Source organism: Paenibacillus sp. PL2-23 (assembly GCF_040834005.1).
In the GTDB taxonomy this organism is placed as follows: Bacteria; Bacillota; Bacilli; order Paenibacillales; family Paenibacillaceae; genus Pristimantibacillus.
Map to the genome: position 1 here is coordinate 1,075,856 of NZ_CP162129.1, position 57,671 is coordinate 1,133,526.

51 protein-coding genes and 1 pseudogene (2 of these 52 running past the window's edge) are annotated in these 57,671 nt (G+C 53.0%); 36 read left to right on the top strand and 16 right to left on the bottom strand.

The window, feature by feature from the left end; genetic code table 11:
* Window positions 1-421 carry the 5' portion of an electron transfer flavoprotein subunit beta/FixA family protein gene (locus AB1S56_RS04630; protein WP_340870620.1) on the bottom strand. Its footprint begins 392 nt before the window's first position, so only the first 421 of its 813 coding nucleotides appear in the window; the start codon lies at window positions 419-421; its stop codon lies beyond the left edge, outside the window.
* Between the two features lie 265 nt (window positions 422-686).
* Here AB1S56_RS04630 and AB1S56_RS04635 point away from each other — a divergent pair, with 265 nt between their 5' ends.
* The 14 genes from AB1S56_RS04635 (at window position 687) to AB1S56_RS04700 (ending at window position 18,405) form a co-directional block, all read left to right on the top strand.
* On the top strand, window positions 687-2,951 hold the full coding sequence (locus AB1S56_RS04635) for a (Fe-S)-binding protein (RefSeq protein ID WP_340870531.1): 2,265 nt from the start codon (window positions 687-689) through the stop codon (window positions 2,949-2,951).
* Window positions 2,952-2,984: 33 nt separating this feature from the next.
* Window positions 2,985-5,396: a 3-hydroxyacyl-CoA dehydrogenase NAD-binding domain-containing protein gene (locus AB1S56_RS04640; protein WP_340870530.1), complete on the top strand. Its 2,412-nt coding sequence runs from the start codon at window positions 2,985-2,987 to the stop codon at window positions 5,394-5,396.
* A gap of 16 nt (window positions 5,397-5,412) precedes the next feature.
* Complete coding sequence (locus AB1S56_RS04645; RefSeq protein ID WP_340870529.1) at window positions 5,413-6,618, top strand: acetyl-CoA C-acyltransferase; 1,206 nt, start codon at window positions 5,413-5,415, stop codon at window positions 6,616-6,618.
* A 32-nt stretch (window positions 6,619-6,650) separates the two neighbouring features.
* Window positions 6,651-8,441 (top strand): acyl-CoA dehydrogenase family protein, encoded by a 1,791-nt coding sequence (locus AB1S56_RS04650; protein WP_340870528.1) that lies wholly within the window; start codon window positions 6,651-6,653, stop codon window positions 8,439-8,441.
* A gap of 15 nt (window positions 8,442-8,456) precedes the next feature.
* On the top strand, window positions 8,457-10,490 hold the full coding sequence (locus AB1S56_RS04655; protein ID WP_340870527.1) for an AMP-binding protein: 2,034 nt from the start codon (window positions 8,457-8,459) through the stop codon (window positions 10,488-10,490).
* On the top strand, window positions 10,487-10,924 hold the full coding sequence (locus AB1S56_RS04660) for a PaaI family thioesterase (RefSeq protein ID WP_340870526.1): 438 nt from the start codon (window positions 10,487-10,489) through the stop codon (window positions 10,922-10,924). Before AB1S56_RS04655 ends, AB1S56_RS04660 begins: the two co-directional genes overlap by 4 nt.
* Window positions 10,925-11,092: 168 nt before the next feature.
* A complete protein-coding gene (locus AB1S56_RS04665; RefSeq protein WP_340870525.1) occupies window positions 11,093-11,287 on the top strand; it encodes a hypothetical protein in 195 nt (64 codons plus the stop codon).
* A gap of 179 nt (window positions 11,288-11,466) precedes the next feature.
* The gene (locus AB1S56_RS04670) at window positions 11,467-11,655 is read left to right on the top strand and encodes a hypothetical protein (RefSeq protein ID WP_068687297.1); all 189 of its coding nucleotides are present in this window, start codon (window positions 11,467-11,469) and stop codon (window positions 11,653-11,655) included.
* 1,084 nt (window positions 11,656-12,739) lie between these two features.
* Entirely contained in the window at window positions 12,740-13,786 is a 1,047-nt protein-coding gene (locus AB1S56_RS04675) for an NAD(P)/FAD-dependent oxidoreductase (RefSeq protein WP_340870524.1), read from the top strand.
* A gap of 139 nt (window positions 13,787-13,925) precedes the next feature.
* Window positions 13,926-14,678, top strand: coding sequence for a type I methionyl aminopeptidase (map, locus tag AB1S56_RS04680; RefSeq protein WP_340870523.1), 753 nt, complete (start codon window positions 13,926-13,928; stop codon window positions 14,676-14,678).
* Between the two features lie 178 nt (window positions 14,679-14,856).
* Complete coding sequence (locus AB1S56_RS04685) at window positions 14,857-15,231, top strand: hypothetical protein (protein ID WP_340870522.1); 375 nt, start codon at window positions 14,857-14,859, stop codon at window positions 15,229-15,231.
* A gap of 100 nt (window positions 15,232-15,331) precedes the next feature.
* Complete coding sequence (locus AB1S56_RS04690) at window positions 15,332-16,096, top strand: response regulator transcription factor (protein ID WP_340870521.1); 765 nt, start codon at window positions 15,332-15,334, stop codon at window positions 16,094-16,096.
* Window positions 16,093-17,139, top strand: a complete 1,047-nt coding sequence (locus AB1S56_RS04695; protein ID WP_340870520.1) for an ATP-binding protein — start codon at window positions 16,093-16,095, stop codon at window positions 17,137-17,139. The genes AB1S56_RS04690 and AB1S56_RS04695 overlap by 4 nt, the downstream gene beginning before the upstream one ends.
* A 27-nt stretch (window positions 17,140-17,166) precedes the next feature.
* On the top strand, window positions 17,167-18,405 hold the full coding sequence (locus tag AB1S56_RS04700) for a molybdopterin-dependent oxidoreductase (protein ID WP_340870519.1): 1,239 nt from the start codon (window positions 17,167-17,169) through the stop codon (window positions 18,403-18,405).
* A 446-nt stretch (window positions 18,406-18,851) separates the two neighbouring features.
* On the opposite strand, the gene AB1S56_RS04705 is transcribed toward AB1S56_RS04700, so the two are convergent.
* Window positions 18,852-20,045 carry an IS256 family transposase gene (locus AB1S56_RS04705; RefSeq protein WP_367903431.1) on the bottom strand — a complete coding sequence of 398 codons (1,194 nt, stop codon included), beginning with the start codon at window positions 20,043-20,045 and terminating at the stop codon, window positions 18,852-18,854.
* A 394-nt stretch (window positions 20,046-20,439) separates the two neighbouring features.
* Here AB1S56_RS04705 and AB1S56_RS04710 point away from each other — a divergent pair, with 394 nt between their 5' ends.
* Complete coding sequence (locus tag AB1S56_RS04710; RefSeq protein ID WP_340873658.1) at window positions 20,440-23,970, top strand: choice-of-anchor I family protein; 3,531 nt, start codon at window positions 20,440-20,442, stop codon at window positions 23,968-23,970.
* A 64-nt stretch (window positions 23,971-24,034) separates the two neighbouring features.
* On the opposite strand, the gene AB1S56_RS04715 is transcribed toward AB1S56_RS04710, so the two are convergent.
* A complete protein-coding gene (locus AB1S56_RS04715; RefSeq protein ID WP_340873659.1) occupies window positions 24,035-24,583 on the bottom strand; it encodes a DUF1697 domain-containing protein in 549 nt (182 codons plus the stop codon).
* Window positions 24,584-24,602: 19 nt separating this feature from the next.
* Window positions 24,603-25,184, bottom strand: coding sequence for a Crp/Fnr family transcriptional regulator (locus AB1S56_RS04720; protein WP_340873660.1), 582 nt, complete (start codon window positions 25,182-25,184; stop codon window positions 24,603-24,605).
* 132 nt (window positions 25,185-25,316) lie between these two features.
* Between AB1S56_RS04720 and AB1S56_RS04725 the strand changes: the two genes are divergently transcribed.
* The 7 genes from AB1S56_RS04725 (at window position 25,317) to AB1S56_RS04755 (ending at window position 31,445) form a co-directional block, all read left to right on the top strand.
* A complete protein-coding gene (locus tag AB1S56_RS04725; RefSeq protein ID WP_340873661.1) occupies window positions 25,317-25,955 on the top strand; it encodes a DUF2306 domain-containing protein in 639 nt (212 codons plus the stop codon).
* 88 nt (window positions 25,956-26,043) lie between these two features.
* Entirely contained in the window at window positions 26,044-26,886 is an 843-nt protein-coding gene (locus AB1S56_RS04730; protein WP_340873671.1) for a sulfurtransferase, read from the top strand.
* Window positions 26,887-27,394: 508 nt separating this feature from the next.
* Window positions 27,395-28,237: a metallophosphoesterase gene (locus AB1S56_RS04735; RefSeq protein ID WP_340873662.1), complete on the top strand. Its 843-nt coding sequence runs from the start codon at window positions 27,395-27,397 to the stop codon at window positions 28,235-28,237.
* A 3-nt stretch (window positions 28,238-28,240) separates the two neighbouring features.
* Entirely contained in the window at window positions 28,241-28,870 is a 630-nt protein-coding gene (gene tmk, locus AB1S56_RS04740) for a dTMP kinase (RefSeq protein ID WP_340873664.1), read from the top strand.
* Entirely contained in the window at window positions 28,863-29,777 is a 915-nt protein-coding gene (locus tag AB1S56_RS04745; protein WP_340873666.1) for a hypothetical protein, read from the top strand. The genes tmk and AB1S56_RS04745 overlap by 8 nt, the downstream gene beginning before the upstream one ends.
* Complete coding sequence (locus tag AB1S56_RS04750; RefSeq protein ID WP_340873668.1) at window positions 29,762-30,118, top strand: MazG nucleotide pyrophosphohydrolase domain-containing protein; 357 nt, start codon at window positions 29,762-29,764, stop codon at window positions 30,116-30,118. The genes AB1S56_RS04745 and AB1S56_RS04750 overlap by 16 nt, the downstream gene beginning before the upstream one ends.
* On the top strand, window positions 30,105-31,445 hold the full coding sequence (locus AB1S56_RS04755; protein ID WP_340873669.1) for a thymidylate synthase: 1,341 nt from the start codon (window positions 30,105-30,107) through the stop codon (window positions 31,443-31,445). Before AB1S56_RS04750 ends, AB1S56_RS04755 begins: the two co-directional genes overlap by 14 nt.
* 770 nt (window positions 31,446-32,215) lie before the next feature.
* On the opposite strand, the gene AB1S56_RS04760 is transcribed toward AB1S56_RS04755, so the two are convergent.
* From AB1S56_RS04760 to AB1S56_RS04775, 4 genes are read right to left on the bottom strand one after another with little or no spacing between them, the layout of a single operon-like run.
* Window positions 32,216-32,443 (bottom strand): DUF5348 domain-containing protein, encoded by a 228-nt coding sequence (locus AB1S56_RS04760; protein ID WP_340871918.1) that lies wholly within the window; start codon window positions 32,441-32,443, stop codon window positions 32,216-32,218.
* Window positions 32,440-33,240: an ExeA family protein gene (locus tag AB1S56_RS04765; RefSeq protein WP_367903357.1), complete on the bottom strand. Its 801-nt coding sequence runs from the start codon at window positions 33,238-33,240 to the stop codon at window positions 32,440-32,442. The genes AB1S56_RS04760 and AB1S56_RS04765 overlap by 4 nt, the downstream gene beginning before the upstream one ends.
* Complete coding sequence (locus AB1S56_RS04770; protein ID WP_367903356.1) at window positions 33,233-34,588, bottom strand: DDE-type integrase/transposase/recombinase; 1,356 nt, start codon at window positions 34,586-34,588, stop codon at window positions 33,233-33,235. Before AB1S56_RS04770 ends, AB1S56_RS04765 begins: the two co-directional genes overlap by 8 nt.
* A gap of 46 nt (window positions 34,589-34,634) precedes the next feature.
* Window positions 34,635-35,057, bottom strand: coding sequence for a DUF6431 domain-containing protein (locus tag AB1S56_RS04775; RefSeq protein WP_340873551.1), 423 nt, complete (start codon window positions 35,055-35,057; stop codon window positions 34,635-34,637).
* A 465-nt stretch (window positions 35,058-35,522) separates the two neighbouring features.
* Here AB1S56_RS04775 and AB1S56_RS04780 point away from each other — a divergent pair, with 465 nt between their 5' ends.
* The 4 genes from AB1S56_RS04780 (at window position 35,523) to AB1S56_RS04795 (ending at window position 38,841) form a co-directional block, all read left to right on the top strand.
* Entirely contained in the window at window positions 35,523-35,630 is a 108-nt protein-coding gene (locus AB1S56_RS04780; protein WP_340873553.1) for a putative holin-like toxin, read from the top strand.
* A gap of 381 nt (window positions 35,631-36,011) precedes the next feature.
* Window positions 36,012-36,254: a phosphotransferase gene (locus tag AB1S56_RS04785; protein WP_340873555.1), complete on the top strand. Its 243-nt coding sequence runs from the start codon at window positions 36,012-36,014 to the stop codon at window positions 36,252-36,254.
* 1,154 nt (window positions 36,255-37,408) lie between these two features.
* Window positions 37,409-37,516 (top strand): putative holin-like toxin, encoded by a 108-nt coding sequence (locus tag AB1S56_RS04790; RefSeq protein ID WP_340873553.1) that lies wholly within the window; start codon window positions 37,409-37,411, stop codon window positions 37,514-37,516.
* A 200-nt stretch (window positions 37,517-37,716) separates the two neighbouring features.
* Window positions 37,717-38,841 (top strand): DUF4303 domain-containing protein, encoded by a 1,125-nt coding sequence (locus AB1S56_RS04795; protein ID WP_340873556.1) that lies wholly within the window; start codon window positions 37,717-37,719, stop codon window positions 38,839-38,841.
* Between the two features lie 346 nt (window positions 38,842-39,187).
* Here AB1S56_RS04795 and AB1S56_RS04800 read toward each other — a convergent pair whose 3' ends face one another.
* Window positions 39,188-40,621, bottom strand: coding sequence for an S-layer homology domain-containing protein (locus tag AB1S56_RS04800; RefSeq protein ID WP_340873559.1), 1,434 nt, complete (start codon window positions 40,619-40,621; stop codon window positions 39,188-39,190).
* Between the two features lie 206 nt (window positions 40,622-40,827).
* Here AB1S56_RS04800 and AB1S56_RS04805 point away from each other — a divergent pair, with 206 nt between their 5' ends.
* The 3 genes from AB1S56_RS04805 (at window position 40,828) to AB1S56_RS04815 (ending at window position 43,420) form a co-directional block, all read left to right on the top strand.
* Window positions 40,828-41,463: a DNA alkylation repair protein gene (locus tag AB1S56_RS04805; RefSeq protein WP_340873560.1), complete on the top strand. Its 636-nt coding sequence runs from the start codon at window positions 40,828-40,830 to the stop codon at window positions 41,461-41,463.
* Between the two features lie 245 nt (window positions 41,464-41,708).
* Window positions 41,709-42,455: a DUF975 family protein gene (locus AB1S56_RS04810; protein ID WP_340873561.1), complete on the top strand. Its 747-nt coding sequence runs from the start codon at window positions 41,709-41,711 to the stop codon at window positions 42,453-42,455.
* 179 nt (window positions 42,456-42,634) lie between these two features.
* On the top strand, window positions 42,635-43,420 hold the full coding sequence (locus tag AB1S56_RS04815) for a hypothetical protein (protein ID WP_340873563.1): 786 nt from the start codon (window positions 42,635-42,637) through the stop codon (window positions 43,418-43,420).
* A gap of 6 nt (window positions 43,421-43,426) precedes the next feature.
* Here AB1S56_RS04815 and AB1S56_RS04820 read toward each other — a convergent pair whose 3' ends face one another.
* Window positions 43,427-44,119 (bottom strand): queuosine precursor transporter, encoded by a 693-nt coding sequence (locus AB1S56_RS04820; protein WP_340873581.1) that lies wholly within the window; start codon window positions 44,117-44,119, stop codon window positions 43,427-43,429.
* A 204-nt stretch (window positions 44,120-44,323) separates the two neighbouring features.
* Here AB1S56_RS04820 and AB1S56_RS04825 point away from each other — a divergent pair, with 204 nt between their 5' ends.
* The 5 genes from AB1S56_RS04825 to AB1S56_RS04845 all read left to right on the top strand — a co-directional run bounded on the left by AB1S56_RS04825 (window position 44,324) and on the right by AB1S56_RS04845 (window position 50,526).
* Window positions 44,324-44,611 carry a hypothetical protein gene (locus AB1S56_RS04825; protein ID WP_340873565.1) on the top strand — a complete coding sequence of 96 codons (288 nt, stop codon included), beginning with the start codon at window positions 44,324-44,326 and terminating at the stop codon, window positions 44,609-44,611.
* A 198-nt stretch (window positions 44,612-44,809) separates the two neighbouring features.
* On the top strand, window positions 44,810-46,042 hold the full coding sequence (locus AB1S56_RS04830) for an MFS transporter (RefSeq protein ID WP_340873568.1): 1,233 nt from the start codon (window positions 44,810-44,812) through the stop codon (window positions 46,040-46,042).
* Between the two features lie 45 nt (window positions 46,043-46,087).
* Entirely contained in the window at window positions 46,088-47,482 is a 1,395-nt protein-coding gene (locus tag AB1S56_RS04835; protein WP_340873570.1) for a DUF2252 family protein, read from the top strand.
* A gap of 233 nt (window positions 47,483-47,715) precedes the next feature.
* Window positions 47,716-50,172, top strand: a complete 2,457-nt coding sequence (locus AB1S56_RS04840; RefSeq protein WP_340873572.1) for an alpha-amylase family glycosyl hydrolase — start codon at window positions 47,716-47,718, stop codon at window positions 50,170-50,172.
* Between the two features lie 57 nt (window positions 50,173-50,229).
* The gene (locus tag AB1S56_RS04845; protein ID WP_340873574.1) at window positions 50,230-50,526 is read left to right on the top strand and encodes an RNA polymerase alpha subunit C-terminal domain-containing protein; all 297 of its coding nucleotides are present in this window, start codon (window positions 50,230-50,232) and stop codon (window positions 50,524-50,526) included.
* Window positions 50,527-50,677: 151 nt separating this feature from the next.
* Here the strand turns inward: AB1S56_RS04845 and AB1S56_RS04850 are convergent, their stop codons facing one another.
* Together AB1S56_RS04850 and AB1S56_RS04855 are read right to left on the bottom strand one after the other, a co-directional pair.
* Window positions 50,678-51,166, bottom strand: a complete 489-nt coding sequence (locus AB1S56_RS04850) for a hypothetical protein (protein ID WP_340873575.1) — start codon at window positions 51,164-51,166, stop codon at window positions 50,678-50,680.
* A 12-nt stretch (window positions 51,167-51,178) separates the two neighbouring features.
* Window positions 51,179-52,792, bottom strand: a complete 1,614-nt coding sequence (locus AB1S56_RS04855; RefSeq protein WP_340873577.1) for a hypothetical protein — start codon at window positions 52,790-52,792, stop codon at window positions 51,179-51,181.
* A 195-nt stretch (window positions 52,793-52,987) separates the two neighbouring features.
* Here AB1S56_RS04855 and AB1S56_RS04860 point away from each other — a divergent pair, with 195 nt between their 5' ends.
* On the top strand, window positions 52,988-53,224 hold the full coding sequence (locus AB1S56_RS04860) for a small acid-soluble spore protein H (protein WP_340873579.1): 237 nt from the start codon (window positions 52,988-52,990) through the stop codon (window positions 53,222-53,224).
* 110 nt (window positions 53,225-53,334) lie between these two features.
* Here the strand turns inward: AB1S56_RS04860 and AB1S56_RS04865 are convergent.
* Window positions 53,335-53,613: pseudogene (locus tag AB1S56_RS04865) on the bottom strand (DUF3231 family protein); the annotation flags it as partial.
* Between the two features lie 230 nt (window positions 53,614-53,843).
* Here AB1S56_RS04865 and AB1S56_RS04870 point away from each other — a divergent pair.
* The gene (locus tag AB1S56_RS04870) at window positions 53,844-54,962 is read left to right on the top strand and encodes an RNA-guided endonuclease InsQ/TnpB family protein (protein WP_367903432.1); all 1,119 of its coding nucleotides are present in this window, start codon (window positions 53,844-53,846) and stop codon (window positions 54,960-54,962) included.
* Window positions 54,963-55,100: 138 nt separating this feature from the next.
* On the opposite strand, the gene AB1S56_RS04875 is transcribed toward AB1S56_RS04870, so the two are convergent.
* The 3 genes from AB1S56_RS04875 to AB1S56_RS04885 form a co-directional block, all read right to left on the bottom strand.
* Window positions 55,101-55,595 carry a spore coat protein gene (locus AB1S56_RS04875; RefSeq protein WP_340873335.1) on the bottom strand — a complete coding sequence of 165 codons (495 nt, stop codon included), beginning with the start codon at window positions 55,593-55,595 and terminating at the stop codon, window positions 55,101-55,103.
* Between the two features lie 441 nt (window positions 55,596-56,036).
* A complete protein-coding gene (locus tag AB1S56_RS04880) occupies window positions 56,037-56,726 on the bottom strand; it encodes a response regulator transcription factor (RefSeq protein ID WP_340873334.1) in 690 nt (229 codons plus the stop codon).
* 15 nt (window positions 56,727-56,741) lie between these two features.
* Window positions 56,742-57,671, bottom strand: partial view of a histidine kinase gene (locus AB1S56_RS04885; RefSeq protein ID WP_340873333.1) — the final stretch only. Its footprint extends 1,164 nt past the window's final position; 930 of the gene's 2,094 nt are visible here — the last part of the coding sequence; its start codon lies beyond the right edge, outside the window — the gene reads right to left on this strand; its stop codon occupies window positions 56,742-56,744.

The window sequence follows — 57,671 nt, forward strand, 5'->3', positions numbered from 1 at the left end:
CCGCCGAGGCATGAGGCAGCCCCAGCCGCTCGGCGACCTGCAGGGCGACGCTGCCCGCCCCGGTATCCACGGCGAACAGGCCGGCCAGCAGCACGTCCGGCGAGAGCGGCCGGATGGCCTCGGCCAGCGCGAGAGCGATGACGTAGCTGTCATCCGGCAGCTCGCCGGCATCCAGGCGGATCGCCTCGTCCGCGCCGACCGCTAGCGCCGCGCGGAGTGCTTCCTGCGCGCGCTCCGCGCCGCAGGTGACGGCAATGACCTCCCCGCCCATCCGCTCCTTCAGGCGAAGCGCCTCCTCCAGCGCATATTCGTCATAAGGGTTAATGACGAATTTCGCTTGCCTTTCATCGACGCCTTGCGGCGTGACGATTATTTTCTCCTCGGTGTCGAAGGTTTGCTTAAGCAGGACGACGATTCTCATCAGTGGAGCCTCCTTCAGAAGCTCTGTCCCGGACGGACCGGGCAGAAGGATTTGACTGTCCATCAGTGCTACCTTATGCCCCGGGGGCCATGAATAGACCGCTTACAGAGAGCTGGCGCCAAGCATGTTCACTGACCTTGAATCATATACTTGGAGCACCGCGGATATTTTTGTAAGCGCTTTACTAGCTTGTCCTATCCCGCCTCAGCAAGCGCTCATGCCGCAGAAGCGGGGCATCAAGGAGCAGGAAGGAGGGACGATGCGTATGGCTGTCATTTGGGGGGCTGTGGAGGCTTCCGGCGTATGGCTGGCCGCTTACCCTCGCAGCGTGGAGTGGATTCGGTGGGCGCTGTTCGGGGCTGTCGTGGTCTGCGCCGTCTGGTTGTTCGCGTCGGTGGTGAGCAGACGAATCGGGTATATGAGGCTCGGCGTTCCCGTCCCATTCGAGAGACATAAGCCTGCTCGGGGCAAAAGCTTTGCCAGGGAGGTGCTTGGCCATCGCCGGCTGCTGAACGACGTGCGGAGCGGCTTGATGCACTTGGTATATTTTTATGGCTTCATTATGCTGCAATTCGGTGCCGTTGATCTGATCTGGAAGGGGCTGGCGGGAGGAGAGGCGCTGCCTATCCCTTATTACCACGCCTTCTCCTGGTCGCAGGAGGTGACGGTTACGCTGGTGCTGGCGGCTGTCGCGTACAGTACGTACAGACGCTACATCGAGCGGCTGCCGAGGCTGGGCAGGGGCTGGAAGCCCTCGCTTGTCATGTGGTTTATCGGCTCTCTTATGCTGACGGTTCTGCTGACGCTGTCCTTCGAGCGGCTGGCGGCTGGCGCTTCGGAGGTCGTGCCGGACGTGTACGCGCCGGTCAGCGAGCCGCTGTCACGGCTGTTTCTGTTAGCGGGAGCAGCGGAAGCGGGCCCGCTGGCTCATGCCGGGTTCGAGCTGTTCTGGTGGCTGCATCTGCTGGTGCTGCTGGGATTTCTGGTCTATGTGCCGCAATCCAAGCACTTTCATCTTCTGACAGCGCCACTTAATCTGTGGTTTCGCCGCAATGAGCCGCACGGGCGGCTAACCCCGCTGAATTTGGAGGATGAGGAGGCGGAGTCGTTCGGCGCCGGCCAAATCGAGCATTTTAGCCAAAAGCAGCTTCTCGACCTGTACGCCTGCGTGGAATGCGGTCGATGCACGAATGTATGCCCCGCAGCAAGCACCGGCAAGCTGCTGTCGCCGATGCATATGATCGTGAAGCTTCGCGACCATCTGACGGAGAAGGGCGCCGCGCTTACGTCCAAGTCGCCGTGGCTTCCCGCAAGTCTATGGGCGGGCCGGGATTACGGCGTGAAGCACGCTCATGTGATGGGGGCGGTCATTCCGACAGGGGCAGCGGGTAGTGAGGGCGACGACATGTTTCGCACGGACATTATGCCGACGATGAAGGCGCAAGCGGCGGCTTGGGCCAAGCGCGAAGGCGCCAAGGCGGAGGAGCTTGAGCTGATCGGCGACGTTATGACGGAGGATGAGCTGTGGGCCTGCACGACATGCCGCAGCTGCGAGGAGCAATGCCCGGTCGGCAATGAGCACGTGGACAAAATCATCGACATGCGCCGTCATCTCGTGCTTATGGAAGGCCGCTTGCCCGCCGACGGGCAGCGGGCACTTCAGAATATCGAGCGGCAGAGCAACCCGTGGGGGCTTCCCAGAGGTGAGAGAGTCGCCTGGATTGAGGCCTGCGAGCAGCGCACCGGCATACGAGTGCAGACGATGGAGGAGCGCAAAGCGAAGGGCGCGCTTCCGGACATCCTGCTATGGGCGGGCTCCATGGGAGCCTACGACTCACGCAGCAGGCGCGCGCTGTTCGACCTGGTGCGGCTGCTGACCAAGGCGGGCGTAGATTTCGCGACGCTGGGCAACGAGGAGCGGAGCTCAGGCGACACAGCGCGCCGAATCGGCAACGAGCTGCTGTTCCAGGAGCTGTGCCGGGACAATATCGCTACGCTTGAGCGGTATGAGGTGCGGCATATCGTGACCGCTTGCCCGCATACGTTCAATACGTTCAAGAATGAATACCCCGACTTCGGGCTTGGCAGCGAAGTTGTAGTGGAGCATCACAGCGAGCTGCTGGCCCGCCTCGTTCGAGAGGGGCTGCTGATGCCAAGGTGCGCGCTGGAGGAGCGGGTGACGGTACACGATTCCTGTTATCTGGGGCGCTACAATGGGGCCTATGAGGCGCCGCGTTTCTTGCTGCGCGCTATCCCGGGCGTTGAGCTGGAGGAGATGGAACGCTCCGGGAGCGCAGGCATGTGCTGCGGTGCGGGCGGCGGTCTGATGTGGATGGAGGAGCATGCCGGAACGCGGGTGAACTACGCGAGGACGGCGCAGGCGCTGGAGGTGAAGCCGTCCATTATCAGCTCCGCCTGCCCGTATTGCCTGACGATGATGGAGGACGGGTTGAAGGCGCTGGACGACGGAGGCCGCGTCGCGGCTCGGGATATCGCCGAGCTGCTGGCGGAGAGCGTCTTCGGGGATTAAATACGAATGAGGAAAAGCGAGGTGACCCAGCAGATGAAAGCCAGTTCAATACGCAGCGCCGCAGTAATAGGGTCGGGCGTGATGGGCGCCGGCATTGCCGCCCACCTGGCCAACGCGGGCATGAGAGTGGCGCTTCTTGACGTCGCGCCGACCAGTCTGACGGCGGAGGAGGAGAGGAAGGGGCTGACGCTTGCGGACGCGGCCGTGCGCAATCGGTTGGCCGCCGCCGCCATCGCCAGAATGCCGAAGGCTCAGCCTCCGCAGCTGTATGATCCCGCTTGGGTGAAGCGGCTGACGCCGGGCAATCTGAGCGATCATCACTCCCTGCTGGGCGATGCCGATTGGATTGTAGAGGCGGTGGTAGAGCGCCTGGACGTCAAGCGGGAAGTGCTTGGGATGATCGAGTCCGCGAGAAGGCCGGGCACACTGGTCACTACGAATACGTCGGGGCTGTCCGTTGCGTCCATGGCGGAGGGGAGAAGCCATGAATTCCGCATGCATTTTGCCGCAACGCATTTCTTCAATCCGCCCAGATATATGAAGTTGGTCGAGGTCGTGCCGACGGAGGATACCAGTCCCGAGACAGTGGCGCTGCTGAAGGAGCTGTGCGAGACCCGGCTGGGCAAAGGCGTCGTCGTAGCCAAGGATACGCCGAATTTTATCGCCAACCGAATCGGCACGTACGGCATGCTGGTCACGCTGGCGGATACCCTGCGCTGCGGATTGACCGTGGAGGAAGCAGACGCGTTGACGGGACCCGCGATGGGCCGGCCCAAAACCGCGACCTTCCGCATGTTGGATCTGGTGGGGCTGGATACGCTCCTCCATGTCGTGGACAACGTTCGGGAGAGAAGCATTGACGAGGCCGAGCGCCTGATGTTCCAGCGGCCGAATATTCTTGTGTCACTTGTCGCGCAGGGCAGGCTCGGAGAGAAGTCCGGCTCGGGGTTCTATTGCAAGCTGCGCGGAGAAGGCGGCCGGAGTCGAATCGAATCGTTGAACCTTCAGACGCTTGTCTATGGCGAACCGATTCGGGTCAGCTCGCCCGTCATCGATGGGGCCAAGGCGGCGAAGGGGGCGGCAGCCAAGGCCAAGGCGCTTCTCTCGGCCGATCCGTCGCACAAGCATGCCGAATTCGCTTGGTCAACAATCAAGAAGACGCTGCTGTATGCGGCCTCCCAGGTTGGCGCGATCGCCGACTCCATCTCGGATATTGACCGCGCCATGCGCTGGGGCTTCAACTGGGAGCTGGGACCGTTCGAGCTGTGGGACGCCATCGGGCTGGAGAGCTCCGTCGCCCGCATGAAGCTCGAGGGCGAGGCCATACCGGAATGGGTGGAGGCATGGCTGGCGGAAGGGCATGACAGCCTCTACAAGGAAGGCGAACACAAGCGGTATTATGCGGGGAAGGGCGGCTATACCGCCGAGATGACGGAGGCGGATGCCATCTCCCTGGCCGCGCTTCAAGCCTCCGGCCGGACGGTGTTGTCCACGCCTGGCGCGAGCCTCATAGATATCGGGGATGATGTGGCCTGCCTGGCCTTTCATTCACCGAACAACGCCATCGGCGGAGAAATTCTGACTGCCATCCGCCAATCGGTGCAGGAGGTGAGCCGCAATTGGCGGGGGCTGGTGCTTGCGAACGAGGGACGGAACTTCTGCGTGGGCGCCAATCTGATGTTGCTGCTTATGGAGGCGCAGAATGGGGATTGGGAGGAGGTCGAGGACATTATCCGCTTCTTCCAGGACAGCATGCTCCGGCTCAAGAGACTGGATCGCCCTGTCGTCGCGGCTCCGCACCGGATGACGCTCGGCGGCGGCGTGGAGGCGTGTCTGCCGGCGGATCAGATTATATTGTCTCCGGAGACGTATTTCGGCCTGGTAGAGACAGGGGTAGGCCTTATTCCAGCTGGAGGGGGCTGCAAGGAGGCGGCTGCGCTCGCCGCTAGCCGAGCCAGAGCGGCTGGGGGCGGGGATTTGCAGGCGCCGCTGAACGCCCTCTTCGAGACAATCGCCATGGCCAAAGCGTCGACGAGCGGACATGAGGCGGCGAAGCTGGGGCTGCTCCGGCCGCAGGATCGCGTCATTATGCAGCAGGACGCACGCATTGCGGAGGCGAAGCGAGCGGTGCTGGAGCTGGACCGCGCGGGCTACGCGCCTCCTCCCGAGGAGCGGATCGCCGTGGCCGGCAGAGAGGGCAAGGCGGTGCTCAAGCTGGCCGTTCAGGCGCTGCGGCTGTCTGGCAGCATCAGCGAGCATGACGCCTTAATCGGCGCGAAGCTGGCGCACGTGATGGCGGGCGGCGATGTGAAGCCAGGTTGTGAGGTGAGCGAGCAATATTTGCTTGACTTGGAATGCGAGGCGTTCCTCAGCCTATGCGGGGAACGGAAGACGCAGGAGCGGATGAGCCATATGCTGACAACCGGCAAGCCGCTGCGCAATTAAGCGAAGGGGGATTACGATGAGCCAATTCACCGACCATGAGCGGGACGCCGTCATCGTCTCCGCGGTGCGGACGGCGGCAGGCAAAGCGAATAAAGGCAGTCTCGCGGAGACCAGAGCGGAGGATCTGGGGCGTGCGGTCGTGCAGGGGGCGCTGAGCCGCTTGCCGGAGCTGTCCCCTGAGGCGATAGAGGATGTCATCATCGGCTGCGCGATGCCAGAGGGGGAGCAGGGGCTTAACATGGCGCGTGTTATCTCGCTGTATGCGGGGCTGCCGGTCACAACGCCGGCGGTGACGATTAACCGCTTCTGCGCATCGGGCCTGCAATCCATCGCTTACGCGGCAGAGCGCATTCGGCTAGGAGAGGCTGACGCGATCATCGCGGGGGGCGTTGAGAGCATGAGCCATGTGCCCATGACGGGCTTTCGCCTCTCGCCGCATCCCGGCATTGTGGATGCTATGCCGGAGGTCTATATGGGCATGGGACATACGGCGGAGGAGGTTGCGAGACGCTACGGCGTGACGAGGGAGGAGCAGGACGCGTTCGCTGCGCTCAGCCATCAGAAGGCCGCGGCTGCCATTGCGGCAGGCCGGTTTCAGGAAGAGATTGTTCCCATCATGGCGCGGAGATCGGGCACGGATGACAATGGCAGGCCGTGGGAGAAGACATTCTCCTTCGCCGTGGATGAGGGAGTGCGACCGGAGACGACGGTGCAGTCGCTTGCTCCGCTGAAGCCCTCCTTCGCGCGGGAAGGTACTGTCACGGCGGGCAACGCTTCCCAGATGAGCGACGGAGCGGCTGCCGTCGTCGTTATGAGCAGGAAGCGGGCTGCCGAGCTGGGGCTCCAGCCGCTTGCGGTGTTCCGGGGCTTCAGCGTGGCCGGCGTCGCTCCCGAGGTGATGGGGATCGGGCCGATCGAAGCTGTGCCGAAGGCGCTGCGGCGAGCCGGCCTGGCGGTGCAGGACGTGGACCTCTTCGAGCTGAACGAGGCCTTCGCGGCGCAATGCGTGCCTATTATTCGCGAGCTGGGGCTTCATTCGGAGCGAGTCAACGTGAATGGCGGCGCTATCGCGCTGGGCCATCCCCTGGGCTGCACAGGGACGAAGCTGTCTGTCTCCCTCATTCACGAGCTGAGAAGAAGAGGGGGAGGCATTGGCGTCGTCACGATGTGCATCGGCGGCGGCATGGGCGCGGCAGGCGTGCTGGAGGTATGCGCGCCCTAGCGCAGCATGACAACGGAAGGGAGGACACTGGGATGACGGATAAGAAGCGATTCGGCGGACGGTTTATCGTGGAGGACAGCAGGCCGGAATCTGTCGTGACGCCTGAGGATTTCACGGAGGAGCAGCGCATGATGTCACTGGCGGCCCAGCAATTTCTGGAGGCGGAGATCGTGCCCAACGACGAGGCGATCGAGGGGCTGGATTATGAGCTGACGACCCGACTGCTGCGCAAGGCAGGGGAGCTGGGGCTGCTGGGGGCGGATGTCCCGGAGGCGTACGGAGGCATCGGGCTCGACAAGGTGAGCACGACGCTGCTGGCGGAGACGATGGCGAGAGCGTCCTCCTTCGCGCTGTCGGTGGGGGCGCATACCGGCATCGGCACGCTGCCCATCGTCTTCTTCGGAACGCCGGAGCAGAAGCGCAAATATTTGCCGGAGCTGGCGATGGGAACAAAGATTGCGGCGTATTGCCTGACCGAGCCCGCCTCCGGCTCCGACGCGCTTGGCGCGAGAACAACCGCGAAGCTCTCGGAGAGCGGCACTCACTATGTGCTGAACGGCTCCAAGCTGTACATTACGAACGCGGGCTTTGCCGACGTCTTTATTGTCTATGCCAAGGTCGACGGAGAGAGGTTCACCGCTTTTATTGTCGAACGGACGATGCCGGGGTTCAGCGTCGGACCGGAGGAGCATAAGATGGGCATTAAGGGCTCTTCGACGTGCCCGCTGTTCTTCGAGGATGTTCCTGTGCCGGTTGAGAATGTGCTTGGTGAGATCGGAAAAGGGCATCATATCGCGTTCAACATTCTGAACATCGGACGTTTCAAGCTCGGTGCCGCCTGCCTGGGCTCCTCCAAGGAGACAATCGAGCTGGCCGCCGCTTATGCCAACACGCGCAAGCAATTTGGGCGGACGATCTCCAGCTACCCCCTCATTGCCGCGAAGCTCGCGGATATGAATATTCGTACGTTTGCGCTGGAGAGCATGATCTATCGGACGGCCGGCTTCATTGACGAGACGCTGCGGGAATCCGGAGCGGAGGGAGACGAGGCGGATAGCGAAGGCGCGGGCATGCGGGCGGCTAAGGCGATCGCGGAATACGCGATTGAGTGCTCCATCGTCAAGGTGTTTGGCTCGGAGGCGCTGGATGGCGTCATTGACGAGGGGGTACAGATTCACGGCGGGTACGGCTATGTCCGCGAGTACAAGGTGGAGCGAATCTACCGCGATTCCCGCATTAACCGTATTTTTGAGGGGACCAATGAGATCAATCGCATGCTTATTCCGGGCACGCTGCTGAAGAAGGCGATGAAGGGCGAGCTGCCGCTGCTGGAGAAGGCGCAGGCTCTGCCGAGGGAGCTGCTTGGACCGATGCCGCTGCCGGATTTCTCGGAGCCTCTCAGCAAGGAAGCATACCGAGTGTCACAAGCCAAAAAAACGTTCCTGGCTGTAGGCGGCCTTGCCGTGCAAAAGCTCGGTACGCGTCTTGAACAAGAGCAGGAGGTGCTTTGCGTATTAGCCGACCTCATGATTCAGATCTTCGCGATGGAGAGCGTCCTGCTGCGCTCGCAGAAGCTGCTCCGGGGGAGAGGCGCCGGGGAGGCGGAGCTTGCCGCATTAATGACGGAGGTGTTCGTACAGGAGGCGATGGAGAAGATCGAAGGGCTTGCCAAGACTGCGCTGTCTGCCCTGGAGCGCGGAGACGGCTTGCAGATGCAGCTGTCCGTGCTGAAGAAGCTGATGCGGGCGCCGCTGGCGGATACGATATCGCTGAAGCGGAATATTGCGGCCCTGGTTATTCGAAGTGAGCAATATGTCGTGTAGAGGGGGAGAGCATGAATGGAACCGCTTAGACCGGAAGACCCGCTTGTACCCGAACAGTCGCGAGCCGAAGAACAGGATGCCGCAAATGAGAGCCCCGCTCAGGAGGCGCAGGAGCCCGCCGTGGTACCCGAGCCAGCTGCGGAGGCTGATGCAGAGCCGAATGAACCCGCCATATCATCCGAGCCAGCTGCGGAGGCTGATGCAGAGCTGAACGAACTCGCCATGTCAGCCCAGCCGACTGCGGAGGCTGATGCCGAGCCGAACGAACCTGACATGTCAGCCCAGCCGACTGCGGAGGTTGATGCTGAGCCCAACGAACCTGCCGAGGAGCCGCTTCTGCGGCCGTGGCTTCGGCATTATCCGAATGAGGTTCCTCAAGGCCTGACCTACCCGACCTGCAGCATAGCGCAGTTTCTGTGCGATGCGGCGGAGCGCTATCCCGGCAGCAACGCTTTGTATTTTCTGGGCAAAACAATGACATACGGGGAGCTGTACACTGCCTCCCGCAAGCTTGCGGGAGGCCTCGCCTCCCTTGGCATCGTGCGCGGTGACCGCGTGGCGATTATGCTGCCGAATTGTCCGCAGGCTGTTATCGCGTATTACGGCGTGTTATTAGCTGGCGCAATCGTCGTTCAGACTAACCCGCTGTATGTGGAGAGGGAGCTTCAGCATCAGTTGAAGGACAGCGGAGCGGTCGCCATGATCACGCTGGATTTGCTATATGCCCGCGTAGCCAGGACGAGAGGCGAGGAGCCGGAGCTGGGTCCTGTCCCGGAGCTGAAGCATGTAATCGTCACCTCGATCAAGGATGGGCTGCCTTTCCCCAAAAGCATGCTCTACCCCATCAAGCAGCGCAAGGAAGGCTTCCGAGACGACATTCCTTACGGTAAGCACGGCGTATTGGCTTATCGCAAGCTGATGAGAGGGAGCGGGCTGGAGGTGGACCCCGCGGCATTGCCGCAGGGCGAGGAGCTGGCTGCTCTGCAGTATACCGGCGGCACGACAGGTACGCCGAAGGGCGTTATGCTGACGCATCGCAATCTGGTTGCCAATACGTTCCAGACGTCAGCGTGGTGCTACAAGGCTGAGGATGGCAAGGAGCGGTTCCTGGCGGCGCTGCCGCTGTTTCATGTGTTCGGTTTGACGGTACTGATGAATATGTCCGTGCTGCGGGCGGGCTCGCTTATTCTCCTGCCTCGCTTCGAGACGGAGACCGTGCTGAAAACCATAACGGATCGGAAGCCGACGATTTTCCCAGGCGCTCCCACGATGTATGTGGCCCTTATTAATCATGCCAATCTGAAAAAGTCGGATCTCTCCTCCGTCAACGTGTGCATCAGCGGCTCGGCGGCCTTGCCTTTGGAGGTTCAGGAGCAATTCGAGGCGCTCAGCGGCGGTCGCTTGATCGAAGGCTTCGGTCTGACGGAGGCCTCGCCGGTCACACATGCCAATCCCATCTGGGGGCTGCGCAAGATCGGCACGATTGGCATTCCGTTCCCGGATACGGATGCCGCTGTAGTGGATATGACGACAGGCAGGCGGCTGCCTCCGGGCCAGCTCGGGGAGCTTGTGGTGCGGGGGCCGCAGGTGATGAAGGGGTACTGGAATCGTCCCGAGGACACGGCGAGGACGCTGGTTGACGGCTGGCTTCGAACGGGCGATCTCGCCACGATGGATGAAGATGGTTATTTTACCATTATGGATCGTATCAAGGATGTTATTATCGCAAGCGGGTTCAATGTGTACCCGAGAGAGGTCGAGGAGGTGCTGTTCGAGCATCCCGCTGTACGCGAAGCGGCCGTTATTGGTGTGAAGGACGATTATCGGGGCGAGACGGTCAAAGCGTTCATTGTGCTCAAGGAGGGATGGCAGGTATCCCGCAGCCAGTTGGATCGCTGGTGCAGAGATCGTCTGGCAGCGTACAAGGTGCCCCATTACTACGCCTTTAGGGAAACGCTTCCAAAGACGATGATCGGTAAGGTGCTGCGAAGGAAGCTGGCAGAGGAGGAGCTGGAGGGGGAAGAGGCGGGGGCCAAAGGGAAGGAATGAGCGGCATGGATGAGAAGGGGTTGGGGAGCAGCGCGCAGGAAGCAGGCGAGCTCGCCCGTCTGGCAGAACGCGCCGAGGGAACGTTCTGGGGCTTGCTGGGCTGTGAGGTCGTGCAAGCGGACGTAAGCAGGACGATCATCAGCATCGACATCACGCCATCGCATCTGAATTTGCTTGGTATTGTGCATGGCGGCGTAATGATGTCGCTGATGGATAATGCCATGGGGCTGCACGTTATGCTGGCAGAGACAAAGGGGAGTACGGTGACGGCAACGATGAATACCCACTTCCTGGCCAGCAGCAGAGGCGGTAAGCTGCTCTGCGAGTCTGAGCTGCTGCATCGGACTGGACGCACGATTACTTTGGAAGCGCGTGTGAGGGATGAAGACGGCAAGCTGCTGGCGCTGGGCAGCGGGAGCTATCGGGTGATATAGCCCATTGCAGCAGCGTCTTGCTGGATCGGCTTCCCTGCATCCTTTTGGCATGAGTTGCCAGTAGCTGTCGGTTTCGATATAATAATAGCAAATTTATGGAAAGGACCGGCAGTGTTCCCAGGTGAGCTCGGCCGGTATTCGCCATACAGGAGATTGGAGGTGGGGGATATGGAGCAGGGATGGGTAACCGTGCTGCTGCTGGCGTTCGGCATCGCTGTGGCCGTTGTTGGGGTCATTGCGTATTTGCGGATGCTTCGCAAGGATAAGTCGGGATACCTTTCTTCAAATCCGGTTTCCCCGCCTGATGAAGCGGTTGCCAGGACAGAGGAGCGCGATTCAGACGCCAGCTTAAGAAAGGACTAACAATTGTTTGCTTTCATAATGGCTGCCAAACTGTTATAATAGTAAGAAAAATGAAAACATTGTGACTCATTGGCCATGGAGTTGCCTGCACCGAAGGGGGTTCTTGCGGTGTAAGAGCCGCATACGTTCTCGGATACTGCTGTTTAGGACGTCCATCCATCGTATAAGGAGGAGATTTCATGGCGAAGCATAGCCAGAATGAAGTCAAGGAAAGTCTGAAGGAACTAACGAGAATTTTCCAGCCCAAGGACCCGCGGAAGTTTGTGAAGGATTACATTCGCAAATACCGAATTACAGGCGGATATGAGGATGAGCTCACATCTCTGGTTGAGGATGAGCTTGGCAGACTGAACTCTTCGGTAGGCTGAATAATTGGCATGTACGGCTTTGTCCCATTGTGGGACAAAGCCTTTTTTGTTTTTTGCTTTGATCCGCTAGGGCAGGCCAGGGGAGTGTGGCGGTGCGGGGCGTATGGCGCAGCAGAGCGTATGGCGCAGCAACGACATCTCGTGTGGTTATTGCACAAACTAGCTACTCTTTAGGTGCAACAACGACACCCCGTGTCGTTATCGCATGCTGAGCCCTCTCGATTGCTGCAACAGCGACACCACGTGTGGCTATTGAACAAACTAACTGCTCTTGAGACGCAACAACGACACCACGTGTCGTTATGGCACGCCGAGCCCCCTCGATTGGCGCAACAGCGACACCACGTGTGGCTATTGAGCAAACTAGCTGCTCTTGAGACGCAACAACGACACCTCGTGTCGTTATCGCCTCCCGAGCCCCCTCGATTGCTGCAACAGCGACACCACGTGTCGTTATCGCATGTCGTGCCCCCTCGATCGGCGCAACAGCGACACCACGTGTGGCTATTGAGCAAACTAGCTGCTCTTGAGACGCAACAACGACACCTCGTGTCGTTATCGCCTCCCGAGCCCCCTCGATTGCTGCAACAGCGACACCACGTGTCGTTATCGCATGTCGTGCCCCCTCGATCGGCGCAACAGCGACACCACGTGTGGCTATTGAGCAAACTAGCTGCTCTTGAGACGCAACAACGACACCTCGTGTCGTTATCGCCTCCCGAGCCCCCTCGATTGCTGCAACAACGACACCCCGTGTCGTTATCGCCTCCCGAGCCCCCTCGATTGGCGCAACAGCGACACCACGTGTGGCTATTGAGCAAACTATCTACTCTTTAGATGCAACAACGACACCACGTGTCGTTATCGCATGCTGAGCCCTCTCGATTGGTGCAACAGCGACACGACGTGTGGCTATCGAACAAACTAGCTGCTCTTTAGGTGTAACAACGACACCACGTGTCGTTATCGCCCGCCGTACCCCATCATTTTATCCTTCTTATTGAGAACTTATCTCATTTGGTGTATAGTGGGATATATTGAGAATGGTTATCAAAGAAAAGAGCGATCAGGGAGGCTATTTGGGATGGAGACGGCTGCGGAGAGACTGGAGCTTTATGATGTGACGATTATCGGCGGGGGACCAGCCGGACTGTATACAGCGTTCTATAGCGGAATGCGCGAGCTCAAGACAAAGCTTATCGAGGCACAGGATCAGCTGGGAGGAAGAATGCTGCTCTACCCGGAGAAGATCGTATGGGATGTCGGGGGCGTTACGCCAACACGTGCGGATAAGCTGCTGGAGCAAATTATTCAGCAGGGGATGACGTTCGATCCGACACTCGTTATGAATGAGCAGATTGTGGGACTCGATAAGCAAGAGGATGGCACATTTATCCTGACGGCGGCCAGCGGGACAAAGCATCATACGAAGGCGGTCATAATGACTTGCGGCTACGGCATCCGTAAGCTTGCGAAGCTGGAGATTGAAGGCGCGGACCGTTATGAGGTGAGCAATCTGTATTATACGGTTCAAGATCTGGAGAGCTTCCGTGGCAAAAGAGTACTGATCTCCGGAGGCGGTGACTCTGCCGTGGATTGGGCCAACGAGCTGGCGCATGTAGCTGGCAGCGTAGCAGTCGTGCATCGCCGCGACAGCTTCGGCGGTATGGAGCGGAACGTGACCGCCATGAAGGCCACCTGCGACGTTCGGACGCCGTATGCGATTAAGTCGCTCCAAAGTGCAGATGGCAGAAGCATCTCCCAGGTGCTGATCCAGCATGTGGAGACAGGCGAGGATTGTATCCTGGAGGTCGATGCGGTTATTGTCAATCATGGCATGCGTTCGGACTTCGGCCCGATCCGAAGCTGGGGCATCGACATGGGAGAATGGAAGGCGAATGTCAGTCCCAAGATGGAGACGAATATACCGGGCGTGTTCGGAGCTGGGGATTTTGTTGGTCACGACAGCAAGGTTGGCTTAATAGCCGGGACGTTCACTGACGGTGTACTGGCGTTGAACAGCGCCAAGGTGTATTTGGACCCCCAAGCAACGCCTTATGCTTATGTTTCCTCCCATAATGACCGATTCAAGGAGAAAAACAAGGAGCTGGAGGAGCTTCAGAAGGTATAGCGGCGGTCGCTCCTTGGGATGGAGTGCCCATCATTTGTGATAAAATGCCATCGTTCGCGGTTATGAGATCTTGGTTCATGGAATAGGGTAACCATATACACCCCTTAACCTACCCATGACTAAGAAGGAGGTATCGCGAATGGCAGTAGAGTTGAAGACGCGGGAGCATATTAGGGGAATACGCAAGGCAGGGCGTGTGGTGGCCGCATGCCACAAGGCTTTGTCGAGGCGCTTGGCGCCGGGGGTGACGACACGCGAGATCGATCGGTTCGTGGAACGGTTCATGCTGGACCGGGGGGCGACTCCCGCGCAGAAGGGCTACAAGGGCTATCCTTACGCCACCTGCGCGTCCGTCAATGATGTGGTCTGTCATGGCTTTCCGGATTCGGAGCCGCTGGAATCGGGTGATATTGTGACCATTGATATGGTTGCAGACATGAACGGCTGGAAGGCAGATTCAGCCTGGACGTATATAGTCGGCAAGTCCTCCGCGTCGACGGAGAAGCTGCTGCGCGTGGCGAAGCAAGCCATGCTGGCAGGGATTAAGACGGCAGTCCCCGGCAATTACATTGGAGATATTGGTCATGCTGTGCAGAAGAGAGCCGAGCGGGATGGGTTCGGTGTTGTGCGGATGTTCGTCGGCCATGGTATCGGGAGAAGCATGCACGAGTTTCCCGAGGTCGAGCATTTCGGCCCTCCTGGGCAAGGCGTGAAGCTGGAGGAGGGCATGGTCATTACGATTGAGCCGATTATTACGACAGGGCGTCCCGAGGTCTATGTCGGCATGGACGGCTGGACGGCTCGTACGGTGGATGGCTCTTGGGCAGCCCAGTTCGAGCATACGATCGCGATAACGAAAGACGGGCCTATCGTGCTGACACGGTGGGATTAATAGGACCAGGGAATAAAGCGCTTCCGAATGCGGAGGCGTTTATTTTTTTGCTGAGTTCACACTTTTGTAAGGGTTATCTAACAGATTGGCAATACATTCGTTCTTGGTTAGTTAGCTATTCCCTTTAAGATGTTGTTGTAAGCCGCTGGGCTTCAATGATGAAAGGGGATGGATCACAATGAAAAAGTGGATCACCATGTTGGCAATTGCGGGCAGCCTGCTGGCTCTCAGCGCATGCAATGCAGAGAACGATGCGATGATGGATGAGGATGGGGCCAAGAACGGACAGAATGAGATGAAGTCCGACGACAAGATGAAGGACGACATGAAGGAAGAGATGAAGGAAGAGATGAAGTCTGACGATATGATGAAGGACGACATGAAGGAAGAGACGAAGTCCGACGACATGATGAAGGACGACATGAAGGAAGAGATGAAATCTGACGATATGATGAAGGATGACATGAAGGAAGAGATGAAGTCTGACGACATGATGAAGGATGACATGAAGCAGGACGACATGAAGCAGGACGACATGAAGAAGAACATGTAAAGCACGGGTGTTTTTACGCTGAAGTCGAATACCTTCGCCAATGGCGTTATAATGAAGGGAACCATGTAACGCCTACGGAAGCGGCGAGGAGGGGAACAAGATGCCGGCACGAATCTTGGTTGCAGATGACGAGCGCAATATAACGGATGTGTGCAGGCGTTATTTGGAACGGGAAGGCTATGACGTTTGGACAGCCTCTGACGGCGAGGAGGCGCTCGCTCTGTGGCGGGAGCATGCTCCAGATCTTGTTGTGCTCGATCTCATGATGCCGAGGCTGGATGGCCTGGAGGTATGCGACGTGATCCGGCAGGAGTCGGATACGCCTATCATCATGCTGACGGCGCGTGGAGAGGAGACGGATCGCCTGCTTGGTCTGACCATGGGGGCGGATGATTATATGACGAAGCCGTTCAGCCCTCGGGAGCTGGTGCTTCGCGTTCGTAATATCCTTAGAAGAATAGGGACTGCCCTCGGCGGTCCAGCGGGAAGAACTTCAGGAGCAGGTGCAGGAGCAGCGGCCGATGAGCGGAGCACTGTAGATTCCGTACAGGGGAGGCTCTGCTTCGACGGATTAATCATCTATCCGGAGCAGCGCCGGGTTGAGGTGCAGGGGCGCGAGGTGGAGCTGACGGCCAAAGAATTTGATCTGCTGCAGCTTCTAGCCGCTTATCCAGGCAAGGTGTTCTCCCGCAGCCAATTGCTGAATCAGGTGTGGGATATCGCATACGACGGAGATACGACAACTGTCACGGTCCATGTTCGGAGGCTGCGAGAGAAGATTGAGCCGGTGCCGTCGGACCCCACCTGGATTAAGACTGTCTGGGGCATCGGATATAAGTTGGATGGCAGGGGGGCGACCCCATGAAGCTCCGAACGTATCTGGTGCTGGCGAACTTCGTGAGCATCGCGCTTATGCTCGTTATCCTGTTTGTGCTGTTCCGGTATATGCTGCTGACCAAAGAGCAATTGATCTGGCTCGGCGCTGCCGCGCTGGGAGCAGGCGCGTTGTCCAGCGGATTGTATGTCCTTCTTGTCCGTCCGCTTGAGGCTTCAGTTAGGCGACTTCGTGAGGGAGCTTCGCGGATTGCCGTAGGAGACTTGCAGGCAAAGGTGGAGCAGACGGGTTTTGCCGAATTTCAGGCGTTGGCGCGCGACTTCAATGCTATGGCTATTCATTTGGAACGAAGCTTCGGGCAGGTCAAAGCAGCGGAGAAAGCGCAGCGCGATCTGGTGGCCAACATGGCCCATGATTTGAGGACGCCCCTGGCATCCATGCAATCCTACGCGGAAGCGCTGGAGGACGGCGTCATTCAGGACAGTGAGACTTTTCGCGCCTATATAGCAACCATCCGCAACGAATCCGTTCGTCTTGGAGAGCTCATTCAAGATGTGTTCGAGCTGTCGACGCTGGAGGATGCCCATCAGTCGGAAGCCCGATTGGAGGATGCGGAGCAGACGGTTGTGGAGGACTTGCTCATTGAGCTGCTGCCAAGATTTGCGCCACAGATGGAGGCCAGAGGCGTTCAACTGCGAGTGCAGGCGCCTGAGCATCGGGTAGCGGTTCGGATGGCTTCGCGCCATCTTGCGAGAGTGCTGCAAAATATTATTGAAAACGCGGTGCGCCATTCACCGGAAGGGGGCTTGATCCTGGTAGAGGTGGAGGAGCTGGGGGATGGCCGCGTGCAGCTTGCGATTACGGACGAGGGAGAGGGTGTCCCCGAGGCGGAACGCGAGAACATATTCGAGCGATTCTACCGACTGGATCGTTCAAGAAGCCGGACCGGCGGCGGTTCTGGCATCGGGTTGTCCATCGCGAAGCTGCTCGTGAAGCAGTATGGCGGCGATATCGGCGTAGAGGAAGCCGCGAGGCAAGGCAGCCGCTTCTGGTTGAGACTTCCGGAAGGCTAGATGATTGTCATTAATGGGGGGAAGAGCATGAAGGGATGGCTGGAGAGGCTACGCAAGGGATACGGGAGGAAGCTGGTCATGCTGCATGCCTGGAACGGCTGGCTGGTTGTTATTCTGGCATTAAGCGGACTGCTGCTGCTGGGTGGCTTCTGGCGGGGCGTGCTTGGCGAGGGACGGGTATGGCTCAAGACGCTGCATATTGCCGTCGGTATCGCTTCGGTTGTTCCAATCGCATATTATTTGGCGCTGGCGGGCAAGCATTGGAAGCAGCTGCGAGGCAAGCGATGGCAAAAGTTTAATGTGTACGTTGTGCTTGGCTTTCTGGTTGGCTGGCTGCTGTCGGGGCTGCTGCTATGGCAATTCAAGCTGGTGGGTCCGCGCGTATCCAACGTTGCTCTGATTGCCCACGATGTGCTGACCTGGATGGGCCTTCCTTATATCATCTACCATTCCATCACAAGAGCCAAGTGGCTGAAGGACCCCAAACGGCGCACCGTACAGTCCGAAGCAAGCTCTGTCGATGACCTGCATCCGGCCGCACCCCAGCCGGTTTATACGAGACGGGCGTTCATCCGCGGCGCGATCGGCGCCGGGCTGGCTGTGACGATAGGTCCGTCGTTCATGAAGTGGCTGGGCGAATCCATGGGCGGAGCGGGAGGAAGCGGGAGCATAGATAAGCTTATTGCCAGCAACAGCAATGAGCTGCTGCCTGCTCCGCAGCCGATGCCGGCTTCATCTCCGCCGATTGGCGGGGGAGCGCAGGGAAGCTTCCGCGTGTATACAGTGACGCCAATCCCAAGCTTCAGCAATGCGAACTGGTCGTTGCGGGTAGATGGCTTGGTGGATCAGCCGCTGGAGTGGGATTGGGAGCAATTCGTCAAGCTGAAGCGGACGGTGCAGGTGAGCGATTTCCATTGTGTAACGGGCTGGTCCGTCTATAGCAACACTTGGGAGGGGATACCTGTCAAGGAGATGCTGGAGATGGCTGGCGTGCAAAAGAAAGCGGTCTCCGCGATCTTCCATTCCGGAGACGGCGTCTATACGAGCGGCATCACGCTGGAGCAGCTTGCCAAGGATGACGCCATGATTGCCGTCATGCACGACGGCAAGCCCATACCGAGCGATCTTGGCGGGCCGGTAAGGCTTATTGTGCCGAAGATGTACGCTTATAAGTCGGTGAAATGGCTTAGCCGCATCGAACTTATAGAAGGCGAGCATATCGGCTACTGGGAGCAGCGCGGGTACGCGAACGAGGCCTGGGTGTAATGAGGCTTGGGTGTAACGAAGGAATAGCTTAACCGCAGACAGCCTGTTTGCGGTTTAATGCGCCGAACTGCCCGTCTCAGCACAAATAGAAGTACGTGTGGCACGTCTAAATGCTCCGAACTACCCGTCCCAGCACGAATTGAAGTGTGTGGCACATCTAAATGCTCCGAACTGCCCGCCCCGGCACAAATAGAAGTGTGTGGCACATCTAAATGTTCCGAACCCCCCGCCCCGGCACAAATAGAAGTATGTGGCACATCTAAATGCTCCGAACTGCCCGTCTCAGCACGAATAGAAGTGTGTGGCACATCTAAATGCTCCGAACCCGGTAACGTCAAGAATATTGTGTAGTAGGTTTTTCCATCGGGACGATGGATATGTTTTTGTTTTAATGGGTGGTGGTTTGCTGGGGGGCTCCGCCCCCCAGCAAACCACCGGTCAGCGTCTTACATTTCTTCCTTCGTTCGCAACGAGCCGTACCGTGACATAAACATTTCTTCAAAGACAGCCTTGGTTTCCGGATCTGCAAATCCACGGATGGCTCTGCCGAACCACTTCTCGTTATAGCCTGTCGCTTGCAGGTAAATGATCTTCTCGGCGGATTCAATGTTTGTCAGGCTATTCATAGGCTTTAGCCTTTTGCGTAGCTCCTTGTTCATGCGCTCAATTGCATTCGTAGTATAGACCGCATACTGCACCATCGGTGGATACTTGTAGAAGGTGAGCAGCGTGGAGAGCTGTTCTTCCCAGGAAGCTACTTCGCGGGGATAGCGCTTGCCCCACGTTGCTTTAAAACCGTCAAATACGGCTTTTGCGACATCTCCATCAACTGCGGTATACACCTGCTTTAAATCATCTAGAAATTCAATTTTGTCGGAAACACGGATCTTGGGAAACGTCGCACGAACCTTATGCACGACACAATGCTGCACATCGGCTTTGGGGTAGATCTTGCGAAACGCTTCTTCAAGCCCTGGCAGTCCGTCAAACACGCCTAGCAACACGTCAGTAGCGCCACGGTTTTTGAGATCTTTAAGTACCTCCATCCAGCCGTTAGAGCTCTCATGGCCGCCAACGTCGAAGCCTAGGATCTGCCGGTAACCTTTTTCGTCAATGCCCATAATTAAATACACGACCTCACTGCTTACCGTGTTGCGTTTCAATTTGACGTACAGACCATCGAGATAAATGACAGAGTAACGCTGTTCGAGTTGGCGTGTCCTCCATTCATGAATGTCCTCCATGACGGTTTTGGTGATGTTGCTGATGGTCGCTGGTGAGTACTGGCTGCCAAACATGCTTTCAATGAAATTAGCCACCTCACGCGTGCTCATACCGCCTTTGTACATGTGTATGATTGCTTCTTCCAACCAACCTTCTCGGCGTTGGTACGGTTTAAACAAACTTGTTTGGAACTTGCCCTTACGATCGCGTGGTACTTGAAGATCGTGGATCGTCCCGTAGCGAGTTTGAAAAGCGCGCGTATAGTGGCCGTTACGGCTGTTGCGCTCATGAGGCTGTTCAACCGTCAAGTAATTTTTAAGTTCTTCACGGAGCAGTAATTCCAGCTTCTCCTTCAACAGCTTCGTAACAGTATTTTCAAGTAGCTCATTAAACAGATTTTCGGGTATAGTAGTCATCGAGTAGGGTCCTCCTCTTGGTGATCTCAGCAATCCCGAGGATACCCTACTTTTTTTCGTTTTGGAAAGGACCAAAACTTGGTACACAACTTATTGTACGTCATCCCGAACCCCCCGTCCCAGCACGAATAGAAGTATGAGGCACGTCTAAATGCTCCGAACTGCCCGCCCCGGCACAAATAGAAGTGTGTGGTACATCTAAATGCTCCGAACTGCCCGCCCCAGCAGAAATAGAAGTGTGACACGTCTATTTACTCCAGGTTGCTATTAGGAGCAGCCAGTTTGTTCGACGAGCTTTTGTTTTACAAAAACTTCACCCCGCCCATAACACTCCCTTAATGGACCATTACTAGACTGGACTAGCAGCAAATTACAGTTTAGGAGTGAGTTCGAAGTGCGAAAGCGCAAAGTGTTGAAAAAAACGGCAGCTCTTGTCCTGGCGACACAGCTGACACTTAGCTTGATGCTGGCGGCGGGGGCATCTGCTGATCCGAGCAGCCCTGCTCCTATTGTCGGCACACCTTACAACGCGCAGATGGCATACGACGTAACCGTGCCGCATGTTATTATTCATCAGGCATACGGAGCAGGCTTGACGACCGATACGGGGGTCGCGGTCTCCCATGGCTTCATCGAACTGTTTAACCCTACGAATGTGGATGTAGACTTGTCCGGCTGGTCGCTGCATTACGCGGATAGAGGGAGCAACGAACAGACAGGTCCAACGCTTGGCTGGAATAAGCTTGACTTAACAGGAACCATTAAGGCCAATTCGTCTTATCTGGTGAAGGGCAATGCCACGGGCGCAACAAATCCCAAGCTGGATCTGACGAACAAGGGCGACCAGGTGTGGCCGAACCGTTTTATCAATAATAAAGGCATGAAGGTTGTGCTCATGAGCAACCAGAATGCGCTTAGCGATACAGCGGATGTTAATCCATTTGTATCCAGGCCTAGTGGATATGTGGACATGCTTGGTACGGCCAGCAATGATAACGGCAGCACTATTGATGGGTACGAGACGGCCTATCCTACAGGAACGACGGAAGGAACCTCCAAGAAAAGGGCTGTCCGCCGTGATAAATTTACCGATTCGGACAATAACAAGTCGGATTTCCGCCAGATCGATTATGACGCAGCAACCGCGAACGAGCTTGCGACCTACGGTCCTAGAGCGGGCTCAGATGGTGCTTGGGCAGTTCAGCCGGCGCCGCTTGCGCTGGAGACGAATTCTCTGCCTGTCGCCTACCTGGATCAAGCCTATACAGCAACCATTACGGCTTCTGGAGGAACAGCGCCTTATACCTATCAGGCGACTGGCTTGCCGCAAGGCTTAAGCCTCTCCGCGGATGGTGTGGTCAGCGGCACACCGGTATCCCTTACCTCTGGCGTACAGGTGAATATCACGGTGACGGACAGTGCAAATCCGGCTGCCCAGGCTTCCAGAGCCTTCACGCTCGTTATACAAGCGAACCGCCCTGCGGTGGAGGACTCCTTCTCGCTGACCAAGATCGGCGAATATTCGGTTGGAACCACCAATGCGGATGGCGGCGTGGCCGAGATCGTCAAGTACAACAAGGACAACGGCAAGTTCTACTTGGTGAACGGAGCGACGACTCCGCCAAGTCTGGACATCGTCAGCCTGGGCAATGCGAGCGGAACGCTCGTGAAGGAGAGGTCCGTACTCGTCAAGAGTATGGCGGAGACAGGCGGCTTCGTCTTCGGCGATCTGACCAGTGTCGATGTGAATACGGTGAACAAGCGAGTATACGTCTCCATACAGGAAGCGGACCCTTTGAAAAGGGGTAAAATTCTGGAGCTGGATTATGACGGCAATCTTGTGCGCCAGTTCCAATCTGGCGTGCAGCCGGACATGATTAAGTCCACATCCGACGGACGTTATGTGTTGACGGCAGACGAGGCGGAGCCGCGTCTAGGCGCAGAAGACGCGCCAGGCAGCGTAACGATCGTGGATACGGTGAGCGGGACGTCGGTTCAGGTTTATTTTGACAATGGGAACGTGATTGACGATGCTGTGCATATTCGAGGCGCGGCGGATCCTACAGATGAACTCATTAAGAGCAAGGGCAGCAAGCAGGATGCCTATTACGATCTGGAGCCGGAATACATTGCGCTGTCCGGGGATCAGAGAACGGCCTATGTAGCCATGCAGGAGAATAATGCCATTGCCGAGATCAATCTGACTACGAAGACAGTGACATCGGTTAAGGGTCTTGGAGTAAAAGATTTCAGCCAAGCGGTTAATGCGCTTGATCTGAAGAAGGATGATCTGATTCTGCAGGAGAATGCTCCATTCTATGGCGTCTATATGCCGGACGGGCTGGCTTCGCATACCATCGGCGGTCAGACCTATCTGTTCACGGCGAATGAAGGCGATGCGACAGAATGGCCGGGACGCACGAACGCGACTGAGATTGGCGATGTGAAGGCTGCTCTGAACCCAAGCTCGGCAGCTTACGCTTTCTTGAATGGCACAACCGCGTATGACAAGGTCGAGGTCATGTCGGACTGGGGCAATGACGGGATCTACATGTATGGCGGACGTTCGTTCTCCATCTGGAATGCGGACACAATGGCGCAGGTGTATGACAGCGGCAGCGACTTCGAGGTCATAACAGGACAGCGCGTACCGGAATACTACAATACAAGCAACAGCAAAATCGCAAGGGATGACCGCAGCACGAAGAAGGGTCCAGAGCCCGAGGATGTGAAGACGGGAGTTGTGGGAAGCAAGGTATTTGCTTTTGTCGGATTGGAGCGCATTGGGGGCATTATGACCTATGACGTGACGAATCCACAGGCGCCGTTATTTGCGAATTATACGAATACGCGTGTGTTCGAGAACAGCGAAGGCAAGGTGAACCTGGATACGGATACGGGACCTGAAGGTCTTGAATTTATTCCGGCCTCCAGCAGCCCGACAGGCAGACCATTATTGCTGGTTGCCTATGAGGTAGGCGGCAAGGTTGGCGTATATGAGCTTGACGTAACCAAGGTTACGCTTGATCGCGCCACATTGGCCATGACAGCGGGCGTATCGAGCACTCGGATTAGTGCGACTGTGGAACCGATGGGCGAGGGTGCGTCAACCGTTGTCTGGTCGAGCTCCAACGAGGCGGTTGCCAGGGTAGATGCCAGCGGCAATGTGCAGGCTATTAGCGCAGGCACTGCCGTTATTACGGCTATCAGTGCCGACGGGTATGGCTCTGATGAGGTTGAAGTGACGGTATATCCTTATGTTGCTCCGATACCAACACCAACACCATCGCCAACGCCGAGCCCAGCACCAACAGCGACACCAGCGCCGACTCCGACGCCTGGCCCGACAGCAACGCCAACGCCTGCCCCTACGGGGCAGCCTGATGCGCCAAGCTTCAAGGATGCGGAGACGCATTGGGCAGCCAACGATATTCAGAAGCTGGCGTCGAGCGGCATTATGGAAGGCATGCCGAATGGCAGCTTCCAGCCGGACAAGAAGATGTCCAGAGCCCAATATGCGGCTGTGCTGTATCGATTGCTGGGACTGAAGGGAGAGAGCGTCGAGAGCAGCTTCAGCGACGTATCGCCTGACGCGTGGTACGCGCCTTATGTTGCAGCGCTCAGCTCCAATGGTCTTGTAACGGGCTTGCCGAACGGCACCTTTGCCCCGGACCAGGAGTTAACGCGTGAAGAAGCGTTCGTGCTGCTGTACCGCGCCTTGAAGGATCAGCTGCCACAGGCAGGAGGCACAACAGCAACAGCAGTATTCCGTGACAGCGAGAAGGTTTCGGATTGGGCGAAGGAAGCGGTTCAGGCGCTTGCCGAAGCCGGCATCGTGCAAGGAACGCCGAACGGCAATGTGAACCCGAAGGCGTTCATAACGCGAGCGGAGATTGCGAAGATTGTAGCTCAATTTGTGCAATAGCGAATAGAACGATGAAGAGCCGGGGGAGCGTAAGCCCTCGGCTCTTTCACTTGCGCTGGAGCAATTATGACTGAGCGGCCTGCATAAGCGCATATATTTTGCGCGTTGTATTGACGTTGCGAATGGTCACTTGGCTGTAGAGCTTCGTACCGATGATTTTGACCATACCGCTTCTGCCGGTATTCTTCCTGTCGCATGACCACAGGATGGCTCCATCTACATAGAGAATCCGATCAACCTGGGGATTCATGGCCAGCCCTTGAAGCGTCGATTCGTTGTTGACCTCATCCCACAGGAACAGCACGTCGCTCTTCATTGTGGTGTCATTCGTCCAGTCGGGGGGCAGCTTGTCCATAATGGTCCGGATCTCGTCGATGGTTCGAATCATCACTTTAATAGACAAGCCGAAATCCGCGTGAATCGCTTCCTCCAGCTTATCGGCCAGCTCTTGCTTCGAGGCTGCCCGGTCATCTGTAAAAATAATGTTGCCCGTATTAATGTACGTAACGACCTGAGACAAGCCGAGGCTTTGGAAAGTAAGCTTGAGCCGCTTCATCTCGATTTTATTGTTGCCGCCTACGTTGATGCCCCGCAGCAGAGCAATATATACCATCTTGTTCCCTCCTGGGGTGCTAGGATAATTTCCTGCGAATACGGCTGAGAGATACGGGATTGATCGCGAGAAACGCGGCAATCTGATACTGGGGGATGCGGTTCTCCAGGTCAGGGTATTGCTCCAGGAATAAGCGATACCGTTCCTCAGCGGACAATTCGATAAGCTCACGTTCCTTCAAGGACTTGGCGATAAACAGCCCCTCCGCGAGCCTTCTGCCGAACCGCTCCCAGCAAATGTGCCGCTCATAAAGAGCTTCCATCGTGGCCTTCGTGAAGGAGGCGCAGCGGGAATGCTCAAGCGCTTGGATCGAGAGGAAGGCGGGCGTGCCGGTGAGCAAGGCGCGGTAATCGGTGAATAACTGGCCGTTCGATATGAAGCTTTTGATATGCTCGGTGCCGTCCTCATTCTCGTAGAGCATACGGAACAGGCCTTCATCGCAGTAATAAATGGTCTCGCAAGGCTCGCCGCTTCGCGTAAGATATTGCCCTTTCTGGACCGTCCTCCAGGTCAGCTGCCGCTGGAAAAAAGCCAGCTCCTCCTCGGGAATTGGCGTTATCCGCCCCAGCGCGTCCGCGATGGATGCTTGATTCTGAGTCATAGGAATGGAATCACCTCAGCTCACATTCGTCATTAACATAGGTTATGGAACGGAATCCCTCTACGTTTTACACTCATCATAGCATAATGTTGGAAGCTGTATACGACCTATGAGAGAGGATGAGATTTGTTTATGCAAAAAAAACTCTGGATCGCGATGACAGTGCTCGCGATACTTGTATCTGGCTACGCGGTGGTGCAATATTATGTGCTTGATGCGGAGAAGGCGGGGTTTGTGCTGCAGAAGCTGGAAGCACAGCAATTGGAGAGGATCTGGTATGGGATGCTGTATGCCCATATCGCGGGAAGCGTCACAGCTCTTTTGCTTGGTTCAATCAACATGCTGAAGTCGGTGCGGGAGCGGCGTCCCAAGCTGCATCGGATCATGGGACGCGTCTATATGGCAGGGATAGTGCTTGGTGGACTGTCGGGAGCTTACCTCGCCTTCCAGGCAACGGGCGGAGCGGTATCTACCGCGGGGTTCCTGGTGTTATCCATCGTGTGGCTGCTTAGCGGCTTCTGGGCTGTGAAGACGATACGCGCCAAGCAAGCGGCGCAGCATCGAAGATGGATGATCCGTAATTATGCGCTGACGCTGGCTGCCGTGTCGCTGCGGCTCTGGCTTGCCTTGTTTGTCCTCGCGTTCGGGGAAGAGAACTTCGTTACCAGCTACACGATTATTTCTTGGCTGAGCTGGGTGCCCAATGCTCTGGCGGCCGAGTGGTATATCAGACGCTGGGGGCGGGGGAGCTCGGTACCGGTCGGCGCTTAAGTATCGCGGGCTTGCTTTCCTGCTTTCTTCGGTATGCATGTTCCGTTATAATAGGCGCATGAGCTGAAGCAGGAAGGAAGATTGGATGATGAATAATATTGTTTCATTAAAATGGCTGCTGGCCCGTATGTACGAGCCGGATATCGTTATTGTGGATTGCAGGTTCCTGATGGGCAAGCCAGACGCAGGACGCGCATTATACGAGGCATCCCATATTCCGGGCGCTGTCTATCTGGATCTGGAGAAGGATCTCTCCGCTCCGGTTGAAGAGAGTGGGCATGGCGGACGTCATCCGCTGCCGGACATCTTCGATCTGACGGTTGCGCTGAGCCGCGTCGGCATCGGCAATGAGTCCCGCGTCGTTGCTTACGACGACCAGGGCGGGGCGATGGCTTCTCGCCTGTGGTGGCTGCTGAAGTACCTTGGACATGAGCAGGTGTATGTGCTGGATGAAGGGTTCACGGCTTGGGTGAACGCCAGCTTCCCTGTCTCATCGGAGCAGAGAGTGCTGATCCCGGCCAAGTTTCTGGCGGAGGTCCAGCATACGATGCTCGCCCAGATGGACGAGGTGAAGGAGCTGCTGGGAGATGAACGCGTGACGCTGATCGATTCCCGCGAAGCGCCGCGCTACCGTGGCGAGGTAGAGCCGCTCGACAAGGTGGCCGGTCATATCCCGGGCGCAATCAACCGCTTCTGGAAAGATGGCCTTGCGGACAACGGCTCCTGGAAGGACGCCGTCGCCCAAGCCGAGCGCTTCGCCGACCTGGACCGCGACCGCGAGCTGATCGTCTACTGCGGCTCCGGCGTCACGGCCACTCCGAACGTCATCGCGCTGCAGGAAGCGGGCTTTAGCAAGGTGCGGCTGTACGCGGGGAGCTGGAGCGATTGGATCTCTTATGAAGGGAATCCGGTTGCTACTGGCGAAGAGTAAGAGCCGAAGAGTGTATAATAGCAGTAATTACTTAATGAATACATCGCCATGCGGCTTACGTGCCACGGCGATGTATTTTTTGCCCTAAATTCAACATGGAGTCACAAGTGGCTCTTGAGAATACTTGCAGAGTTGATTCATGCAAACGTCCATTCGGATGCCTCGCGATGCCCTGCACAGACAAACAAAGGGTCAAGAAAGCTGCCCATTATTACCGTAACACAATTTCATAATTTAGAAGTGTCACAATTCCAGTGAATCAACAATTGAAAATTGATTGGTACGAATCAACAATCAGTCAACAATATAGAGATAAAGATGAATCGTTTGGTTATAAGTGGGCGCGATCATTTGCACAAGATTCTTTCGGGTTATTTTAACTGGATTAGTTATGTAGGAAAACCGGTTGCTATTGGCGAGAAATAAGAATGGAAACAAATTTCTTATTCGATCATTCAAGGTGTTGTATAATTATTGCAAAAGTATCGGTGAGAAAAGAGGAAGCTTAATGTTGCATATGCTACATATTTCTGATCTTCATTTTCCGAGTGAAAACTTAATATTTGCCGAAAGAGAACTACGTAATGGATTGGTAGAACTTATTGAAGATATTGACGCAGAAAATTTATTCTTTCTTATAAGTGGTGATATCACATTTAAAGGGAGGCCTGAGGGATACAGGGAGGCAACAAGGTTTTTCCAGGATATAATCAATTCAACGGGTAATAAAATCAAACCATCAAATATTCTTTTGTGCCCGGGAAATCATGATATTGTTCGTGAAGGGGGCTTTGAAGAGTTTAATGTGTTTGCGTACTCTCTGAGAAAAGATAATAGATTTTCATATGGTGATAAATCATATGTTATTTATGAAACGGAAACAGAATTTTTCTTAGGTATAAATTCTTGCTATCACTTAGATCACCAATATGGTTTTGTAAATATTGAAGAACTCTCAAGGACTCTTGAGCGGATTGAATTCAGAAAGCACACGCGTAAGGTGGCATTTACACATCATCATTTAATAAATCAATTCCAAAATGATATATCTTCCATCCGCAATGCAAGCAAATTAATAATACTCTTGGACGAGTATGGATTTGAGACCGTATTTCATGGTCACCAGCACAATAACTCAAATCTTGTTTTGGGAAGATCACAAATGTTTGCTTTCGGTGTTCAAGCACCAGGTTTTCCTATGCCCGGTTACACAAGTGGATTGAATTATTATAAAATTAACGATGATGGGTTAGAATTGTGGAAGTACATCTATTCAAGGGATAACGTAAGTCAAGGGAATGTCGGTGGATTTTTAAAAAACGGTCCGGTCCAATACAGCAGAAAGAGTTGAATTATGAAAAATCTATTTATTGTTTTTGAAGGAATCGATGGCTCAGGCACCTCTACACAGGCTGGTCTTCTCAGGGACTATTTTTTAGCTAGAAACGAAAGAGCTATTGTCACATCAGAGCCTTCTGAAGGGCCAATTGGAAATCTAATTCGTCAAGGTTTGAAGCAGAGGGTTTTATTCACTGAGAATATAGCTAAGTTTGATCAACAAATGGCATATTTATTTGCAGCAGATAGGCATGATCACTTATACAACTCGGTTGATGGAGTATTCAAGAAAATAAATGATGGGTTTCACGTTATCAGCACTCGATACTTTTTTTCTTCTTATGCTTATCATTGTAAAAACGATTCTGACTTAAAGTTTGTTAAGCGGTTAAATGTAGAATTCCCAGAACCCGACCTAGTTGTGTACATAAACAACCCAATAGAAATATCTTTACATAGAATAAATCAGCGATCTGTTCAGGATGTGTATGAAAATCAAGAAAAGCTGGTACTAGTTAAGAGTAACTACGAGAAAATCTTTTCTCAATATACTGGGAATCTGTGTGAAGTTGACGGCAACAAGGATGTTAAGAGTATACATTCTGAGATAACAGAATTTATTGAAGGGAAGTTTGGCCGTGGATGATGAGTTCATTAAAGTGGAAAATTTTGAAGAAATACTTTCTTTAGCAAAAGAAATGGTTTCTGTTGGAGACTACAAACTTAATTTTTCTCTAAAAGTTAAGTATGGAATTGAGTTGGTTAAAACACCACAACTATTGGATGTATCTACAGAGGCGGAGGCATGGCAAAATCCTGTGCAACCGACATTTTTACAGATCAACCATGGAAGCTATATCGGGGAAAGTGGAATTAATCATGTAATAGAAGAATTAAAAATTAAACAACATTCTAATAGGGCTTTAGTGTCATTAATAAATCAAAAAGATATTATGAAGAGTGGGGATAACCCCATTCCTTCATTTATGATACTTCAATTTAGTCAGGAAGGTAACGAACTTTATGTGACTGCATACTTCCGCGCTCTTGAAGTTTCTAAATTTCTAAGGATCAATATTGAAGAAGCGAGGATTATTATAAATCAGATTTACAAAGAGATACCGAATATTACAAATGTAAAATTGAACATTTTTGCTTTTAGAGCATACGTGAAGGAACAACAAACTACACTAAGGAAACAAGAGATTGACTTAATGCCAGAGCGTCAATTATTGATATTGATGCAAACTAACCCGAAAAAAATGATTACCTTACTTAAGGAAAAACTGCATGAGAGTACAGTAATTGAGAATGGTTCATTAAATTTGATCAACGAAATAATTAATGACTCAAGTGCTCGAGCTACCTTACATAAGTGCTTCAGTGGTGAATTATTAAAAGATGTACTTAAAAAAGCTTTAGCTAGTAGCCAGGAATTAATGGATCTTAGGCGGAAAACTTCACATAATCCACGTATAAATGAATTGAATACTGAGTATTTAGGTTATTTAAATCGATTTATAGAGGAAGTTGAAAAATGCCTTTATCAATAAAAGAAATAAAGTTATTACAAGAGCGTTTTGATAAAATGCATGGTGGTAGAAAGCCATTTTTTGAAAAGGTCACTGAAGAAAATATTGAAGTTCTTGAGCACCTTATTGTTTGTCTGGTAGGAGAGGTGGGTGAGTTCTCAAACATAGTTAAAAAAATTAGCAGAGGCGACTTCACTTATAACGAAAAAATAGATGAATTAAAAGATGAACTTGCAGATATATTTATTTACCTTATAAAGATTTCCAATCAAAGTGAAATTGATTTAGAAAAATGTTTTCTGGAAAAGTTAGAAAAAAATCAGAAAAGATTTGAGAGGTACGAAATTAATGAAGACATTTAATACCACGAATTTTTCAGATATGTATTATGACATGTTGGAATGGGGATATACTTATAACGGAACGTACACGCAATCTAGAGTGGGAGAGGCTATGGATTTAGGTCCAGCTTATTTTGAAATTCAAGATGATGAGTTCCGTTTACCATATCTCATGAAAAGAAACCTAAACCCATTTTTTGCATTGGCGGAATTCTCTTGGCTTATATCGGGCTCGAATGAGTTAAAACCACTTGAACACTATATTAAGGATTATAATAAATTTTCTGATGATGGAGAAACATTGAATGGAGCGTATGGTCATAGACTAAGACATTATTTTGAATACGATCAGATTCAAAAGGCTATTGATAGTTTGGCGACTAACCCTAACTCTCGTCGAATTGTGTTGAGTATGTGGTCAGTCGATGACTTATCTGTTGAATCAAATGATCTCCCTTGCAATATTTCTATTATCCTAAAAATCAGAAATCACAAGCTCGATATAACTGTATTAAATAGATCGAATGATCTATTTTTAGGAGTACCTTATAATGTTTTTGTTTTTTATTTATTGCAGGTTTATATTTCAGAAAAGTTAGGTATTAAAGCGGGAACTCAACGACATTTTACAAATTGTCTTCATATATACAAAAAAGATATGGATAAGATTTCAAAAGTTATCGCAGCAAATAACAAAACAGCTTTAAAGGCTATATCCAGTCGCATACCTTCTTTTACGTCTTCTCTATATGTCCGTGAAAATCATAATAAAGTTAACCGGCAAGAATATAAAGGCTTGTTGGATGATGATATCTCTAATTTCTTTCAGTCTTATAAAGTATATATTGAATCGAATGATCTTGAGAGAGCGGTCGACCAACTTCCTCATAACCTACTAGGATATGTGGCTTTTCTATGGTACTGTGAGAAAAAAGATTTTAAGCACACGTCTAAATTTTTTGAAGAAGTGTTGAAGGAGGCTAATATGAAAGAGGATTTGCAAAGACTCGAGACAATAAAGTATGAAGATGCATCGAATATAAAGTCGTTTATTCTGGAATTAGCAAAAAAACACATTAGCCTTGCTATTGATTTTATAAACATAGTAAATGAAAAAAGTCATTTTTATTCTTTTAAGGTTCATGCAGTTGACAAAGAAAAATTAGTCCAGAGTGTCTTTTTATCGCTTGTAATGTGTAGCATTGCGTCAAACATGGCGCCTAATACGAGACAGTTGTTCACGCAGCGACTTAAACAAGCAACAGAAGAGCTTGAACTTGTATTTGAAGACATACTACACTTCACCAAATTTGAATCGAAGATTCGGAATCTTATTGAAAATTGTTAGTTGTTTTAGCTGGTGGGTCGGAGTAGTGCGGAGGACTGTACAGGCGCTAGGCTTTGGCACGTTAGGCTCAGGTGGTCGGAGAGAAGAGAAAGTGGCGCGTTGGGTACATGTCGGGGTTGTACCAGGTGATTGTCGGGAAACCGCTGACACGCCGCGAACCAAGCTCGTGATCTCAGCGGTAGAAACGACCGCCCTCGATCATCGTTGTTCGTAGCATAATGGGACCGGCGGATTGTGACGCTCTGTACATGCCATGGACTTGGCGCGTGTAACCATTTACAGGGCAGAATCTACAGCTGGAGCGATTGGATTAGTTATGAGGAGAATCCGGTTGCCACTGGCGAAGAGTAAGAGCCGAAAGCTGTATAGCAGTATGTGACTCGGAGTACATCGCCCATGTGGCGATGTACTTCTTTGCGTTGGGCTCAGGGGTTCTGAAGTCAACACAGAGTCAACTCTCGCCTTCTAAAACGTGTTTAGGAGCACTCCGGACCCTTCACGGATCGACCTTCCGCTCAGCTTTGCTAGATGCATCGAGCAGACCTCCGGAAATGAGCATACTCGAAGCTATGCATGCACAAAGATGGTTGATCGGCTCCATCTTTCTCGGTAGGGCTCTAGATTGCCTATTGTGTAAAAGCTTTGATGTTACTGCTGATCCATAATGTCCAGAAAATGATCACGTTAGTTGTCCAAGGTCTGATCGTAATCATGTCCATAGAGACTCAATGAATGGGAAAGCCGAGAGTATTACGGCTTTCCCATTTCTGCTAAACGAATCGAATGTGGTAAATGTCTTTGTTTCTTAAGTTAAATCGGGTTTCTCTCATGATCACGTACCAATAACGGTCAAGCTCGAGTCGACATGGGATGCCGCGATCCCCAATGCGAATTTCAAAACATTCACCGCAGTAAACAGGATAAGCGTTCTCTCCTAGCTGGACAAACCAACTATTTGCGTCCCGATCGTACGTCATCCGGTTCCAAGGCTCGTTCATGACAATTCACCCTGAATCACGTGCTTCACCATATGATCGTCAATGATGCGGCGCTTGATCTGGGCTCCGTAGATGAGGCAATGAGTGCTCAACTTGTTGATGAGTCTGGCCGATCCGCCCGAGAATCGGTAAACTTCATTTACCGCCTCATCCGAGAATATCTCATGATCGGTGCCGGCATATGCTAACTGACGCTTCAAATATTCGCCGACTTGGGAACGGTCGAAATAGGGCAGCTTGCACTGAAGGTCAATCCGCTGACGAATCGCTGCATAGGATTGGAGACGAAGCTTGTCCCATAGCTCGCTCTGCCCGACTAGAATCAGTGCCATAGGGCTTTGCGCATCCATCTTGCAGTTGAGCAGGAAGCGCACTTCCTCTAGCATCTCCCGATCAAGCAGATGGGCTTCATCTACGACGACAACCGGTTCCAGTCGATGGATGCCGCGCATGAGCTCCACTTCGCGATGTAGCTGACGCTTCGCATCGCCCCGGTAGAACTTCGACTCGCATCCGAGTTGTTCGAGCAGCCCTTTGTAGAAGTGGCGCGGCGTTAGCTTGGAGTCCGACAGGTACAGCAGCCTATACTTTGCGGCATCCAGCATGGCGGCAAAACGGCGGACGGTCGTCGTCTTGCCCGTCCCGCAGTCGCCGCTGATGACGGCGAATAATTGGCGCTCAGCAGCGTATTGCAACCGGTCCAGCATCTCTTCCATAGCACTCGCCGGATAAAGCTCTGTCACGGGAATATCCCGAGCAAATGGTGTACGGGTCATGTCGTAGAAGGATTCAAACATCCTTGCCAGCCTCCTTCCTCAGCATGCGGTAGGAGACGGCCGGCGTTTGGGTTTGTGCGCGCTCGTCATGCTTCCGCTCGGCACCTCGGAGCAAGCGGGATTCCGTTGCTGACTGCTTCTGCAAATGCTCTGGAAGGGCCGGCCGCTTGCCAGCCCTTTCTCCAATGATGAGCTCCCGTGCTTTCCAAGGCGTACATCCCTCGTATTCGATCGTCACTTCTGTGATATCTGCCGGGTCATAGACGACTTGAACCGTTTGCCCAATGAACAACAGCCCAACTTCATACTTCTTGCCTTGAAAGCTGATACAGCCGGCCTTATCCACTTTCCGCTGTTCCGCGTGGAGGAAGCTGGCCGCGAGGTGCTCGGAATTTACGAACTGAAGCGCTGCCGGATCGCTCCGAAACGCAGCTTCGGGTGTTTGTTTGTTCGCCAGCGCGGCATGGGGTTTATTCTGGTAGCACTCCGAAAGCCATACTTGGAACCAGTCGTTAAGCTCGGTGAGTGTCTTAACGTTCTCAAGCGCGACCTCGTCCAGAAAGCTCTGCACAGCGCCGTTTAGACGCTCAACCTTGCCTTTACTTTCCGGAGAGTAGGGCTTGGCAAAGAGCAAGCGAATACCGAGTTTCGCGCACGTCCGGTTCATCCAAGTCGTGCGGTATTGCTTGCCGTTGTCGAAGTACACGGCCTCTGGGACACCGTATTTCTCGATCGCTCTTCGGAAACTGTCCTCGACGATGGCTTGCTCCATCGACGCGTAGAAGGCTCCATGCAGCACATACCGCGTCGCGTCATCCACGAATAACACCAGATAGACTTGTTTCTTCGAACCGCCAGGACCAATGGGAAGGTACGGCCCATACTTGATGTCACTCTGCCATAAGCGATTGCGGGACTGCTTCTGAAAGCGCCGCGCGGCCGTACCGCCACCGGCATACATCCGCATCTGCCTTGAACTGTAACCGCGCCTGGTTAATCTCGCCTGCAGGGTGCTGCGTTTAATTATTCCAGGTGCGATCTTCTCCTCCCATTCGAGGATCTGGATAATTTGGCGCACACTCCGCTTCGGCACCTCCCGCCGAAGCAGGATCGCTTCTTCCAGCACCTCAGTTGGTATGGTGTCTGGCAGCGGCTTCCGGCCTTTGAGTTTCGGCTTGAGTCCGTCGAACCCATCCTTGCGATATTCGGCCAAGTACCGGCGCAGCGTCCTCTCTGATAAGCCGGACTGCGCACAAATGGCCGACTTTAACTGAGCCGCCTTCGCCGCATCCAGACCGGATGCTAGGAGCGGCGACAGCAGTTGAAAGCGTTCCGCCGCAACCTCGTCCGATTTCTTTTGTCTGTTCATCCTCATGCCTCCATTTACTAGGGTTAGCATGAGTCTAAAACAAGCTTCAGCGGACAGACAGGCAGAACGGGTCTGTAACCCAAAGATTTAAATTGGCGATGGGGCGGACAGTTCTTCCTAGCCATCCGGCTGCGTCACCGACATACCGTCCTAAAGCGTGGAGTGCGGACTGTGGAGCAACGGACGCTTGTTCCACAGGAAGCTGAAACCGGGTACTAATGGCGTGTAGAGCTGCTGCTGCATACACCGCCCAAACCTGAAACCAGGCCAGCCATCTAGAAATGGTGGATTCGTCTGCGGCTACTACCGAAGCATCTGGTTCTGCCCATACACCTTCGATGCTTTCAGCGTCATAACGCTTGTAGGGGACAAGCAGATCCGGCAGTTCATGATGAATTCTCGCGCATGGCCTACAATACAACCTCCGAATGATGAGCTTCGCCCGTTCTCCGCTGCTTCTGTACCACACCCGCCTCCGGCTGCCCGCGACCTCTAACCGGCCTCCGCAGCAAGGGCAGGGAACCAGTTCCGCACTCCTAACAAAAAACGCCGGATGCAGACTCCTTCTCAACCAGCGTGAAATCTGATACAATGACCATATTCTTGAGGTGACGCTTCCGGTTATGCTGCTACCAACAGCATGACGATTACGGGAGCGTTTCTTCTTTCTTTAGACTGATAGTATGGTCACTATATCGGTCTAAATTCGGACATTTATGAACGTCAACTTCCGGCTATTAACGGACGACAGAAACACTTTGAGTCAACGACTGGAAACCTCCATATGAGTGATCAACATCAAATCAACAGATTAGGAAAAGAGAATAGCAGAAATTCTCAGCTCCGCCACTTACAAATTATGCTATAATTAGACAAGCACGTGGAACGGCTTGCAAGGGTGGTCGGCTACCTCTCGACGAAGGGAGGGATGCCCATGGAGGTTAAAGATGCTTTGACGTTGATGATCGGTTTTGGGGCGCTTATTATAGCGCTGCTGACGCTGGTCGTTGCTATCATTGCAATATTTAATCAACAAAAATAGACCGCCCCACTGCCAGGTGAACGGTCCATTTCTGACTAAATAACCGAAGCCGACCGCCTTTGAAGCGGTCTACTGTGCTGCCCGGAGTCGTGTTAGCGCACGGCTCCTTCTTTAGTTTTATTATAACGGCGCGGATATATACATGCAATACGATAATCGCTTATGCGCATATTCAAGTGTGCGCAATAGAAATCAATCACATGTTGCCACTGACGTAGGAAAGGAAGATATTATGCAAGATAAAATAGAGGGGTATACGGTATTCCACTTGCAGACATTCCTTCTGTAAAGTCTTTTTTCGAGAAGCCTCCTTTTCATATACCGAGGGGCGACGTTATATTCTATCGAGAAATGATTTTATCTATAGAGAGGTCAATTAATTTGTTAGAAAAGCTGCCTAAACAATTAGTTCATCATGATTTATTGGTGTTCAACTTATTGGCTCATGAAAATAAAATTAAAGGTGTTCTGGATTTCGATTTCATTTCGCTTGATGTGAGTTTCATGGAGTTTGCTATTTGCCTTAATCATGTCTTACAGATGTCTAACGGATCTCTAGAAATGGCTGAGGCATATGATTATAATACTCCTCTACAGCGATTGCTTGAATCCTATTTGCTATGAAAACCTTAACCATCTTGTATTGGGCGAGATTTGAGGGCAAAATCTACAACTGGAGCGATTGGATTAGCTATGAGGGGAATCCGGTTGCGGTAGGGGATGAGGAGAAGGCTTAGACGGCATAGTAGTATGTGATTTGGAGTACATCGCTCAAGTAACGATGTACTTCTTAGCGTTGAGCTCGAGGCTCGAAGTCGACAGGGAGTCAACTCCCGCTCTCAGTAAGTACTTACAACATGCCTCCGCTCGGCTTTGCTCAATACATCGTACAGACACATCGAGCATGAGCCTCTGTGGCGCTGGCAGCACACAAAGAAGGCCGGTCAGCCCTCCTCTGACTTCCTGAAAACTTACGTCAACGTATTGTCTCTATATCTATCCCATGGCAATTTTCTGATGCAACAGTATTAAAAGACTAAACCCTAATACAAAAATAACTGAGACTAGAACTCCATTTAGCAATTCATTCTGGGTGTATCCTATCAATATAAAGATTAGTGCAATCACGGTACTAATTAATGCAAGGATTTTTTTATGTTTATTAAGACTAATAGAAGGCCTGTTTAGAAAAATGTTGTACCCAAGCCAAGATCCAAAAATGATGTGATAAACGAATTGGTTTATTATCAACCCAATAAAATAAAGTGACAATAAAACAGAAAATAAGAAAATAGCATTTAATTTGATTCGTTTAATGATACTCATTGCGAATCCCCCATAACTCTATGTTAAATATGTGAACTCATAGGCATATCACCGATAATCATTTTTAGTTGCTCTGTAGCTACGGATGAAGAGTAAGAACCAAAAGCTGTATATCAGTATGCGAATCGGAGTACATCGCCCATGTGGCGATGCACTCCTTTGCGTTTGGCTCAAGGGCTCCAGAGTCAACATGAAGTCAACTTTTGCCCTCTGAAAACATTTTCATGAGTGTTCCGGACCCTTCACGGATATATCTTCCGCTCAGCTTTACTAGATACATCGAGCAGACCTCTGGAAATGAGCATCCTCGAAGCTATTCATACACAAAGATGACCGATTCGGCAGCAGCAATTCCTTCACTTCACCACTTACAAATTATGCTATAATTAGACAAGCACGTGGAACGGCTTGCAAGGGTGGTCGGCTACCTCTCGTAGAAGGGAGGGATGCCCATGGAGGTTAAAGATGCTTTGACGTTGATGATCGGTTTTGGGGCGCTAATTATAGCGCTGCTGACGTTGGTTGTTGCCATCATAGCAATATTTAATCAACAAAAATAGACCGCCCACTGCAAGGTTACGGTCTACTCTCGACTAGTTAACTGAAGCCGACCGCCTTTGAAGCGGTCTACTGTGCTGTCGGAGTCGTGTTGGTCGCACGGCTCCTTCTTTAGTTTTATTATAACGATCCCTGTTTATACGTGCAACATACAGAATTTTGGGTGAAATATTATCTTTGTAACGAAAGAGGTGAATATCACATGAATTTGTATTATTCTATGATCGGTCGATTGCTAGACGGTAGGACGTCGATTCGAAATGAGGGCTATTACATACTGGATGATCAGAATGAGGTAGTGTTTTGCAGGGAAGCGCCGAATCAAACCGAAATCGTGACGCTTGAGCGCTTTACGGATGCATTGGCGGAAGGCTGCAGAAATATAATTCGCTCTTTCTCCGAAACCTCAGACAACAAACAGGTATATGTTTTTGCCCTGTGTGCGGACGAATACAACAGCATCCGGGTATATGCGAATACGAAGAGTTGTTTCGAGAAAACGTTACAGGAGTATCAGACTCGTAATGCTGATTATGAGAAACAAGATCGGATTCAGTCGCTGAAGTATAATTGCGGGGATTTCGATTTCGAGTTTTGGCAAGACCACATGGGCTTGAGTGGACGATACATCTCACTTTTTGAATCAATTGCATACCAGGCTGCGGATGTAGACAAAGGAGATTACGAACAGCCTATAGCGGGTACTGCGGTTATCGCATTCGAAGCGGGCATCATCGAAAATGGATACTACGTATGCGCGCTCGAGGCGCTGCAGCGTCTGGTGAACGAGGAGGCTTTTGATATTTTGGATAAATCCGATGATTTTATAGCCTATGCTTTTACAAGAGATGATTACACGGATTATGGATTCGTCATGAGAAAGACGATCGACCAAGACTTGTTTTACCGAGTATTCCCAGATATTAAGGAGTTAGATGAGCAGTTTAACGAGGAAATGAACCGGAACAGGAATTTGTCTGTTGGCGATTTCATTGATTATTGGTCTGATGCCATTGATAGCGATTATAGTTTAGAACCACCATTTACTTATATTAAACCTGCTATGGAGATATTTTTGCAGCTTGAGCGTTTTGGCAATGAATTGGCCAAGGAGTGCCTTGAAAGATTAGCGGCACTCGCAAGTCTGGATCATTTGGACAGAAAAGATTATGCAAGACTTGGATTTTATATCGAAGCTCTCTACTTCTGTGGACCATTAACATCAAATCAATTGAAACAGTGCATGGAGATTGGAACGAAATTATCCGAGGCAGGAGAAGAAGTTCTGATTGAATATGCGAAGGAACTAGATGCGATTGCAAGCTGACTCGGAGCAACACGATAGCTGGAGCAATTGGATTTCGTATAGCGAGAATCTGGTTGCTGTAAGGGGCCGAGGAGACAACGGAAGACGAATAGTAGTGTTCGAATCGGAGTACATCGCTCATGTATTTGTTTGCGTTCTGCACGGGGGAGTTTCGATCTTCTTGTCGGCTACCTCTCGACGCAGGGAGGAATGTCTTATAGCGTTGCTGACGCTGGTTGTCGCAATCGTCGCAGCGTTTAACCAAAAGAAATAGACCGCACCCCTGCAAGGAATGCGGTCTATTTCTGGTCTTTTCTGCCCAAGCCGACCGCCTTTGAAGCGGTCTTCTGTGCTGCCGGGAAGGATCTTAGAGGCGCTGTCCAAGCCTCTGCCGAATCGCCTGTTCAATCGAATCCATTGGATCGCTTCCTGGTTTTGGAATGTAGTAGAGAGGCTCCTTCGATTTGGTATACAGTCCGCTTGCAACGGCAATCTCGGCGTTGATGGCTCCTTTGTCTTCAACGAGCGTATCTAGTAATGTGTTGGAGCTCCCTGACAGCTTCGTCTGTAATGCTGCATATACGACTTCGACCATATCTCCGCGCAAGAAAGGCTTCGCATTCGCTAGGCGCGCTGCTGAATCCGCGGCGAGCAGCCCATTATTCCACGAAAGCTCCTCTACATTGGAAGGCGCAGCATGGGGATACCCTAACAACCGATTGATCAGGGTTAGAAACTCTTTTCCTGTCATCATTCGATCTGGTGCAAACGCGCCATTCCCGATGCCCTTCACATAACCTTTGCTGACGGCGTAAGCGATCTCGTTCGCTGCCCAGTTCGTGCTCAACACATCGGTGAAGGCAGGCTTGAGCTTTACTTTAGCGGCCGCATCAGCTTCACCGGAGAGACGAAGGAGCATCACAACTCCTTGTGCGCGAGTAAAAGAATCACCTAACTGATAGCCCTTATTCGTTCCTGTGAATAGGCCCAGTTGCTTTAACGTATCAGCTTTTACCGTATTGCTGGCATACGTGGAGGCCGTGGCGGACAGAGCGGATACTTCCTTTGCGGAATTATCCACTTCCGGTTGCTTCGGTTGTTCATTCGTATGCTCTGGCGTTGCCGATTCTGGATTCGTTTCTTCCGGTTTAGTGGCACCTGGCTGCATTTCTTCTGCCATCGGATTCTCGTCTGTCGGTGCCTCCGGCTTAGCCTCAACTTCTACGCCGTTCAATTCTCCAGCATGGACGAGAGAAGCGGGATCAGAGGTGTAGAGGAGATCGTATGATGTGAAAAAACCACGAAGTTGATAGCCCGTCAATGTGCCATTGGGATCAAAGGATTGAACGAGGGTAACCTCCTTCATGGGCTGATTTAAATCCTTCACGACTGTATGGCCGTCCAGCTTCTTGCCCGACCAGAATTCAATAGATGTTTGTTTTTTGGTTATATAGGAAGTATCGTAAAATTCGTTGTTTAACGTGTTGCTCAAGAAGCGCTCTGAGCTGCCTTCTCCGGTCATGCTGATGAATTGCTCTTCTATGTATTGATCGCCCGTGTACAAATGAACAATACCATATAAGATCTGAACCGGCTTGTCCGGGCCGCCGGCAAGAGACGTAAACCAAGAGTCGACAATAGCGATCTGTGGATAGACAGTGAACTCCGCAGCATAGACGACCTCAATTCGATCAAATTCATATTTCAGTTGTCCATCCGCTGCCGACGCCTGAGTGGTCGGGATCATAAGCATGACAGCTAGCAACAGTGCAAACATCCAATGACGAGATCTATTAACCATTCCAACATCCATCCTCGCTATAATAGTTACTAATTACTATAATAATGAGAAATGGGGGGTTGTCACTCTCTATATAATTTGATAATCGTTTCCATTATCGCAAAATTAAATCGACACACGCTGTAAGGTGACGGTCTACTCTCGGCTACTGAAGCCGACCGCCTTAGAAGCGGTCATATGAAAACTGAATAAAGGGGTTGTGTCCAATGAATAAAGTAGACAGCATTCTGCTACAGATCAATAATCATACGAAGCTAGGGGACTTACGGAAAATCGCGAAGGACATCAAAAGGGATCACGAGCTAGCTATGGAGCTCTGGTCCACCGGAGATTTTTTGCCTAGATTATTAGCCATCTTAATTATGGACAAAACCCTTATCACACAAGATCTGCTAGATAAGCTGGATAGGGACATGCACATTCACACATTCGAAGAACGCAATAACTTAATGGATTGGTTAATGGCTAATCAGCTCACCAAGGACAAGAAGATGGTTGCATGGATGGAGGGGTGGCAACATAGCCCTTCAGCTCTTCAAAGGCGAGCCTTTTGGTATTATAAAGCTCGATTGAGATGGATGGGACAAACACCGCCTGACAACAACGCAGACTTGCTGTCTGCTATTGAAGCTGCTATTTCACAGGAAGAACCGGAGGTTCAATGGGCTATGAATTTCACGGCAGGCTGGATTGGTGTTTACGATCCAGCGAATCGAGCACGTTGCATAAAGCTTGGTGAGGAAACGGGTCTATATAGGGGCGATATGGTATCAAAGGGTTGTACGCCTAATTATTTGCCGGAGTTCATTGCGATTGAGGTGAATAAACGGAACAATAAATAGTTGCCCCTCGAAGGCATGAAGAAGGGACGGTGCCAGCATGAGTAGCGTATCCGATCATGATAAGCTGGAATCGATAAAATCGATGCAATCTACATGGGTTCACAATTATGGCGGAACAGGACGATGAGTGGCAGCTTGTGCATATGTCATTGAAAAAATAAAGCATGATTCTTCTGTTGAAGCATTATACTTTCTGTGGTAGATATTGTAATAGAAACAAATGACTAACGAAAAGAGGGATTGGCATGTGGGAGCGGCGTGAGCTCAAGCGAAGAGCGAAGGAGGTGCTGCGCAAGTCGTATTGGAAGGCGTTTTTGGTTGGCATTATATTAGCCTTTGTATCGGGTGGAATCAGTCCGCCATCGTTTAACTTTGGGTCGACTGAGATGTCCAGAACAGAGACGACAAATGTCGATTGGGAGATTCTTGCCCCATTTCTGGTCATAGGTATCATTATTATTGCAGCCATCTTTTTATTCTTTCTTGCGTTCCGTATTTTTCTCGGGTTTCCGCTTACGGTCGGTGCCATGCGATATTATAAGCAGGCCGCGGAGGGAGATGCCAATCTCAACCATTTGGGTTTTGCGTTTAATAAAACGAGATACTGGGGTACTGTCAAAGCGTTGCTGTGGAGCACCTTTCTGAACCTCCTCTGGTTTCTGCTGCTCTACATTCCGGGAATCGTCAAATCGTATGCTTACAGTCTTGTGCCGTTTATTCTCGCGGATAATCCCAATATCGGCTACAAGCGCGCTGTGGACTTGAGCAATCGCATGACGCGGGGCCATAAATTTCGTATTTTTGTATTGGATTTAAGCTTTGTGGGCTGGATTCTTCTTGGCGTCCTGGCGCTGTTTATCGGTGTTCTGTTCGTCATACCCTACATCTATTCCACCAAGGCGGAGCTTTATTTGGAGCTGCGCCAGGAGGCGCTGCAGACCGGGCTGACAACGGAGGATGAGCTGCACTTGAACCATACACCAGCTCTATAAGCTGCGGTGAGCGTGACGGGTAAATCTATACATTCGAATTGTTGACGATGCTGGGAGATTCAGCTATATTTATAACAAATATAAAGGCTATGTAACCTAAGGGTTCAACCTCGCACAGACGCGCGGTTGGGCCCTTTTTTGCATACCCTGCCATTTCATTAACGAGGAGGAAGATCAGAATGGCCCAAATGGAAATGCTGCTCCAGCGTTTGGAGGATATCGGGAAGGTGCTTGAGCGGAATGGTGATGCGCTGGCCTTGCTGGGACTTGGCTCAGTGGGGATCGAGACGGACCGAATCGATGAGTATTCGGATTTGGATTTTTTTGTTATTGTGAGTCCTGGGAGCAAGCAGCGTTATATTGAGCGTTTGGATTGGCTGGAAGTCATCTGCCCCATAGCCTATCGCTTCCAAAATTGCGAGATCGGATATAAGTTTTTGTTCGAGGACGGTATTTATGGAGAGTTTGCGGTATTCGAGGAGGCTGAATTGGAGAGGGCTGCTTACAGGAACGGGAGAATCGTCTGGAAGCACCCTGCCTATACCAATGACGAGCTTCTTGTCAGAGATGCGTCATCATCCCCGGACAAACGGGCAACCATCGACCATGCCGTCGGCGAGGCGTTGACCAACCTCTATGTTGGGCTGGGGAGATACGCGCGAGGCGAGAAGCTGTCGGCACTCAAGTTTATTCAGAGCTACCCTATTGATGGGCTGCTGTCTGTGATGCATATCATCGAGCCTGAAGTAGATGCTTACCCCGATGTATTCGGCAATGAAAGAAGGGCGGAACGAAGATTTCCCGCGTTTGCAAGCCTGCTGGGGACCTTGCTGCAAGGCTATGATAAGATCCCCGAGTCTGCTGTCCAGCTTCTTCATTTCCTGGAGGCAATACATCCCATCAACCCTAGAATGCGTGCCGAGATTCTGGCGCTGGCGGAGCATTGCCGCCATATTCGTTCATAGTTCAGCTCAATCCTCGCGAACCTTCATATTTCGGGCCCAGTAGAGCACCGGCGTAGCCAGGAACGAAATCAGCAGCTTCAGCAGGTAAGTCGTTAGGAAGATCTGAACCCATATGTCCCAGGAGTGGATGTTATAGAACGCGATCGCACAGAAGACCAGGGAGTCGACAAACTGGCTGACGAGTGTGCTGCCGTTGATCCGAATCCAGAACTGGTTCCGTACGGGAAACCGCTTTTTCAGGTAGCTGAACACCCGAACATCAAGAAATTGGCTGACAAAATAGGCGCACATGCTTCCAGCCGCAATCTGCGGCAGGAATCCGAAGATAGCCGTAAGCGGCTCATGAGCGAAGTCCTCGGCCTGTGGAACAAACGCTAACGTCATCTGCATGACGATCGTGGATGCGATAAGGGTGAAGAAGCCGAACCATACGGCTTGTCTCGCCGCTGAATAGCCGTATTTCTCATTAAGCAAATCGGTGGTCATATAGATGGACGTGTAGATGGTATTGCCTAAGGTCATGACAATGCCCAGCGTGCCGATGGACATCTCAATCGTTTTGGTTACCTGAATATTGGCGATAACGGTAGCGAACCCAATCCAGGCATACAAGCCTTTTTTGCCAAATAAACGGTAGCATAGCAGAAACAGGCCGAAGTGGACGAGCATAAACAGCACGCCCCAATACAGATTAAACATCATTTCTTATCCCCCTTAGTTTTGGTAACGCGGGATGGTCTCGAACCGCGACTGCCGATGTGGACAGCCACTATCCTAACAGCTTTTCCTCGGCTTGAAAAGCATAAACGGGGGAGAAGGGCTGATTATTTTTGACCGGCATTTGCTTAGGTACAACCTCAAGTGGACCTGCATATGATGTAGGGAGCTAGGAGGTGATGCAAAATGTTTGGATCGCTTACGCATTGGATGGAAGTCGCGATGTGGGTCGTGATGGGGTCGATGGCAGCCGATTTTCTGGTGGGATTGTTCATGTCGCTGAAAGCCGGCAAGCTGTCTCACGAGCTTGTTCTGGGCTACCTGAAGGACGTTGTGTATTATGTGCTTCCGCTGTTTGTTCTGGCCGGCATGACCGCTATGGACGCGACGGGATGGATCGTGCTAACAGGGTACTATGTCGGAGCCCTCGCAGTTGTCGTCAAATATGTGCATGACATGAAGTCGAAGCTGTAACCGCATACACTCCTGAATAGGGAACGCCAGTTAAGGAAATAGCCTCGATTTCACAAAATCGAGGCTTCTTTGCGCGCTTTGCAGGGGGTATGTCGGGATTGGGGCACGCATGTGTGGTCTGCAGCTGGAAAATATAACATGTAATCGGATAGAATGAAGGGGAGCAGGATTCCCGGAGAGGAGCAAGTGATTACCGCAATGGAAGATAAAAAAAATTGGAGAAGAGATATTATTCTCTTCCTAAGCAGTCAGACGATTTCGTTGTTTGGCTCAGCTCTCGTACAATATGCGATTATGTGGTACGTCACGCTAACCACCCAATCTGGTCTTATGATGACGCTGTTCATCATATGCGGATTTATTCCAACCTTCCTGTTATCGCCGTTCGCCGGCGTGTGGGCGGACCGCTTCAATCGCAAATGGTTGATTATGATAGCGGATGCTATGATTGCAGTCGTCACCCTCGCTCTTGCCATCACCTTCCTGATGGGCTATAACGCAGCTTGGCTCCTATTCGTCATTGCGGCCGTCCGCGCGCTGGGAGCCGGCATTCAGATGCCTGCCGTAGCCGCCATATTGCCGCAGATTGTGCCGGAGGACAAGCTGACGAAGGTGAACGGCATTAACGGCACGCTTCAGGCTCTTATGATGTTTGTAGCGCCGATTGCCAGCGCGTCTCTATTATCGCTGGCGTCTATTGAAGCGATATTTTTTATCGACGTGGCGACAGCATTAGTGGCAATAGCGACGCTTGCGTTGTTCCTCAAGATTCCGCTGCACCAGAAAGCGAATGAGGAGCAAACGACGGGCTATTTGGAGGACTTTAAGCTAGGGATCAGATATATTAGAGAGCATCGCTTCCTCAAGACGTTGTTTATGTTCTTCGGTATTTTCTTTGTTCTTATGGCACCAGCCGCGTTCCTCACGCCGCTCCAGGTAGCGCGCAGCTTTGGCGGTGATGGTTATTGGCGGCTCACCGCGATCGAAATCGCTTTTTCCATCGGCATGATGGTAGGCGGCGCCGTGATCGCTTCCTGGGGCGGCTTCCGCAATCGTATCTATACGATGGGATTGGCGAGCCTGATCATGGGTCTTTGCACGTTCGTGCTTGGCATCGTGCCGATCTTCTGGATTTATTTGATCGTAATGGCTGTGTTCGGAGTAGCAATGCCTATCTTCAATACGCCAACAACGGTCCTGTTGCAGGAGAAGATAGATGGCAACTATATGGGGCGCGTATTCGGCGTATTCAGCATGATTTCAACCTCCATGATGCCAATCGGCATGATGATCTTTGGTCCGCTTGCGGATGTGTTAAGGATTGAATGGCTGCTTGTCGGAACGGGCTTGTTCGTTATTGCGCTCTCCCTCCTGTTTGTCCGGAACAAACGGCTGCTTGAGGCAGGAATGCCGGCAACCGCAGGAGAATAACTAAATATGGAAATATGATGTGACGAACGAAGGCGAGGCGGGAGCATGCTGCTGGAAGCGGATATTACGGAACAGGTGAAGCATACGAAGCGCAAGCTGCGAGAATTAACGCTGGCGCGGGTGCTGGATGAATTCGACGGCCGAATTATGGGGCTGACTGACGAAAGAAGAATGCTGAAATATGAAAAAATGAGAGGCAGCGCCTATCTCTTTTTTCGTGGGAGCGCCTATTTGTTCTACTACGATTTCGGCCATGAATGGCTGCCGTACCATACCGATCCGGAGAGGCCGACCTGGATTCAAGGCGACCTGCACTTCGAGAACTTCGGGGCGTTCCGGAGCGAGAAGGGGCGAATCGTATTTGACGTGAACGACTTCGATGAGGGCTGTATGGGCTCGTATCTATACGATGTGCTTCGAATGTCGGTCAGTCTGTGTCTGGTTATGTCCGAAAACGGATGGGCGGAGGAGGAGCAGCTGGATACGGTAATCGCGTATCTGTCCGCCTATGTAGAGCAAATAAGCGCTTACGCTGAACGCAAGGAGGACCCTGCGGCTCTTGTATACGATGAGCTATCCACTAAGGGACCGATCCGGAAGCTGCTGAGGAAGACGGAGAGTGTGGCGTTCAGCGAATGGATGGAGAAGCTGACGGTGCTGAAGGAGGGAGAGCGCACGTTCCGCTGGAGCGAGGAAATCCAACCGCCGACGGATGAGGAGCGGGCGCTGATCGAAGCCGGCTGGAGCGCCTACATAGAAGCGCTGGCGGCTCGGCTAGAGCTGACACCCGCGTATTGCCGCATCAAGGACATTGCGGTCAAGCACGGGTCCGGCACGGCATCCATCGGACTGGACAGATATTACGTGCTGATGGAGGGCGGGGACGATCACCTGGGACTTGATGATATTGTGATCGAAATCAAGGAAGTGCGCGCGCCGGTGCCCGTTTATTTTATGCCATTCAGCGAGACGTTCTGGGAGCAATTCGCTCATCAAGGCAAGCGGGTCATCACCACTCAGCAAGCGATGCATCATGAAGCCGATCCGTTCCTTGGTTACATGACGCTGGGCGGCAGGCATTTCTATACGAGAGAGAGATCGCCATACAAGAAGAAGCTGAAGGCGTCCAAGCTGCTGGAGCCCAGGGATTGGGAGAAGACGGCCCAGTGCATGGGCCAGATTACGGCCAAGCTGCATGCACGAGCGGACGCGGATGTGGAGAATGGCATCTTGACCTATCACAGCGAGGACGAGATCGTTCGGGCGATAGGCAAGGATACAGATGCGTTCTGCGAATATGTCGCGAATCGGGCTTTATTTTATTCCGGGCAGGTTATGGAGGATTATGAGATATTCAAGGAATGGAGCGCGGGATGGGAGGTGCGGCGGCGCAGGGCGGCAGCCCGGAAGAGGCGCATACTAAGCCGCTCGAAGCTATAACCGCCCATTATAAGCATGAGGAATCGAAGAGCAGCGAATGCGCCTCCGGCGTGTTGGCTGCTTTTTTTCTCCTCTGAGCTTAAGCAAGGGCGTATATATGCCGAAATAATAGTTAAGGCTGGCAACGATTAACGGCATCAGTTATAAAACGCCAGGGAGCCGGACCATACTTATGAATAGAAGTCTAGCAGCGATTGATAGACTTCACTTTATAGGCAAAGGATGGATGCGCCATGCAAACACAAACGTTATCGAGCCCGATGGAACGAGGCATGAGGACGGCCTACATCACGGGCAACTTCCAGAAGCAATTGGGCTCCGCCGGCAATTGGTCTCCAGACGCGGTGGAATGCCGGATGAACCATATAGGGAATGGACTGCATATGCTGGAAGTATCCCTTAATCCCGGCAGCTACGAATACAAGGTGGCTCTGAACGGCAGCTGGTACGAAAATTATGGCGCAGGCGGGGAGCCGGGAGGCGGCAATATTGTGTTCAAGCTTGACGCCCCCAAGGAGGTAACGTTTATGTTTCATGACGATGCGGCATCCAAAAGAGTCGCGGAATGGTATGAAGACAAAGCGGTCTCCAATATCTCAAACGCGGCATGGGCAGAGTTGGATGCGAGCTATTATTATGACGGCGATGACCTGGGCGCGGTGTACGCGGACCGCCAGGCGGTCATCAAGCTATGGGCTCCGAAGGCGGACGCTGTGGCGATTCGGTTCTATGATAAGAGGAATGCTGAACGACAGCTCGCCTCCTTAGAGATGACGAGAGGCGACAAGGGTGTATGGTCTGTGACGGCAACGCCGGAAGCGCTGCATGTCGATGATGTGCGAGGCTGCTACTACCAGTACGAGGTTACACACGGCGAGATTACGCGCTCCGCGCTGGATCCTTATGCCAAGTCGATGGCGGAATTCCGGGTAAGCCCAGAGGGGCTTCCGCTGGGGACGGATCGCGATGCTGTCGGCAAAGCGGCGATTATTGATTTGCGGGCAACAGACCCGGAAGGGGAGTTTGGCCCTGCCCGCATTGAGGGATATGAGCGCAGGGAAGATGCCGTAATCTATGAGGCGCATGTCCGCGACTTTACGTCTGATCCTTCGATTGAAGGAGACCTGCGAGCGAGATGGGGCACGTTCCGGGCGATGATCGACAAGCTCGACTATATCCGGTCGCTGGGCGTGACTCATGTGCAGCTGCTGCCCGTCATGGCATGGTATTACGGCGATGAAGCCGCTATGAAGGAGCGGGAGCTGCATCATTCTACGGAGAATAACCAATATAACTGGGGATATGATCCTCATCATTATTTTACGCCGGATGGAGCTTATTCCGAGGATGCGCGCGACCCCGAGCTGAGGGTGAAGGAGCTTAAGGAGCTGATCGCCGCGATTCATCAAGCAGGGATGGGCGTCATTCTGGACGTGGTGTATACGCATATGGCGAAGGCCTGGCTGCTTGAGGATATCGTTCCTGGCTATTATTTCTATCGGACTGAGGCGGGGGACTTGCTCGGCGGCTTCGGCAGCAATCTGGCGACGAATCACAAGATGGCGGAGAAGCTGATGGTGGATTCCGTCCGGTATTGGTTCCAGGAGTACAAAATAGATGGCATGCGCTTCGACATGATGGGCGACGCGACGTACGAGTCGGTGCAGCGCGCTTATGACGCGGCGGCGGCTGTACATCCCAATCCGCTCTTTATTGGCGAAGGGTGGCGCACGTTCTCGGGCCATCTGGCTGAGCCGGAGCTGGAGGGAATGGGAGCCGACCAGGATTGGATGAATAAGACGGATGATGTGGGCGTGTTCTCCGACGAATTCCGCAATGAGCTGAAATCCGGATTTGGCTTTGAAGGGGAAGCGCGTTTCCTGACGGGCGGCGCTCGTCATGTGGACACCTTGTTCCGCAACCTCAAGGCGCAGCCTTACAATACGCCGGCGGACTCTCCCGGAGATATGGTGCAGTATTTGGAGGCGCATGACAATCTGACCCTGCATGACGTGATCGCTTTGACGATGAGAATGGATCCCTCGGTGCCAGAGCATGAACGCGAAATTCATAAGCGGATTCGGGTCGGTCAAGCGCTGCTGCTTACGTCTCAAGGCACGGTATTCCTGCATGCTGGACAAGAATATGGCAGAACGAAGCAATGGAGGGGCGATGGAGAGCCTAAGCATGCCCATCCGTTCTATAACCATCACGGCGAGCGCATCGGCTACTTCGTACACAACTCCTACGACTCCTCGGATGCGGTGAACATGTTTCACTGGGCCAAGGCAGCAGGTGGGAGTATGTACCCGGAATGCGAGCGGACGCGAGCATATACGGCGGGGCTGATCAGGCTGAGGAAGTCGACCAACGCCTTCCGGCTCGCCGATATGGAGGCTGTTCATCGCCATGTTACCTTGATCCAAGCACCGGAGATGGGGGAGTTCGATCTTGTGATCGCCTACCGTTGCCAGGCGACGGACGGGACGGGAACCCACTATGTATTCGTCAACGCTGATCGTTGGCCGCGCGCGCTGTCGCTGCATGAGGATCTGACTGAAGGCGATATTCTGGTGCACGGAGAATCCGCTGGGGCGGAGCCGCTGCGGGAGCAGAAGGGATTCTCCCTGACGCAGGGAGAGATCGTGCTTGAGCCTCTGACCGTTGTTGTGATACGGTTGAATAACTAGCAGAATCATGAGGGATGCTCTGCTGAGCCTGTTGAGCCCCTTGTCGGAGGTGGTACCATGGCGTCTTCGCGCGCAACACTCAGAACCTGTCCTAGAGGGCATACCTATTACAAAAGCAGCGACTGTCCAACCTGTCCGACCTGCGAGCAGGAGAATCGGCCAGGGGATGGCTTTCTGTCCAGAATGCCCGCGCCAGCCAGAAGGGCGTTGGAGAACGAGGGCATTACGTCCATTCAACAGCTGTCCCAGTATTCCGAAGGGGAGCTGTTGAAGCTTCATGGAATGGGTCCGTCGTCTATACCGAAGCTAAGGACCGCCTTGGCGGAGCAAGGGCTGACATTCAAGACATGTTGATTGACAAAAACCAGAGCAGGGTCTGCTATGCAGCCTCTGCTCTGGTTTTTTGAATTATAAGAGTGTATAAGTTTTCTCTATACTGGGCTTATATTTCAACGCGAAACGTATGCTGCTCCGCCGAAGGACGCCGTCAGCCGTTTACGCTTGGTCATGCCTTGTCTGCCAGCTGATCCATGAACTGGTGGAGCTGATGAAGCACCAGGCCGTTCATCCGGTCAAGCTGCTGCAAGCCGCTCTCGCCCTCCAGCCAATCGCTTCTGAACATGGCATTATGCTTAAAATATAACGTTCCGCCGCTCTCCGTCACGCCGAAAGCGCCGATGGGGAGGGTCAGATTCAGTCTTGCGCATTCATCCAGCAGGACGCCGTAGCTGTCTGGAGCCGTCTGGTCCCGAAGCACCGCGAACGTCTGAAGCAGGTAGACGCCTTCCTTCTCTGCTTCCTCCAGGCCGGGAATGAAGCTGATCTCGAGAAGCGCCGCATCATTGCGGCTGCCGATCTCTTCGAATCGAATGAGCAGCGATGCGTAAGGCGCTTCATCATCAGGCTCGGCCAGCTTGGCGGCAATCCCGTGACTGTCGTAGTATTCGTATAATCGGTTCAACACGGAGTAGGCGAATGATGGGGATTCCGTCATGTCAATGCTCCTCTACGTATGAAGTTTTTTGGCGATAAGCTCTTTGCCCGGCGTCTTCTTCTCCTTGTCGACATGGAGACCCATTCCCTCGATAATATGGAGGCTCTCCTGGTCATCGCCGACTACGCCGCTGTCGAAGAGCATTGCGGCCAGATCGGTGATAAGCTGGGCATAGCATTGATCCACGTCGTTGAAGCCGTGCTGCTCCAGCAGAGACTGGCGGAGCTTGCTCCTCTCGATGTCCTTGTTCTCGGGAAGCGCGGCCGCTTCCTCAAGCTTGAGGGCCTTGTCGATGAACGCTTCTTTCCGTTTATATTGCTTATAAAATTTCGCGATAGCCGCGACCCCGCCCAATGCCGCGGCCATCCCGATTAGAATCGGCCCCGCCGGTGAGGCGGCTGCAGCGATGAGCATGGCGCCGCCTGCGATCATCATCGCGCCTTTGACGGCGGTCATGCCGCTCTTGGATTTGTTCATCTCCTGCGTCGATCGGCCAAGATTAGCGGCGAGAAGCTGCTTGTCGGTCAGCTCGCCGCCTTCCTTCGCGGCAAGCTCCTGCTCGACCTGGCCTAGCTTCTTCGCATTGCGACCGCTCTCTATATAGCCTGCCGCGCCTCCAATCATATAAGCCGCTCCGCCCACGATAGCGCCTGCCCCGGCTGCCACAGTAGCGGCGCTGTTCAGCGCCATGCCGGATGCTTCCCTGGCGCTGTTGACGGTGCCGGCGGTGAATCGAGCCAGGTCGCCAGCGCCGCTGGCTCCTTCGCCGGCGATGATCTGCGCTTTCCCGGCTGCGCTCATCGCGCTGTCATAGTTCTGCGTCGCGTTATAGATCTGCGACACGGACGCGACGCCGCTCAGACCGCTTGCAATGGGCGTGGCGACCAGCGCCGTGCCGGAAGCCCCGCTGGCTCCCAGCGTTTTGCTGAACGACGCCGAGCCGGATACGCCGCCTGCGGCGCCGGACGAGCCGATTGCTGCATAGCTGGCATAATCGCGTTGCTTATCCGCATTATGATCGGTTGTGTCGATCAGCTTGGCTTGCCGGCAAATGATGGAGAACTTGTCCCAGTCCACCGATTTGAAGATGATGCCGGTCAGCATGATCTTTTTCACCGCGTCGATTGTAATGCTGCCGGAGCCACCTGCCATGGAGCGGATGGCGCTCATCTTCTGCTCAGGGATCAATGCGTCGAAGAAGCCGAATAGGGCGGATTTCTTGGAGGCATTCGCCTGCTCCTTGAGCCATCCGTACACCTCGGCGTAACCGGCTTCCCCAGCAAGGTTCGCAGCAATTTGCGGCGTCTCGACGAGGGCCGGGGCAGGCTCGGCTTCCCCGGCTTCCGCAGGCTTGAGCATATGGCTTGAGGGACCGGCAGCCGGCAGGGCAGGCGGCCTGGGTGCAATGAATGCGCCGCTGCGCGCCCGCATGAGCTGCAATACCGCTTGATTGCCGGCCGCGCGCTGTAATTGCATGACGCTTCCAGGTGTTACCGGGCCTTGCTGGACCTGCGTTAAGGCTTGTCCCGCTGAGAATTCGGGGGCAGCTGCTGCGCGAGACGCTGGAGCGGCTGCGCTAGTAGGCGAAGCTTTGGCTTGCTGCAAGCGATTGGCTGATTCGGACAACGGCATCACCTTCTGCTTTTCGTTCATATTTTGACAGGAATATCGTACCATACTCCTGCCGCTGTGGCACTAAGTGTTTTGGTTACTTCTACATGATTCGACACAACCGGAAGCGAATTCCATTGTTGCGAGGACTGCATATGAGAGGATTATTTTGCACAAAATGTAAGAGTTATGAATAGAGGAGGCTATGAGATGAACATTCAACGAGCACAGGAAATCGCGGCATCGCCTATCATGGCAAACGTACAATATAATGGAGTCCGCATCTATATTCAGCATGTGGATGAGCAGAGGGAGGTCGCGAGAATATACCCCATCGACCGCCCGGATGAGGAGCTGGAGGTTGCCGTCCGCAGTTTGTCAGAGCCTGATCTGCAGGTGGCGATGGAGGTCGAGCAGATGGCGTGCAGGGCAGATAGCGATCAATAGCAAGCATCGGCCGTATCAGGAGGAGTAATCCGCGTGATAACATGAAACAGCCCTTAGCCAATGTCCATAAGGCTAAGGGCTGCTCGTATGTTACCGCATGTTACCGTACGTTATACATTCACCAGCTCAGTGCGCTTGATTTGAAGAGGAGGCGGGATCAGCCAACCCTTCTCCTTGCTGACTTGGAGGATTTTCATGCCGTAAGCTGCTTTGGTGACATGATATTTGGCGAACAACGCCGCGACGTCCTCCCGGGTGGACTTGCCCATGATCATACTGCACGCGACGAGTCCGGCGGAGCAGTCGGCGCCGAGCATCGCGGCGATCTCCATATCCGTGAACCTCGCGCCAACCGGAATGTCCTCCAGCTTGGCCTCTGGTCTAGCTGGAGCATCCGTTCATTTTATTGGGTCATGCCTGAATGGGTATTTGTCATGTGAGCTTGCGGCTGAAACAGGCTTTGCTGGGAGCCTTGGTTCATATTCATCAATATCGCCCAGGATACTCCCGTCTTCTATAAGCGGGGGAGGAATGGGCGTCCGGCATTAGCCGGAATGATATTTGGTGTGTTCTTGTTCTCCCTACTATGCTAAAATTAGCATAGCGAGGAGGCGAACGTATGATCGTTACCGTGACGGCGAAAATCAAAATCAAACCGTCAGAAAGTCAAATGATGGCCCTGCAACAAACGATGATTGCTTATCGTCAAGGCTGTAATTTTGTCTCTGCCCTTGTGTTTGAGACGAGCGAGCGCCGGCAGTCTGCCCTGCACCGAATGACGTATCGAACCCTGCGCAGCACGATGGGCCTGCGCTCTCAAATGGCTCAGTCGGTATTGAAAACGGTACGGGCTAAATACAAGAGCATCTTGAGCAGCGGACATGCTTGGACACGCGTACAATTTAAGAAGCCGGAATACGATCTCGTCTGGAGACGGGATTACTCGCTAAGCGCAAAGCTATTCTCCGTCAATACGCTGCAAGGCCGCATTAAGATTCCCTTCGAAGCCAAAGGAATGGAGACTTATTTCGACGGCACATGGACATTCGGTACAGCCAAGCTGGTATGCAAAAAACAGAAGTGGTTTTTGCATATTCCAGTGTCTAAGGAAATGGCCTCTCCTGAGCTTAAGGAGATTGAACACGTTGCAGGGATTGATCTGGGCATCAACTTTGTAGCTACGGTGTATGACACCGAGGGGAGAACGCTGTTTTTTCGGGGAAGGGGACTGAAACACAAACGAGCAAACTACCAACGATTGCGTTCCGAGCTGCAACGCAAACAAACGGCTTCGTCCCGCCGCAGGCTGAAGCAAATCGGAGAACGAGAAAACCGTTGGATGACCGATGTGAACCATCAGGTCAGTAAGGCACTCGTTACCCGTTATGGGGCGAATACGCTGTTTGTGCTGGAGGATCTGACAGGGATCCGCCGCAGGGCGGAAAAGGCAAAGCTGAAGTATCGGTATGTGACGGTATCGTGGGCTTTCTATCAGCTGCGTCAGATGGTGACGTATAAGGCGAAGCTTGCAGGATCGATGGCGATACCCGTGGATCCGAAGCACACCTCGCAGGCATGTCCCCTATGCCGCCACACGGTGAAAGAAAACCGGGATAAACACAGGCATCGCTTTCGTTGCCAGGCATGCAGATATACAAGCAATGATGACCGGATCGGCGCCATGAATCTCTGTCTGAAGGGAAGAGAGTACCTTCTTGAAGGTGCAGGCTTAGCATGACTAGGCTTGCAGGGCAGCTGTCAGTCTGCCCATCGGTAGGCAAAGGCTTACTAGAGGATGTAACACCACGTTCTTCGGAACGCCAAAAGATCGGAGTCGCAAGACGTTCGTACGATCGGGTTGTTATAAGCCCCCACTTCAAACGTTAGTTAAGTGGGGGTCATTGACGTACTGCCAGATCTCGTAGGCTTGCTCTGAGCAGTTCACTGCGCTTTGCTGCATCAAGGAACGAAGCTGCGGATTCGCGCATTCCAGCGCCGCGATGATCTTCATCGATGCCGATGCTTTGTGCATGCCAAGCATCGCACAAGCCACGTCGTGATCGTCGATCTGACGCGCGGACATATTCGGGCTTGCCATTGAGGGATTGTCGAGGCCATAAACGGGCGAGAAGTTGCGAGGCGCACTGTACGGCGTGCCTTGCTGCATTGCTTGACCATTCAGCTGCTGAACGGTCTGTACCAGCTGGTTATAGCCGTTGATAGCGAACTGCATTTGCTTGTCCATGATTTGAGCCAGTCTTGGATCTTTAGCGAATGGACGATACAGCTGCATCGTGTTAATCCCCGTAATCGCTGCAGACAATACCTCGTGAATCTCCATTGTTTCGTGTGCGCCTAAATGAGCTGTCAAAATTAGACTCCTCCTCGAATAGCTGATGGGCTGTGTTGATTGTTGTTGATTGAATGGCACCGCATTTAAAGTGCCTAAGTCGAATCGGAAATATACAGTCCTAGGCTGAAGGTTTTGTAAAGCTCGCTATTCGGGGATAGGGAAGGAAACTAATTTAGATTAGTAAATGGAGCGACTTGGAGAGCGACAGCCACACGAGGTGTCGTTATTGCAGAGTTGGAGCAGCTAGTATGTGCAACAGCGACACGTGGTGTCGCTGTTGGAGCAGAAGCGGCGTGCAGGAGAGCGACAGCCACACGAGGTGTCGTTATTGCAGCGTTGGAGCAGCTAATATGTGCAACAGCGACACGAGGTGTCGCTGTTGGAGCAGAAGCGGCGCCCAGCCGCGCGATAGCCACACGAATAGCCGCGCGAGGAATCGTAGCGCCCGCGGTAACAACACTACTTGCTGCGCGACTGCTCCACCAGCTTCCTGGCTTCGTGACGAGTCATAACTTGCAGCTTGCTGAGAATATTCGATACATTGTTGGCGACCGTCTTCGCGCTGATGTGAAGGCGGTCGGCAATCTGAGCGTTAGTATCGCCGCTTGCGATACGGGCCAGTATCTCGGCTTCGCGGCGGGTCAGCTCGGCGAAGGCCGGGTCTCGCAGCAGCTCGAAGCCGCCAATCGGCTGCTGATGCTCCGGCGCTGCTGTTGCGGGTGGCTGAGGCGCATGCGAGGCAAAAAAATGCATCATCCGCTCCGCGATACCTGTGCCGAACACAGCGCGGCCTGTTCCCACCATCCGGATCGCTTGCAGCAGCTCCTCCTCGTCGGCATCCTTCAGCACATAGCCCTTCGCGCCTACTCGCATAGCGGTAAACACGGACTGATCATCCTGATTCATGGTCAGGATCAGCACTTCTACGGATGGATGGAGCAGCTTAATCCGTTCGGTCGCTTCAATGCCATTCATGACCGGCATTCGTATATCCATCAGGATCAGATCCGGCAGCAGCTCGCCGGCCAGCCTCACCGCTTCCTCGCCATCGGACGCTTCTCCAACAACCTCCAGATCATCCGTTGTCGCAAGCAAGCCGCGAACGCCGCTGCGAAACATAGGATGATCCTCGGCAATGATGATCTTCATTCGTATGAACCTCCTTTACTGCAACGGGAACACCGCTCGCACTCGGGTGCCCCCGGCTTCCAGCCGTTCAATGGCACATTCCCCGCCTATCTCCGCAGCCCGCTCTCGCATGGAGATAAGGCCAATGCCGCCGGTCATGCCAGCCCATGCGGGACGTCGGACGGCTTCTACGCCGACCCCATTGTCGACCACCTCTACAAGCAGCCGCTTGTTGTCTGTAACAGCCAGCAAGACATGGCATTCTGTGGCGTCGGCATGCTTCACGACATTAACCAATGACTCCGTGACGATCCGATAGACCGCCACCTCCACAGCGGCGCGAAGCGCCGGCAGCTCCTGCGGCGCGTCAATCTGCATGCTCAGCCGCCTTGCTGTGCCATCCTCGACAAGCTGAGACGGCTTCGTCATTTCATCCATGCGAGCGCGAATGGCGCCGATTAATCCCAGCTCATCAAGCGCAGGCGGACGAAGGTCGTTCACCAGTGAACGAATGTCCTGCACGGTGGCGCGAATGACGTGTCCGAGCTCATCCATCTTGGCGACCGCCGCGGCAGGCTCCTTGTCGACGAATTTGCGCGCGACAGCCACGTTAATCGCCAGCGCAGCAAGGCGCGGCGCCAGATCGTCATGCAGGTTGTTGCGGATACGCCGCCGCTCTTCCTCTCGAGCAAGCACAAGCTTCTCCCGCGATTCCTGCAGATCCTCCGCAAGCCGCCTCATTCCCTGGAGCATATCTGCATTGTTGACAAACGGTGCCGATTGCTGAAGAAGCACCTCGAGAAACTTATGATCCTCCGCCGAGAACGCTTCTCCTGTTGAGCGGCTGGCGGCATACAGCGTTCCGATCGACTGTCCTTGGTACATAATTGGAAAAGCGTGCAGCTCCAGCTCGTCCCGGCGTTCGCCCGCCGCGGCAAGCATCGTCTCCTGCCCCTCAATATCTCT

Excerpts from the sequence above, each read along its gene's own strand:
- AB1S56_RS04635 (WP_340870531.1), top strand. The coding sequence starts at position 687 with ATGGCTGTCATTTGGGGGGCTGTGGAGGCTTCCGGCGTATGGCTGGCC.
- AB1S56_RS04640 (WP_340870530.1), top strand. The coding sequence starts at position 2,985 with ATGAAAGCCAGTTCAATACGCAGCGCCGCAGTAATAGGGTCGGGCGTG.
- AB1S56_RS04645 (WP_340870529.1), top strand. The coding sequence starts at position 5,413 with ATGAGCCAATTCACCGACCATGAGCGGGACGCCGTCATCGTCTCCGCG.
- AB1S56_RS04650 (WP_340870528.1), top strand. The coding sequence starts at position 6,651 with ATGACGGATAAGAAGCGATTCGGCGGACGGTTTATCGTGGAGGACAGC.
- AB1S56_RS04655 (WP_340870527.1), top strand. The coding sequence starts at position 8,457 with ATGGAACCGCTTAGACCGGAAGACCCGCTTGTACCCGAACAGTCGCGA.
- AB1S56_RS04660 (WP_340870526.1), top strand. The coding sequence starts at position 10,487 with ATGAGCGGCATGGATGAGAAGGGGTTGGGGAGCAGCGCGCAGGAAGCA.
- AB1S56_RS04665 (WP_340870525.1), top strand. The coding sequence starts at position 11,093 with ATGGAGCAGGGATGGGTAACCGTGCTGCTGCTGGCGTTCGGCATCGCT.
- AB1S56_RS04670 (WP_068687297.1), top strand. The coding sequence starts at position 11,467 with ATGGCGAAGCATAGCCAGAATGAAGTCAAGGAAAGTCTGAAGGAACTA.
- AB1S56_RS04675 (WP_340870524.1), top strand. The coding sequence starts at position 12,740 with ATGGAGACGGCTGCGGAGAGACTGGAGCTTTATGATGTGACGATTATC.
- map (WP_340870523.1), top strand. The coding sequence starts at position 13,926 with ATGGCAGTAGAGTTGAAGACGCGGGAGCATATTAGGGGAATACGCAAG.
- AB1S56_RS04685 (WP_340870522.1), top strand. The coding sequence starts at position 14,857 with ATGAAAAAGTGGATCACCATGTTGGCAATTGCGGGCAGCCTGCTGGCT.
- AB1S56_RS04690 (WP_340870521.1), top strand. The coding sequence starts at position 15,332 with ATGCCGGCACGAATCTTGGTTGCAGATGACGAGCGCAATATAACGGAT.
- AB1S56_RS04695 (WP_340870520.1), top strand. The coding sequence starts at position 16,093 with ATGAAGCTCCGAACGTATCTGGTGCTGGCGAACTTCGTGAGCATCGCG.
- AB1S56_RS04700 (WP_340870519.1), top strand. The coding sequence starts at position 17,167 with ATGAAGGGATGGCTGGAGAGGCTACGCAAGGGATACGGGAGGAAGCTG.
- AB1S56_RS04705 (WP_367903431.1), bottom strand. The coding sequence starts at position 20,045 with ATGACTACTATACCCGAAAATCTGTTTAATGAGCTACTTGAAAATACT.
- AB1S56_RS04715 (WP_340873659.1), bottom strand. The coding sequence starts at position 24,583 with ATGGTATATATTGCTCTGCTGCGGGGCATCAACGTAGGCGGCAACAAT.
- AB1S56_RS04720 (WP_340873660.1), bottom strand. The coding sequence starts at position 25,184 with ATGACTCAGAATCAAGCATCCATCGCGGACGCGCTGGGGCGGATAACG.
- AB1S56_RS04725 (WP_340873661.1), top strand. The coding sequence starts at position 25,317 with ATGCAAAAAAAACTCTGGATCGCGATGACAGTGCTCGCGATACTTGTA.
- AB1S56_RS04730 (WP_340873671.1), top strand. The coding sequence starts at position 26,044 with ATGAATAATATTGTTTCATTAAAATGGCTGCTGGCCCGTATGTACGAG.
- AB1S56_RS04735 (WP_340873662.1), top strand. The coding sequence starts at position 27,395 with ATGTTGCATATGCTACATATTTCTGATCTTCATTTTCCGAGTGAAAAC.
- tmk (WP_340873664.1), top strand. The coding sequence starts at position 28,241 with ATGAAAAATCTATTTATTGTTTTTGAAGGAATCGATGGCTCAGGCACC.
- AB1S56_RS04750 (WP_340873668.1), top strand. The coding sequence starts at position 29,762 with ATGCCTTTATCAATAAAAGAAATAAAGTTATTACAAGAGCGTTTTGAT.
- AB1S56_RS04755 (WP_340873669.1), top strand. The coding sequence starts at position 30,105 with ATGAAGACATTTAATACCACGAATTTTTCAGATATGTATTATGACATG.
- AB1S56_RS04760 (WP_340871918.1), bottom strand. The coding sequence starts at position 32,443 with ATGAACGAGCCTTGGAACCGGATGACGTACGATCGGGACGCAAATAGT.
- AB1S56_RS04765 (WP_367903357.1), bottom strand. The coding sequence starts at position 33,240 with ATGTTTGAATCCTTCTACGACATGACCCGTACACCATTTGCTCGGGAT.
- AB1S56_RS04770 (WP_367903356.1), bottom strand. The coding sequence starts at position 34,588 with ATGAACAGACAAAAGAAATCGGACGAGGTTGCGGCGGAACGCTTTCAA.
- AB1S56_RS04780 (WP_340873553.1), top strand. The coding sequence starts at position 35,523 with ATGGAGGTTAAAGATGCTTTGACGTTGATGATCGGTTTTGGGGCGCTT.
- AB1S56_RS04790 (WP_340873553.1), top strand. The coding sequence starts at position 37,409 with ATGGAGGTTAAAGATGCTTTGACGTTGATGATCGGTTTTGGGGCGCTA.
- AB1S56_RS04795 (WP_340873556.1), top strand. The coding sequence starts at position 37,717 with ATGAATTTGTATTATTCTATGATCGGTCGATTGCTAGACGGTAGGACG.
- AB1S56_RS04800 (WP_340873559.1), bottom strand. The coding sequence starts at position 40,621 with ATGGTTAATAGATCTCGTCATTGGATGTTTGCACTGTTGCTAGCTGTC.
- AB1S56_RS04805 (WP_340873560.1), top strand. The coding sequence starts at position 40,828 with ATGAATAAAGTAGACAGCATTCTGCTACAGATCAATAATCATACGAAG.
- AB1S56_RS04810 (WP_340873561.1), top strand. The coding sequence starts at position 41,709 with ATGTGGGAGCGGCGTGAGCTCAAGCGAAGAGCGAAGGAGGTGCTGCGC.
- AB1S56_RS04815 (WP_340873563.1), top strand. The coding sequence starts at position 42,635 with ATGGCCCAAATGGAAATGCTGCTCCAGCGTTTGGAGGATATCGGGAAG.
- AB1S56_RS04820 (WP_340873581.1), bottom strand. The coding sequence starts at position 44,119 with ATGTTTAATCTGTATTGGGGCGTGCTGTTTATGCTCGTCCACTTCGGC.
- AB1S56_RS04825 (WP_340873565.1), top strand. The coding sequence starts at position 44,324 with ATGTTTGGATCGCTTACGCATTGGATGGAAGTCGCGATGTGGGTCGTG.
- AB1S56_RS04830 (WP_340873568.1), top strand. The coding sequence starts at position 44,810 with ATGGAAGATAAAAAAAATTGGAGAAGAGATATTATTCTCTTCCTAAGC.
- AB1S56_RS04835 (WP_340873570.1), top strand. The coding sequence starts at position 46,088 with ATGCTGCTGGAAGCGGATATTACGGAACAGGTGAAGCATACGAAGCGC.
- AB1S56_RS04840 (WP_340873572.1), top strand. The coding sequence starts at position 47,716 with ATGCAAACACAAACGTTATCGAGCCCGATGGAACGAGGCATGAGGACG.
- AB1S56_RS04845 (WP_340873574.1), top strand. The coding sequence starts at position 50,230 with ATGGCGTCTTCGCGCGCAACACTCAGAACCTGTCCTAGAGGGCATACC.
- AB1S56_RS04850 (WP_340873575.1), bottom strand. The coding sequence starts at position 51,166 with ATGACGGAATCCCCATCATTCGCCTACTCCGTGTTGAACCGATTATAC.
- AB1S56_RS04860 (WP_340873579.1), top strand. The coding sequence starts at position 52,988 with ATGAACATTCAACGAGCACAGGAAATCGCGGCATCGCCTATCATGGCA.
- AB1S56_RS04870 (WP_367903432.1), top strand. The coding sequence starts at position 53,844 with ATGATCGTTACCGTGACGGCGAAAATCAAAATCAAACCGTCAGAAAGT.
- AB1S56_RS04880 (WP_340873334.1), bottom strand. The coding sequence starts at position 56,726 with ATGAAGATCATCATTGCCGAGGATCATCCTATGTTTCGCAGCGGCGTT.